This window comes from Sphingobacterium sp. JUb56, assembly GCF_014191365.1.
Taxonomy (GTDB): domain Bacteria; phylum Bacteroidota; class Bacteroidia; order Sphingobacteriales; family Sphingobacteriaceae; genus Sphingobacterium; species Sphingobacterium anhuiense.
In genome coordinates this window covers 4,267,688-4,325,358 of record NZ_JACHWL010000001.1, presented here as the reverse complement: position 1 = coordinate 4,325,358, position 57,671 = coordinate 4,267,688, and the positions used below count along the sequence as shown (strand labels likewise).

At 37.8% G+C, this 57,671-nt stretch carries 39 protein-coding genes, 3 tRNA genes and 4 rRNA genes (2 of these 46 running past the window's edge); 26 read left to right on the top strand and 20 right to left on the bottom strand.

Features of this window, described 5'->3' with window-relative positions:
* The 13 genes from FHR29_RS18370 to FHR29_RS18310 all read left to right on the top strand — a co-directional run.
* Positions 1 to 2,798, top strand: the 3' portion of a protein-coding gene (locus FHR29_RS18370; RefSeq protein ID WP_183916227.1) for a SusC/RagA family TonB-linked outer membrane protein. Its footprint begins 376 nt before the window's first position; 2,798 of the gene's 3,174 nt are visible here — the last part of the coding sequence; its start codon lies beyond the left edge, outside the window; the stop codon is at positions 2,796 to 2,798.
* A gap of 12 nt (positions 2,799 to 2,810) precedes the next feature.
* Positions 2,811 to 4,313, top strand: coding sequence for a RagB/SusD family nutrient uptake outer membrane protein (locus FHR29_RS18365; protein WP_183916225.1), 1,503 nt, complete (start codon positions 2,811 to 2,813; stop codon positions 4,311 to 4,313).
* Positions 4,314 to 4,327: 14 nt separating this feature from the next.
* The gene (locus FHR29_RS18360; RefSeq protein ID WP_183916223.1) at positions 4,328 to 5,062 is read left to right on the top strand and encodes a fasciclin domain-containing protein; all 735 of its coding nucleotides are present in this window, start codon (positions 4,328 to 4,330) and stop codon (positions 5,060 to 5,062) included.
* Positions 5,063 to 5,078: 16 nt separating this feature from the next.
* On the top strand, positions 5,079 to 6,674 hold the full coding sequence (locus FHR29_RS18355) for a DUF5008 domain-containing protein (protein ID WP_183916222.1): 1,596 nt from the start codon (positions 5,079 to 5,081) through the stop codon (positions 6,672 to 6,674).
* A 20-nt stretch (positions 6,675 to 6,694) separates the two neighbouring features.
* Entirely contained in the window at positions 6,695 to 8,419 is a 1,725-nt protein-coding gene (locus tag FHR29_RS18350) for a LamG-like jellyroll fold domain-containing protein (RefSeq protein ID WP_183916220.1), read from the top strand.
* Positions 8,420 to 8,437: 18 nt separating this feature from the next.
* Positions 8,438 to 10,441, top strand: a complete 2,004-nt coding sequence (locus FHR29_RS18345) for a M60 family metallopeptidase (RefSeq protein ID WP_183916218.1) — start codon at positions 8,438 to 8,440, stop codon at positions 10,439 to 10,441.
* A gap of 9 nt (positions 10,442 to 10,450) precedes the next feature.
* Positions 10,451 to 12,214, top strand: coding sequence for an alkaline phosphatase family protein (locus FHR29_RS18340; RefSeq protein ID WP_183916216.1), 1,764 nt, complete (start codon positions 10,451 to 10,453; stop codon positions 12,212 to 12,214).
* A gap of 16 nt (positions 12,215 to 12,230) precedes the next feature.
* Positions 12,231 to 13,628 carry a discoidin domain-containing protein gene (locus FHR29_RS18335; protein ID WP_183916214.1) on the top strand — a complete coding sequence of 466 codons (1,398 nt, stop codon included), beginning with the start codon at positions 12,231 to 12,233 and terminating at the stop codon, positions 13,626 to 13,628.
* Positions 13,629 to 14,107: 479 nt separating this feature from the next.
* Positions 14,108 to 15,460: a hypothetical protein gene (locus FHR29_RS18330; protein ID WP_183916212.1), complete on the top strand. Its 1,353-nt coding sequence runs from the start codon at positions 14,108 to 14,110 to the stop codon at positions 15,458 to 15,460.
* A 20-nt stretch (positions 15,461 to 15,480) separates the two neighbouring features.
* Complete coding sequence (locus FHR29_RS18325; RefSeq protein ID WP_183916211.1) at positions 15,481 to 16,326, top strand: hypothetical protein; 846 nt, start codon at positions 15,481 to 15,483, stop codon at positions 16,324 to 16,326.
* Positions 16,327 to 16,357: 31 nt separating this feature from the next.
* Complete coding sequence (locus FHR29_RS18320) at positions 16,358 to 17,554, top strand: glycosyltransferase family A protein (RefSeq protein ID WP_183916209.1); 1,197 nt, start codon at positions 16,358 to 16,360, stop codon at positions 17,552 to 17,554.
* A 56-nt stretch (positions 17,555 to 17,610) separates the two neighbouring features.
* Entirely contained in the window at positions 17,611 to 17,916 is a 306-nt protein-coding gene (locus FHR29_RS18315) for a TIGR04149 family rSAM-modified RiPP (protein ID WP_183916207.1), read from the top strand.
* Positions 17,917 to 18,023: 107 nt separating this feature from the next.
* Positions 18,024 to 18,347: a hypothetical protein gene (locus tag FHR29_RS18310; protein WP_183916205.1), complete on the top strand. Its 324-nt coding sequence runs from the start codon at positions 18,024 to 18,026 to the stop codon at positions 18,345 to 18,347.
* A gap of 153 nt (positions 18,348 to 18,500) precedes the next feature.
* On the opposite strand, the gene FHR29_RS18305 is transcribed toward FHR29_RS18310, so the two are convergent.
* The 6 genes from FHR29_RS18305 to hemA form a co-directional block, all read right to left on the bottom strand.
* Positions 18,501 to 20,858 (bottom strand): hypothetical protein, encoded by a 2,358-nt coding sequence (locus FHR29_RS18305; protein WP_183916203.1) that lies wholly within the window; start codon positions 20,856 to 20,858, stop codon positions 18,501 to 18,503.
* 265 nt (positions 20,859 to 21,123) lie between these two features.
* Positions 21,124 to 21,945: a hypothetical protein gene (locus FHR29_RS18300; RefSeq protein ID WP_183916201.1), complete on the bottom strand. Its 822-nt coding sequence runs from the start codon at positions 21,943 to 21,945 to the stop codon at positions 21,124 to 21,126.
* A 60-nt stretch (positions 21,946 to 22,005) separates the two neighbouring features.
* Complete coding sequence (gene hemL, locus FHR29_RS18295; RefSeq protein ID WP_132843616.1) at positions 22,006 to 23,337, bottom strand: glutamate-1-semialdehyde 2,1-aminomutase; 1,332 nt, start codon at positions 23,335 to 23,337, stop codon at positions 22,006 to 22,008.
* 176 nt (positions 23,338 to 23,513) lie between these two features.
* Positions 23,514 to 24,485: a porphobilinogen synthase gene (gene hemB, locus FHR29_RS18290; RefSeq protein ID WP_183916199.1), complete on the bottom strand. Its 972-nt coding sequence runs from the start codon at positions 24,483 to 24,485 to the stop codon at positions 23,514 to 23,516.
* A gap of 50 nt (positions 24,486 to 24,535) precedes the next feature.
* Positions 24,536 to 26,128 carry a hydroxymethylbilane synthase gene (gene hemC / locus FHR29_RS18285; protein ID WP_183916197.1) on the bottom strand — a complete coding sequence of 531 codons (1,593 nt, stop codon included), beginning with the start codon at positions 26,126 to 26,128 and terminating at the stop codon, positions 24,536 to 24,538.
* Positions 26,129 to 26,258: 130 nt separating this feature from the next.
* Positions 26,259 to 27,500 carry a glutamyl-tRNA reductase gene (gene hemA, locus FHR29_RS18280; RefSeq protein ID WP_183916194.1) on the bottom strand — a complete coding sequence of 414 codons (1,242 nt, stop codon included), beginning with the start codon at positions 27,498 to 27,500 and terminating at the stop codon, positions 26,259 to 26,261.
* Between the two features lie 500 nt (positions 27,501 to 28,000).
* Here hemA and FHR29_RS18275 point away from each other — a divergent pair, with 500 nt between their 5' ends.
* Positions 28,001 to 28,399, top strand: coding sequence for a hypothetical protein (locus tag FHR29_RS18275; protein ID WP_183916192.1), 399 nt, complete (start codon positions 28,001 to 28,003; stop codon positions 28,397 to 28,399).
* A 26-nt stretch (positions 28,400 to 28,425) separates the two neighbouring features.
* Here FHR29_RS18275 and FHR29_RS18270 read toward each other — a convergent pair whose 3' ends face one another.
* The 4 genes from FHR29_RS18270 to rbfA are packed head-to-tail and all read right to left on the bottom strand — an operon-like array spanning position 28,426 to position 31,202.
* Positions 28,426 to 29,073 carry a hypothetical protein gene (locus tag FHR29_RS18270; RefSeq protein ID WP_183916190.1) on the bottom strand — a complete coding sequence of 216 codons (648 nt, stop codon included), beginning with the start codon at positions 29,071 to 29,073 and terminating at the stop codon, positions 28,426 to 28,428.
* A gap of 1 nt (position 29,074) precedes the next feature.
* Positions 29,075 to 30,166, bottom strand: coding sequence for an aminotransferase class V-fold PLP-dependent enzyme (locus FHR29_RS18265; RefSeq protein ID WP_183916188.1), 1,092 nt, complete (start codon positions 30,164 to 30,166; stop codon positions 29,075 to 29,077).
* Positions 30,150 to 30,800, bottom strand: a complete 651-nt coding sequence (gene aat / locus FHR29_RS18260) for a leucyl/phenylalanyl-tRNA--protein transferase (RefSeq protein WP_168127853.1) — start codon at positions 30,798 to 30,800, stop codon at positions 30,150 to 30,152. The genes FHR29_RS18265 and aat overlap by 17 nt, the downstream gene beginning before the upstream one ends.
* Positions 30,801 to 30,830: 30 nt before the next feature.
* The gene (rbfA, locus tag FHR29_RS18255) at positions 30,831 to 31,202 is read right to left on the bottom strand and encodes a 30S ribosome-binding factor RbfA (RefSeq protein ID WP_132771498.1); all 372 of its coding nucleotides are present in this window, start codon (positions 31,200 to 31,202) and stop codon (positions 30,831 to 30,833) included.
* Between the two features lie 510 nt (positions 31,203 to 31,712).
* Between rbfA and argH the strand changes: the two genes are divergently transcribed.
* Entirely contained in the window at positions 31,713 to 33,044 is a 1,332-nt protein-coding gene (gene argH, locus FHR29_RS18250) for an argininosuccinate lyase (protein ID WP_168127852.1), read from the top strand.
* 62 nt (positions 33,045 to 33,106) lie between these two features.
* On the opposite strand, the gene FHR29_RS18245 is transcribed toward argH, so the two are convergent.
* Entirely contained in the window at positions 33,107 to 34,165 is a 1,059-nt protein-coding gene (locus FHR29_RS18245; protein ID WP_183916186.1) for an aldose epimerase family protein, read from the bottom strand.
* Between the two features lie 133 nt (positions 34,166 to 34,298).
* Between FHR29_RS18245 and FHR29_RS18240 the strand changes: the two genes are divergently transcribed.
* Both FHR29_RS18240 and FHR29_RS18235 read left to right on the top strand, forming a co-directional pair.
* Positions 34,299 to 35,663 carry a deoxyguanosinetriphosphate triphosphohydrolase gene (locus FHR29_RS18240; RefSeq protein WP_132771495.1) on the top strand — a complete coding sequence of 455 codons (1,365 nt, stop codon included), beginning with the start codon at positions 34,299 to 34,301 and terminating at the stop codon, positions 35,661 to 35,663.
* A gap of 83 nt (positions 35,664 to 35,746) precedes the next feature.
* On the top strand, positions 35,747 to 37,858 hold the full coding sequence (locus tag FHR29_RS18235) for a type IA DNA topoisomerase (RefSeq protein WP_168127850.1): 2,112 nt from the start codon (positions 35,747 to 35,749) through the stop codon (positions 37,856 to 37,858).
* A gap of 56 nt (positions 37,859 to 37,914) precedes the next feature.
* On the opposite strand, the gene FHR29_RS18230 is transcribed toward FHR29_RS18235, so the two are convergent.
* Genes FHR29_RS18230 through FHR29_RS18220 form a run of 3 tightly spaced genes read right to left on the bottom strand, consistent with a single transcriptional unit; the run spans position 37,915 to position 39,182 of the window.
* Positions 37,915 to 38,301 (bottom strand): hypothetical protein, encoded by a 387-nt coding sequence (locus FHR29_RS18230; RefSeq protein ID WP_021190582.1) that lies wholly within the window; start codon positions 38,299 to 38,301, stop codon positions 37,915 to 37,917.
* Between the two features lie 4 nt (positions 38,302 to 38,305).
* On the bottom strand, positions 38,306 to 38,671 hold the full coding sequence (locus FHR29_RS18225; protein ID WP_021190583.1) for a hypothetical protein: 366 nt from the start codon (positions 38,669 to 38,671) through the stop codon (positions 38,306 to 38,308).
* A 4-nt stretch (positions 38,672 to 38,675) separates the two neighbouring features.
* On the bottom strand, positions 38,676 to 39,182 hold the full coding sequence (locus tag FHR29_RS18220; protein WP_021190584.1) for a GbsR/MarR family transcriptional regulator: 507 nt from the start codon (positions 39,180 to 39,182) through the stop codon (positions 38,676 to 38,678).
* 150 nt (positions 39,183 to 39,332) lie between these two features.
* Here FHR29_RS18220 and FHR29_RS18215 point away from each other — a divergent pair, with 150 nt between their 5' ends.
* Complete coding sequence (locus FHR29_RS18215) at positions 39,333 to 40,322, top strand: hypothetical protein (RefSeq protein ID WP_183916184.1); 990 nt, start codon at positions 39,333 to 39,335, stop codon at positions 40,320 to 40,322.
* A 20-nt stretch (positions 40,323 to 40,342) separates the two neighbouring features.
* Here FHR29_RS18215 and FHR29_RS18210 read toward each other — a convergent pair whose 3' ends face one another.
* The 3 genes from FHR29_RS18210 to FHR29_RS18200 all read right to left on the bottom strand — a co-directional run bounded on the left by FHR29_RS18210 (position 40,343) and on the right by FHR29_RS18200 (position 43,501).
* Positions 40,343 to 40,603, bottom strand: a complete 261-nt coding sequence (locus FHR29_RS18210; protein ID WP_021190586.1) for a hypothetical protein — start codon at positions 40,601 to 40,603, stop codon at positions 40,343 to 40,345.
* A 70-nt stretch (positions 40,604 to 40,673) separates the two neighbouring features.
* The gene (lat, locus tag FHR29_RS18205; RefSeq protein ID WP_183916181.1) at positions 40,674 to 41,960 is read right to left on the bottom strand and encodes an L-lysine 6-transaminase; all 1,287 of its coding nucleotides are present in this window, start codon (positions 41,958 to 41,960) and stop codon (positions 40,674 to 40,676) included.
* Positions 41,961 to 41,971: 11 nt separating this feature from the next.
* Positions 41,972 to 43,501: an aldehyde dehydrogenase family protein gene (locus tag FHR29_RS18200; protein WP_183916179.1), complete on the bottom strand. Its 1,530-nt coding sequence runs from the start codon at positions 43,499 to 43,501 to the stop codon at positions 41,972 to 41,974.
* 78 nt (positions 43,502 to 43,579) lie between these two features.
* Between FHR29_RS18200 and FHR29_RS18195 the strand changes: the two genes are divergently transcribed.
* A complete protein-coding gene (locus tag FHR29_RS18195; RefSeq protein WP_132771489.1) occupies positions 43,580 to 44,752 on the top strand; it encodes an acyl-CoA dehydrogenase family protein in 1,173 nt (390 codons plus the stop codon).
* Positions 44,753 to 44,876: 124 nt separating this feature from the next.
* On the opposite strand, the gene FHR29_RS18190 is transcribed toward FHR29_RS18195, so the two are convergent.
* Genes FHR29_RS18190 through FHR29_RS18180 form a run of 3 tightly spaced genes read right to left on the bottom strand, consistent with a single transcriptional unit; the run spans position 44,877 to position 48,206 of the window.
* On the bottom strand, positions 44,877 to 46,043 hold the full coding sequence (locus tag FHR29_RS18190; protein ID WP_183916177.1) for a glycosyltransferase family 4 protein: 1,167 nt from the start codon (positions 46,041 to 46,043) through the stop codon (positions 44,877 to 44,879).
* A 1-nt stretch (position 46,044) separates the two neighbouring features.
* Positions 46,045 to 47,025, bottom strand: coding sequence for a lysylphosphatidylglycerol synthase domain-containing protein (locus tag FHR29_RS18185; protein ID WP_132843652.1), 981 nt, complete (start codon positions 47,023 to 47,025; stop codon positions 46,045 to 46,047).
* Positions 47,025 to 48,206 (bottom strand): glycosyltransferase family 1 protein, encoded by a 1,182-nt coding sequence (locus tag FHR29_RS18180; protein WP_260292200.1) that lies wholly within the window; start codon positions 48,204 to 48,206, stop codon positions 47,025 to 47,027. Before FHR29_RS18180 ends, FHR29_RS18185 begins: the two co-directional genes overlap by 1 nt.
* A gap of 1,055 nt (positions 48,207 to 49,261) precedes the next feature.
* Here FHR29_RS18180 and FHR29_RS18175 point away from each other — a divergent pair.
* The 7 genes from FHR29_RS18175 to FHR29_RS18145 all read left to right on the top strand — a co-directional run.
* A 16S ribosomal RNA gene (locus FHR29_RS18175) occupies positions 49,262 to 50,791 on the top strand.
* A gap of 121 nt (positions 50,792 to 50,912) precedes the next feature.
* Positions 50,913 to 50,989: transfer RNA gene (locus FHR29_RS18170), tRNA-Ile, on the top strand.
* 10 nt (positions 50,990 to 50,999) lie between these two features.
* Positions 51,000 to 51,073 (top strand) — tRNA-Ala (locus tag FHR29_RS18165).
* 223 nt (positions 51,074 to 51,296) lie between these two features.
* Positions 51,297 to 54,184, top strand: a 23S ribosomal RNA gene (locus tag FHR29_RS18160).
* Positions 54,185 to 54,277: 93 nt separating this feature from the next.
* Positions 54,278 to 54,389, top strand: a 5S ribosomal RNA gene (gene rrf, locus FHR29_RS18155).
* Between the two features lie 1,573 nt (positions 54,390 to 55,962).
* Positions 55,963 to 57,492: ribosomal RNA gene (locus FHR29_RS18150) — 16S ribosomal RNA — on the top strand.
* The 16S, 23S and 5S rRNA genes sit together here with 3 tRNA genes alongside, the layout of an rRNA operon.
* Positions 57,493 to 57,613: 121 nt before the next feature.
* A tRNA-Ile gene (locus tag FHR29_RS18145) sits at positions 57,614 to 57,671 on the top strand; it runs 19 nt beyond the window's last position.

Here is a 57,671-nt window from a genome sequence, read left to right as displayed (position 1 = left end):
TTTCTGGAAAGGAAATTCAAGATATTCCGGCAGGAAACTTTGTCGACTTATTGCAAGGAAAAGTCGCGGGTATGAATATTCAAAATAACACCGGTAGTCCAGGTATGCGCGGTACAATAGCAGTACGGGGTATCTCCAATTTTAATGTTTCGGGGAGTGGTGACAATGCTTTTTTGACTCCTACATCACCTTTGTTTGTTATTGATGGCGTTCCTATCGATGATAACTCGGGTTACGAATATGGTTTTGAAACAGCGGGACCAGGTGTATCGCCGATCTCCATGATTCCGCCAGAGGATATTGAAGATATTACCGTATTGAAAGATGCACAGGCAACAGCTCTATATGGATCGCGTGGTGCGTATGGTGTTATCTTGGTGCGTACAAAACGCGGAAATTCTAAAGTGCCATTGGTACAATACCAAGGACAGTTTTTCATGAGTTCCGTACCAAAATTGCGTAAAGTGATCGGTGGCCGTGATGAACGTATGCTACGTGTGGAGCAAATTTTGATGAATGATACTACATTAGCAGCAGCATATAAGCGTATCAATGATTCACCCTTATTAGCAGATAGTTTAAATCCATACTATAACAATTCAACCGATTGGCAATCCTATTTCTATAGAAATACCTATAACCAGACGCATAACGTCAATATCTCTGGTGGAGAACGCGTGTTCAACTACAAAGTGAATATGAACTATTACGATGAGAATGGTATTATTGCCAATACAGGTTTCAAACGCTATACGGTACAGTCCAATATGCAGTATGAACCAAATGATCGTTTCCGAATGATGGCCAATGTGAATGCCAATTTAGCTCAAAATCAGATGGGTAGTGGTAATGCGATGATGCAAACCGGAGTCGGAAAATCAGTAAATACGACATCTCTTTATCCTGCACCATCGCTATTCTCTGGAAGTATGGGCGCATTATCGGCACTAAATGTCGATGATCAAAATAAAACAGGTAATTACGTTGCACAGGTAGAATTGCAGTATGAACCCATTAAGGGCTTAAGAGCGACATCTACTTTTAATTATAATTATACAACATCAACTAAAGATCGTTTTACTCCCGAATTATTGCTGGGTAATAGTTCAGAAGTATACGGTTATTACGATAATAAAAGTAAAGTATATAACCGAAATTTAATTTCATGGGTAAAAGCAATTAAGGAAAAGCATGTCTTTAATATTTACGGATTTTCGGAGATGGAAATTTCGCAATCTTCGGCGAATCTTAATAGGATTAAAGGAACAGCCAATGATCAGTTTCAAGCAGGTATCAGCTATAATACACGCCGATCATTAGGTGGTTTGTTGAATAGTCTTACAAATTTTCGTTCCATAGCTTATGCGGGTAATGCATCATATAATTACGATTCCAAATATATCATTGATTTAACGTATCGTGTAGACGGTACATCAGTGACAGGCGGAGCATCGCCATGGACAGCAAATCCATCATTGGGTTTCCGATGGAATTTCAAAAAAGAGAAATTTATGGAGAATATCTCTTGGTGGGATACTGGATTTTTCCGTGGATCAGTTGGGCGTACCATTAGTCCTACAGGAACATTGTCAGATCTTTATGGATGGTATAAAATTGATGACGGACGTTATAATAACAGACCGACAACTTCACTAGATTTAACAAATGCTCCCAATACGGAACTTGTACCTCAAACGACCACGCAATGGTCAGTTGGTGCTGAGTTAGGATTTTTTAACAGTGCTTTATATTTAACTTACGAAACCTATTACAAGCAGTCGGATAAGATTTTACGTAAAAAAGCGATTGCAAATCACAATGCTTTTGGAAATGTGTTGACAAATGAGGCAGCAATGGTCAATATGGGGCACGAGGTTTCTTTAAATTTCAGACCTAAATTAGCCAATTCGGATTGGGAATTAAGTGGTACGGCTACTTTTGCATTAAACCGTGATTATACGACAGCTTTGCCTGACGGAGTTCGACAATTGATTGATCCTGACAATACTTCTGGATTTAATTTACCGCAGTTTTTTAGATTAGGAAGAAATCCTTTAACGTTTGTATTATATGATTATAAAGGAGTATACAGATCAGATGAAGATGTTCCTGTTAATCCGTTAACTGGTCAACGTTATCGTGCAGGTGGAGAATTCTCCGAAGGCAAGTACTTCCGTGCCGGTGATCCTATTTTTACCGATAGAAATGGCGATTATATTTTGGATGAAAATGATTTGGTATTTGTTGGAAATGCTCAACCTGCTGTGACTGGGGGTCTTTCACTCTATACAAGATTCAAAAACTGGTCTCTACGTACACAATTTTCTTATACAGTAGATCGTGATATCCTAAATACAGCTTTGACAGATCGTTTCCGTAATTACGATCGTCCGAATGGAATTAAAGAAGGCGATTTGAATTATGTTCCAGGGGCTTATGTACCATTAGATGCATATAATGTGTGGCGCGAGTTGGGAGATAACGCCGATTATCCAAATGTGTCCGATTTTACACGCTTGTCTTTGTACAATCCTTACCGTTATAACTCAACGATGTTTATGGAAGACGGTTCATATTTTAAAATTAATTCGGCAACATTGGGATACAACTTCGACCGCAAATGGATTCAGCGGTATGGTTTGACTTCTGCAAGGATTAATTTTACAGCAAACAATATCTATACATTCAGTAGATATTCTGGTCCCGATCCTGAGATCGTAACTGGTGTAGGGCGCGATGGGTCAAACGGTTATCCGAGTAAAAGAACGTACTCACTGGGTCTTAGTGTACAATTTTAATTTGATGATATCATGAAAAGAACGTTAATATATACATTATTACTGGGAGCAAGCTTAAGCTTGTCTTCCTGTGGTAAAGATTTTTTAAACATTACGCAGATCGACCGATTGACTGGTAATAACTATTGGACAAACAAAGGCGATGTCGATCAATATATGGGGGGTATTTATTCCACATTTAGAGAGGCCACAATGACTAATATTTTTTTTCCAGCCTCAGGTGATTTACGCTGCGCTCCTATCAGTAGGACAAGTGCTACTTCAGGACCAGGGAGGGATTATATTTCATTATTGAGACAGAATAACCTCAATATGCTTTTTGCTCGTCAGGCTGATTTTTCTTATTTTGGGTTTCCACAAATTACCAAGTGGAATGAATTCTATAAAATGGTTCAAAATTCCAATATTGTAATCTATCAATTGGAAAATAAGGATATGCCATTTTTATCTGAAGCTCAGAAAAATGCCTATAAAGCAGAAGCAATTTTTATGCGCTCTTTAGCCTATTTCTTTATGGTACGTTTATATGGTGATATACCTTACTATACCACTGTCAATACCGATCCATTGCCTCGTACGAATATGCTTACGGTTCTAAAAAACATTTCAGCAGACCTTGATGCATCTTATAAGGAATTACCTTGGACTTACGATGATCCTTCAGTGGTTGCAGTAAAAGCAATGAGAGGAAGTGCAATAGCTTTAAATATGCATATCAATATGTGGATCGCCGGATTTACAAATGAAGATAAAGCGCCATATTATGAAAAGGTAGCAGCTCAAGGTAAAGAATTGATGGAAGAAAATGAAGGCGCTTATGCTTTGTTGGAACTATCTCGTACAAGAGAGATATTTAAAGGCCGTACAAAAGAAGGATTATTCGAGATTGTTCAAAATTTCAATTATGGTGAAAGCTTTCACTTATCAGCTTCTTATTCCGATTATGTGTTACACGCACCAAATAAGGTCACCGAAAAATCGTATATCTACTATGAATCTAAGTTTATGGAAAAAATGTATCCACCATCTGAACAGGATTTAAGAAAGACCTTTTGGTTTGATGAAGATATCTATGCTACAAATGGTGATTTCCAATGTCTAAAATTTGCCAATGTATTTATGGAAGAAGGAGAAGATAATAATCCCGATGATAACCAGATGATTTTCCGTTATTCAGATCCTATTCTATTACGTGCCGAAGCATTAGCTGAGTTGAATCGTGATGATGATGCACGTACAGTCGTAAATGTCATCCGTAAGCGGGCCGAAGCGACTGATATAACAGATAGTGGAGAGGATTTAAAAGATGCTATTTGGTGGGAGCGTGTGCGTGAATTGCTTGGAGAAGGTAATTTTTATTATGATTTGGTGCGTACTAAAAAAGTTTTGAATTCTGAATATACGACCGCAACAATGTCGGTAGCAGCGTTTAATTCTGGTGGCTGGACGTGGCCGATTGATAAAGCGGCTCTGATAAACAATCCATTTATGAAATTAAATAATTATTGGAACTAAAGGGGGGACTTAAGATGAAGAATAAATTAAGAATAGGATTGTTATTTTTACTTATAGGACTGATTTTTAGTGCCTGTAAGAAAGAAGACTACATGGATACAGGTATCCATGATCCAAAGTATAACGGAACCATATGGCAATATCTGGAAAGCAGACCAGACTTATTTGATACTTTGTCAGTAGCACTGAAGATCGCGAAATTGGATGAAGTCTTGAAAAATGAAGAAGTGACCTTTTTTGCACCTGCCAATGCATCTATATTGAAATCCATTTGGTCATTGAATCAAACTTTAATGCGTACAGGACAGGATTCTATCACTCGTTTAGATCAAATAAAACCGCAGGTTTGGCGTAAATATTTGGCACGTTATATTGTGAAAGGTAAAAGTTTAGCAAAAGACTTTATACAGTTAGATACCATGAAGTTGGACTCTTATCCAGGAGGTGTTTACAAAAACTATGATGGTGCAGAAATGAATATTGGTGTAATTTACAATGATATCAGAGCAAGTGACAATCAGCTTATTAAATACGCGGGTTATAGGCAGTTGTATTTTAACTACCCATATACTATCCCAGGAACAGAAGCATTTCTTTTACCATTTATTACAGCACCAGTTGCGACTTCAGATATCCAGCCGACCAATGGTGTATTGCATGTGCTTCAATTTTCGCAACATGCACTTGGATTCCGTAAGTCTTTGTTTGTAGAAGATGCTATAAACGAAGGAATTATACAAAAAAATTGATTTGACTGAATTTATCATGAAAAGACTAACATTGAAAACGATTTGGCACGTAACTGTAATTTTTATGGTTGCTGTTACGTCATGTTCGAAAGATATCGCGCTAGGGACAGACCCTTATGCGGGCGGAAAGGGCTCCTTGGGAATAGGTTTTTATGCCGATTACGCTGAACCGGGAATCGCAAAACCAGGTGAACTAGTGGATTTCTATGTCAAAGGCATTAAACCATTTCTCGGAAATATCGATTTCTCTATTAACGATACAAAAGTAGAGGTCGTAGCGGCCAAAGATTCGTTGGTTACGATTCGCGTTCCTGAAGAAATTTCTTCAGGAAATGCGAAGATCATTGTAGATGGACAGGTATTTTACGGACCAAGATTGGAAATTGAAGGAGATGCCTCTTTAGATGAAAATTACGGCATAGTCAATGGATTCCGTTCAAGTGTATACGATATTCTGCCCAATGCAGGAGGTTTTATTGTAACAGGAGCATTCTATGATTTTGAAAATGAATCCGTTGATAAGAAAGTGTTTCGCAATGGCATACATTTTATCGGTGTCGATGGAAAAACGTCCTCTGCCATGGATAAATTTGGTGAAGGCGCGACTGGAGGAACCATCAATTCAATTACCAAAATGACTGATGGGAAGTTTATCTTAGGGGGAGGCTTTGGAATTTATAATAAAAGAGCAGTCAATAACATCACTCGGATAAATGCTGATGGATCTATAGATAGTATGGTAGTGGATGTAATCAATACCACAACCAATCCTAAAAACTCCTTTGACACCGTTTCTACTTTTAACGGTGGGCTGCTAGGTGGTTCTGCGATCAAAGTATTTGGTGTATCGGATAATAAAGTATTGGCGATTGGTAATTTTCAAGCACATTACAAAATAGACTATACCTATTCTTCTAGAACTAATAAGAGGTTAATTTATACAGAGGCTAAGCATGTCATTCGTATGAAAGCAGACGGATCATTGGATTCGGCATTCGCCTTAAAAAATTTAGGTGCAAATGGTAGAATTACCAATGCAGCATTGATCGACAATGACCGTGTCGTTGTTATAGGTACTTTTACAACCTACAACGGAAAGCAAGCTCCAGGTATTGTTTGTCTTAAGTCTGACGGTTCTGTTGACCCTTCTTTCAATTTAACGGGAACCATAGATCGCATTATCAGTATAAGCTATAATACGCAATTGAAAAAAATAGCAATAGCAGGTGTTTTTAAAGGATTAGGAGCTAGTGGTAAAGTTAACGGTGTGGCGCTTATCAATACAGATGGCTCGGTGGATGAGCAGTTTGTTCTACAAAACATTGGTACAGGAATTCCTGTTTATGCCCAAGTTTTGAACAATGGCCGTGTAGTTGTTAATGGAACTATTGAGACCTATAATAATATTCGTAGATCAAATTTATTGATATTGGAAAATGATGGTTCTTTGCTACAGCGATACAATAGTCAAGCGCCTTTTGCAGGAGTAATTAATAAAATCGTTGAAACAAAATCATCGTTAGGCTTGCCGGCATTATTAGTAGGTGGTAGCATTTATCAATATGGTAAAAAGAACGTTGGTAACTTTTTCCGATTAGAAATTAAAGATTAACCTCTTAAAAGAACAAAAATATGAATAAGTATATTCACATATTTAAAAACATAACATACGGCATAGGAGGCATGTTGCTCCTCGTATCCTGTAACAAAGATTTTCCTAATTTGCTTCAAAATTTTAATGAGGCAAAGGATAGTCCTGAGAATAGGGATAAAGTGTTGATGGTTATTGTGGACGGGTTGGCAGGACCAGCGGTCCAAGCTATTGAACCAACAAATTTGATCGAAATGACACGTAATGGAATGGTGTCATACGGTAGTTTGGCAGATCCAACCACAGATTTCCAGATGACAAATGCTTCAGTAGCATCGTCCTTATTGACGGGAGTGTATGCGAACAAAAATAAGGTAGTTTCAAATGATCTGTCAACTTTGGATGCAGCAACATACCCGACCATGTTCAGCAGGTTAAAATCAACAAATAAGGCATCGAGTATGTATACCTCTTCTGCAGATTATACAACTTTTTTAGGCAAAGATGCGCATGTTGAAACCGTCGTAAATGATGAAGCAGTTGTTGCAGCTGCTGTTAAAGGATTAGAAGCTGATAGTGCAGATCTAAATGTTGTCCATCTGACAGATGTAGAGCAGGCAGGCGCAAGTTCGGAGTATAGTGATGAGTCAACAGTTTATGTTGATGCGGTCAATAAGCTAGATAAACAAGTGCTGCAGTTGGTCAATACGATCAAAACACGCAAATCTTATAGCAATGAAAACTGGTTAGTTGTTGTTACTTCAGGAAAAGGAGGCGATTCTAAAGCTCCTGTTACTGATTTTACAGCCTTTGGAGATAGCAAAAGAAATACCTACACACTGATGTTCTCACCCAAGTTCTCGAGAAAGGTTTTACCGAGACCTAGCGCAAAAGATATTCCTTTTGTTGGTGCGGCAACAAGGTATAGTTACTCTGCAAGTGGTAAAGTAACTGCATCTCTAGCGGATGTAAATAAGTTTAATTTGAGTACAAGCGAAGATTGGACCATTACATTTTTTGCGAAGCACAATGTGGCAAATTCAGGTTATAACTACGCAACTTTTTTAGCAAAACGTTCAAAAGGATTTAGTGGTAATGGTTGGAATATTTTTTCAGAAGGCGGAGGTTGGGGCTTCAATAGTTCTTTTGCTGACCAAACATTTGGCACATATATAAATGATGGCGAATGGCATGCTTTGACTGTAGTTATCAAAAGAAGTGGTACTCAGGATTCTATTTACACATATACTGATGGTACTAAAGCTGCTATAGCGGGTAAAATCTCGCAAAATTCGATCAAGAATAGCAATACAGATAATACTAACCCTTTTACTATAGGGTACACAGTTGGGGATGGTGATAATTTAGACCTCTCTATGTGTAATGTTCAAATTTATAATCGTGCCTTTACCTTCGACGAAGTAAAACAGTACGGCGGTGTCACAAATATAGATGAGAAATTTCCTTTCTGGAATAATCTGCAAGGTTATTGGCCTGGCTATGATGATGTCAATACCAATAAGTTAACAGAGAAAACAGGTAAAGGAGCAGGCAATTTTGAACTTAAAGGACCTGTATCTTGGGTGAGCTTTAATGAATTGGTACCTTTCTTTCAACCACCTATTAGCGATGCTTTTTTCCGTCAGGTGCCCAATGCTGTTGACGTTCCATTTATGATTTATCAATGGCTTGGCGTTTCGGTAGAATCTGCTTGGAAATTAGATGGAAAGAGCTGGAGCCCTAATTATGCGCAAATAAGAAATTAATCAATAGAATTGACCATTATGAATAAGAGATATATAATCATCGGCCTTCTGACAGGGATCATAGCCTTAGCTTCCTCTTGTGGCAAGGAAGGTTTTGATTTTAAAGATGGCTATCAAAAAGGGGAGGATACTGAATCCCCAATTTTAACAGATACGACAATGGGTAAAGCCGATAAAAGCTTATACCACAAAGCACGTATTTATCCAGGGTTGGTTGGAGAGACTGTCAAGAGAATTAAAGATACCACCATATCTTTATTGATGGACAAGGAGTATATCAGTGCTTTCAAATATAAAGTAAGTTATGTTCCCCCCCCAATATACAGTACAGGACTTTACGCACCTGCTGGAGAGGTAGTTCGTATTACAGTTCCTGCTGGCGTCATTGGTTTAACGGTTCAAGTTGGTGTGCATACGGACAACCTTGCAGGCAAGGATGCGCCTAGAAGAGATAATATTATTTATACGCGCAAAGAGCTTTTCCCGGGTAACAATTATGTTGGCAATTTATATGGTGGAACTATCTGGATTATTAGTTCATTTCAAAGTCCTAATCCGGTTGATTTAAAAGTTGCCGGAGCAGTTAAAGCAACTGATTTTGTTTTAGGGAAAATGTCTGTTGCAGATTGGCAAAAGCAAGTGTTAGCCAACGATGTCCCTTGGATGGATTTAATAGGTAAGCGCACAGCATTTACAGTTCCACGATCATTAGTAGTCAGATTTCTTCAATCAGGCAGAATGGATCATGTTGATCAAGCCTTGCAACTTTGGGATGAATCTTACGAAAAAGATTATTACAATTGGATGGGGTTAACGCCAAATGCTGTCAATCCGATAAACCGGTACCCAAGTTTGTGGGAACGTGGTGTGATGGATATCCATCCTTCTGCAGGTTATGCACATAGTGGCAATCCTTGGATCATGCAAGAAGATGAATATTGGTTAGATGAATTGACCAATCCAACAACCATTAAAAAAGGAACTTCATGGGGTTCGTATCATGAGGTAGGGCACAATTATCAAGCAGGTAACTCTTGGAGTTGGCAGGATCTAGGCGAAACGACCAATAACTTATTCATCTTTAATGCGGCACGCAATCGTGGAGAAACTAATCGTACTGATTTTCATCCAGCATTGAAGGAAACAATACCTCTTGCATTAGCATATGCTAAATCAACTGGAGCTAAAAGTTTTTCTAATTTTCCTGCAGGATCTGGACTTAATGAAGATAATGCGCCTTTCGCGCGTATTACACCGTTCTTACAGATATTTGATAAAGTTAAAGGTAAAAAAGCAGAGGCAGGATGGGACTTTTTCCCTTTTATTTACACAAAGGCGCGTAATGAAAATTTTACTACAGCCTTAGAACAAGCTAAAAGAGATTATTTCTATCGTCAACTCTGCGAATTCTCTGGATTGGATTATAACCGTTTCTTTATTGCCTGGGGCATCCCAGTGAGTGCCGCCGCAAAAAGAGAGATTCGAAATAAATATGCTCCAATGACGACAGCTATCTGGGAATATAATCCACTGACATTTACTGGTGGAGATACTCCTTTAGGTTCTAAGTATTATTTACCGAGTGGTACCTATGAATTTACTGCAAATGTTGCTACTGCTTCTGATGCTCCAATAAATAATATGAAAGATGGCAATAAGGATACCTTTTGGCATACCTGTTGGTCAGGTTGTAATATACCTACGACCTCTCCTGTCGAGTTAGTGATGAATATGAAAGAGATGAATGCCATTAAAGGGGTTTATATTCAAAATAGAATAAACAATACCTTCCAGACCAAGGTCATTGTTTACACCAGTACAGACAATAAAAATTGGACTGAAATGGGAACTTATCCATTAGCACAGACTGGCGAAACTACAGCGCAAAAAGCTATTGTAAGAGAATTATCCTTTTCAAAAATTGTGGAAACGCAATATGTTAAGTTGGTATTCCCAGACAAGAATCAAAGTGGTGAAAGCCATGTTGCATTAGCTGAACTTGGAGTTTTTTACGATATTTAATCTATTGTTATGAAAAGAAATTTTAACCGAATAAGAACAATTGTTTACGCATTAGGATTTTTAATGCTTTGGAGCAGTTGTACTAAATATGAAAATCCGCCTGCTGTTTATGAAGATTATGAACAAGCAGGAAATCAGGAAGTAAAAAGAAAAGTTTTATTTATTTCAATAGATGGTGCGGTGGGGCAGGAAATAAAGAAGAAGTTGCCACCAAATCTGACTAATTTACTTAAAACGAGTAAGTATACTTTTAATTCCTTGGCAGATGAAAATACGAGTGATGCCTCGTCATGGATGTCCATGATGAGTGGTGTATCTTTTTCCAATCATGGTATTGTGGATGAAAGTTATATTCCGAAACCAGATGTAAATCATCCACATGAAGATCCTGCAGGATATCCTTCTATGCTGTTTCGTATGGCAACTATCGCTCCGAGTATTAAAACGGCTGTAGTCTCCAGATCCATCGCATTAAATGATAAGTTATTAGTGAGTGCTGATGAAACTTATGATGAAAATACAGATGAAGGCATTAAAAACAAAGTGTTAGACCTTTTTGAAAAGAAAAATCATGATGTCATGATTGTTCAATTCAAAAGTGTATTAGATGCAGGAAAAGAATCTGGTTTCTCTGTTGAGAATGCTGCTTATACAGATGCACTTAATAAAGTGGATGGTTATGTTGGTAATATTTTAGATGGTTTAAAGGCTAGAAAAAACTATGCAAGTGAAGATTGGCTAGTTATCGTTACATCAAACCATGGCGGCATTGGCACATCATATGGTGGAAAGTCCGACCAAGAACGTAATACGTTTGCAATTTTTGCAAATCCTAGTTTTAAGGAGGCTGAATTAACAGGAAAAGCGATGAATTACGTTCGACTTTGGGGATATGACGGAAATGGTACAATGCCTTTAGGTGTAAGAGCTGTAAGTGATAATCTGGGCAACTCTAGTGATTATGATTTAGCGACGACTAAAGAATTGACCATATCTGCTAGATTACGATTTAATTTGAATAATACAATAATATCATCAACTCTTACACCGAATAGTTATACGTACTGGTACTCTTCATTTTTTGGAAAGGATTCAAATACCAGTACCGCTACACCGGGTTGGAATTATTATACATTTGGCAATGATCTTGAAGTTCACGTTAGTGATGGTGCAAAAGTTGCGACTTGTCGTTTTCCCAAAATTAATGGTGAGTGGTATACAATGACTACGGTTATTACAGCAATTGCTCCGGATAAGGTAAATATTAAAGTTTTTAATAATGGAACATTAGCACAAGAATCGACAACTGAGGGTATGAATATCAATAATATTAAAACAAATGATCCGTTAATTTTTGGTTATCGTCCCGCGATATCGTATGATTTGGTCGATTTTGATGCATCAGAAGTTCAAATATTTAATAAAGCCTATAAGCAAGAAGAAATACGTGATTTCACTTGCTTTTCAGGAGATTTAAGAGAATCTCCTTATGGAGCAAATTTGAAAGGTTTATGGAAAATGGGATCAACTTCATCGGGAGAGATTCAAAATGAAGTATCAGGAAAAAGTAAAATGCAGTTATCAGGAGCATTTAGTTCGAGAAGTGTATCTGAAGTAAAACCTTGTGAATTGGGTGCCAATGCTGTATTTGTTCAAAATTTAGATTTTTACACTCAAATATTCTATTGGATGGAATTACAGACACAGAAAGATTGGAAGATAGAGGGACAAGTATTTTTAAATAAGTACGAGATAGAATTTTTAAAGCCATAATAATTAGCCAATTAAGATGAAAAGAAAATTTAATTTGAATATGAGTAGAGTCCTCCTTTTTGGAGGACTGCTATTGGCTATTTCCGCTTGTAAAGAAGAAGAGTTGATTTTTCCTCCACAGGTGGGCCAAGGAACCGAAGTAACAGAAAAAAGACCGACAGCGCGGCCATCAAATTTGACATATGTATCTGCATTTAATAAAAATGTCGAGATTTATTGGCCTGAGCTAAGCGATCGCGTAGTGAAGGCACAAATTAAGTATACCGATGCTGGTACTGAGAAAGTTTTAGATGTCACTAAATTTGACACGCCTGTAATAATACCATTAAGCGAAGTCAAAGCGTATGAATTCGCTTTGCAGTATTTTACAGCTGATGGTACACCTTCTAAAGTGACAAAGACTGAATTGAGTCCGAGGCCATATGAAGCCGATTTTAAGATGAGTAGTTTGCTAGTCAATCCTGTTGCTGGAGGAGTAACATTTATTTTTCCTAAAACTTCAGAAAGAGCGATCCCAGGTACGATTTCGTATGTGCTCGATGGAAAACAAATGAAACAAGCTTTCAATGCGAATATAATGGATACTGTACGTATCCAAAACTTGTCTGATGAAACAAAGATCATCGATTTTACCGTTAATTTAAACGATGAAGTTTGGAATAGAAATTTAACTTCACAGAACCAAACCGCACCAGGTCTGTTGGTTTATAAAGCAATTTTACCCACATTGAATTATTCGTATGATGCAAATAATGTGGTATTGAATTGGGTAAATAATACCGGTGATCCTATTGATGTAACCTATACGTTTGATATTGCTGGTGATATTAAAACAGCAAATGTTATTGGTAGTACTGCCGCGGCAGGTTCACTGAAACTTGATGTTGCAGGTAGAGGGGGAGTAATGAAAGCAACGGTCGCTAGTGAAGGTGGTATTTCTACTGAACAAATATTTGATATTTATGCTCCGATTGATAGAAGTGCTTGGTCAGCAGAGGTTTCTTCTATCGAAACAAATGAAGGTGCAGCAAATGGAAAAGCATCTTCTTTAATTGATGGTGATATTAATACCTATTGGCATTCGACTTGGTCATCTGGCAGTTTTAACTATCCACATTGGTTTGTTGTGAATTTAGGTAAAGAAGAAATGCTTTCTAAAATTGGAATGATCAGAAGACACAATAATACCACTGGAGGTTTTAAAACCTTTAATATTGAAGTTTCATTGAATGGCACCTCTTGGACAATGGTATCACAAAATCTGACGTTTAATTCTGAAGTAGCTACAGCAACGTGGCAGGATTTTGTGATAACGCCTGTAAACGCACGATATGTAAGAATTACAATGACAGCTCCTTATAGAGTAGGGGCGACAAGTACGCATTTGGCCGAATTTAGAGCGTATAGAAAATAAGTAAACTTTTTAAATAAAAAGTAGGGGAATAAACCAATTATTTCCCCTGCTTTTCTTATAACCATTTCGGATATTCCGAAGCAGTAAACCTTAAGAATAAATCTCTTATTAGAATCGATTGCTACCTTCATGAGGTGATTGTTTTCCAATAAGATATTTTTATTTTTTCATACTTAATATATCGTATCAGATACTGTTTAGTATTCTAGATTGACATTAGCTGTTCCTTTCGCTTTAATTTTATGCTTTTACGGTTTTAATTTTAATTTCTTAAATATTTTATAATGTAATTTTTGATAAATGATCTTCAATTTTTTTATAAGTAAAAATTTATGATTTATCTCTCAGCACAACCCTTTACGACCTATTTTATTTGGCAATTAGAAATCCAGCTCAGGAATTTTAAATCATTGGGTATAAAAAAGGAAAACATTCATGTTCTTTTTGCGTATTCAAAAACAATTAATGATGATCAAGAAATGGATCAATTTGTGCACGAAAATCAACATCTTGCCTGTTTCTTCTTTTACGAAGATTTGAGAGAAAATTCTAAATACACTTCTTCCATTCGCCCTCATATTCTTAAGAAACATTTTCTCAATAACCCAGAATTAGAACAAGAAATTTTCTTTTATCATGACTCTGATATCCTATTTTCCCGTGTTCCACAAATTGTAGATGTAGAAATAAATGATATATGCTATGTATCTGATACTAGAAATTATCTGGATATAAATTATATCAGAAAATGTAGCTCTGAAAAATTATTGGATGATATGTTGGCTGTGGTTGGGTTGGACAAGAAAAAATTGGAAGCAGAAAATCATCATTCGGGCGGAGCACAGTATGTACTAAAAGGAATCACTGCTAGTTTTTGGGATAAAATTGAGCGGGATTCTGAATCCCTATTTGTTTTGATGAAAGGCTTTAATGTTAAATTATGGGAACAAGAATATCCAAAGAACAGGATATATAGAAGTCGAACTAACGGAATTCAGGCATGGTGTGCTGATATGTGGGCAGTTTTATGGAATCTTTGGCTTTTAGATTTAAAAGTTGAAATTCACACTGAAATGAATTTTTCTTGGCCTTATAGCCCGATAGAGGAGTGGTCAAAGGTTGCTATTCAGCATTATTCTGGTGATATGAAAGGTAAGGATAAGTATTTCAACAAAGTAAAATATTTGAACTACAGCCCTTGGTACGATGACGAGCTTGATGTAATTCCACAAGATAATTGTAGTTATGAAATTGTCAATTGCATCAGGGATAGAAGAGCGGAGTTGGAAAAGGGTCGAGCAACCTGTTTTGAAGATACATTAATAATACTTGAGGCAGGTATTCTTAATGAGGATGTATTATATGCTTTTCATATCAATAAGAAATATATTCAAAAATATCTTGATGTTGCGGTAATCCTTATTGTTAATGATTTGGAAATTAGTAACAAAACGAAGTTTATTTACAACAGATTTTCCTTATTGAGCGACTCACTTATGCTAGATCAGTATGCCCATTTTATCACCTATTCTGTTAAACAGATAATGAAAATCGAATTTTTACTAGAGCTTTTAAATCACAAACGGTCAGAGATGGGATTCAAATATTTTACGAAATTTCATTATCAAGTTGACGCCTTATTCAGAGAGACTTTTATGAAAATGATGGAAATAGAATTATTTGATAGAAATAAAGGAAAATTTAATCAGACAGATACTCAGCATTCGGTTAACGTTATTCCTGTTTCGAAGTTAAGAACATTTTACAATCATTCTCCCTCTTATGCTGGTATTGAAAAAGAGTTTCATCACGAAATTTATGAACTGATTTAGATCAATTTTTTATGCTAGATGTGAAGAAAAAAAATGTATTTGGAATACTTTATAATGCCCTTTATCTGCAAAATAAGGATGAAGTTGAGATTGATTTGGACGCTTTAATGTTAGTTGCCATTGAACAGGATGATTATTCTTTTGATTGTGGGCTTCTAGGTCTTGGATGGCTTATCACATTTCTAGTGCAACTTGAATATTTTGAACTAGACGTCGAGGAAGTGTTGTACGATTTTGATGACAATATGTATAAGCTCGCAATGAAAGCAATTGCAGATCGCGAATCCCAAATCGATCACCTATTTGAACTGATCGTATACTTTCAACAGAGATTGCAGAGTAAGATCAATTATAATAATTTTTATCGAAGATTTTCTTTGTATGAATGTTTAAGGTTGTTAATTGAAAAATTGACTAAAACAATTTCAGAAGATCAAATTTCAATTTTTCAGCTGTCAAAGGTTTCCTGTAAAATGAGTTATTTGATTAAAACCTGCTTAAATGAAAGAGAAATTGAAGTCATTTATTATGATCAGATGGAGTTTTTGATTTCTTGTTTCGAAAAAAAATCGCATTTAACAGAGCTAGAAACTCAAGCACTGTGTTATACGCTCCTGAGTGCAAATCAGTATAAAAATCCATTTTGGGAGATGAGACTAGAACATGTTTTACATTCCAAAGGAGCATTAAGTGAAGAAGTTCGTTTTTTGATTGGTCTTAATGATATCGGATTTAATGAGAAAATAGATATTTCCACCTTAGGTTTTACCGGAATAATTGAAAAAGATCAATTGTTATTTTTTGTTGCAACAAATGTTGCAAAAATACATGCTGAATCAATTTTAAATTCACCCATTCAAGCGTAAACATGACTGACCATCAAAATCTTTTATATTTATGACAGCAATATTTCCATTAAGTGATGACTTAAATAATAAATCTGATTGTTTTTCTGAAGATTTATCCCATGAAATAGCAACTACGCCCTTTCATAAATTATTAAACGCGATTGAATTAGCAAAAAGAGCTGATGAAGATATATTGTATTTTAGTTTTGAAGAATTTCAGTTAGATATAGATGAAAGTACATTAGAAGAAATAATCATAGAGGTTGCTGAGAAGAAAATATATTTTCTGTATGTAGATGTAGATTACGACGAGAAAATGCCTATTAATGAAAGACTATCTGTTATCTCCTCAATTCATGGGGTCAGATCTTTTATCCTTCTACGACCTATTTTTAATTATATTACCGAAATCCTGTCTTTCCATAATATTGATAATGTTGGAGAACTGGATTTCTTCAAAATTATAGCTCCGCACAATTTTTTAATAGATGTAAAAAGTAATTGGATTTTACCAGAAAGTAAAATCCATGTTATTTCCCCATTTAGGAATGTTGAAAAATACATATTGGAATGTTATAACTCTATTATTGAGCAAAAGTATACTAATTTTCATATTCATTTTATTAACGATAACTCGGATGATTTGGGGGGGATGTTAATTCCTATTCATACTCATGTAAGTGTAAAGGAAAATGATGTACGTAAATATGCTTTATTAAATATAATTGAAACACTATGCGAGAAGGAATTTGATGATGAGGATATTATTTGTATTGTAGATGGAGATGATAAGTTTCCCCATGACGCTGTATTCTCAATTGTTAACTCCTGTTATAAATCATTTGATTGTTTGATGACTTATGGAAGTCTGGCACATTATAATAAAATTCGTAAACACGGTGGTGTTTATGAAGCAATAGACTTTGAAAATATCAGAAATGCATATTGGCATTATTTTCCACTACGAACATTTAAATACAAAGTCTTTAGAGAGTTTCTAAAGCAAGATCCTCATCTAAATCAGATAAAACGTTCGGACGGTAGTTTTTTGGAGATGCCTTATGATATGGCTTTGTTTTTTAATCTTCTAGAAATAACAGGATACCATAGGTTACATTTTATAGATACGATTATGTATGAGTATAGAGGGCATCCGAATAACGACTTTAATACCAATGGAAAGCTTCAAAAACAGGGAGAAAATGAGGTTCGGAGCAAGGGATCGTTAATTAGAAAAGAATTTTAATCCTAGGATTCTCGGGATAATGTGAGGATCAAAATTAATTATTTATAAACCAAAAAATGATGAAAAAGATTTCATTAAAAAAATTGAACCTACAAGATGTAGAGCAACTTTCAAGAGAGCAGTTAAAAAATGTATTGGGTGGTTATTCCGGAGGAACAACAGCACCAGGTCCACCAGACGATCCTACTACGACCATGCCAAATGATGATACAGGTAACCCACCTGCTGGTTGTAAGATTTGGGGAGGAATCCATGGGGGACAGTCTGGTCAAACTTATTACGGTATATGTACAAATAAAGGGTTTGGTGAAATATGCTTAGATGAAGCAAATAATGTTTACCAACATGGTTGTATTTATTAACCGCTATTTTGATATAGTGGTACTTGTTTAAAATGTTTAAATATGCATTCTCCTATTGAAGCTCGGAAATAAGTGAGTCTCATTTTAATAAATTATAAACCAAAAAAATGATGAAAAAGATTTCGTTAAAAAAATTGAATCTACAAGATGTAGAGCAGCTGTCTAGGGAGCAATTAAAAAATGTATTAGGTGGTTATTCTGGAGGAACAACGGCCCCAGGTCCACCAGACGATCCTACTACAACATTACCTGAAGACAACGGCAATATAGGGAAATCCTGTATAGTATATTCTGGAATTCACGACAACCTACCTACAGGTACAACTTGGACAGGAACATGTCAACAAGCACCTTGGTATGAAACGCCTATGGAAATTTGTGCATATACTGATGGAACGGGATTTTCGAGCTATGTATACGGCTGTAATTAGTAGGTATTTGGTTGAATTTTGAGTTTATAAAAGATAATTCTAAATTCTAAAATCCAAAGCAGATGGGGACGCATATTTTTTACATGCGTCCCCTTTGTTTTATTATTATTTCACACATTCATTTAGAATAATAAATCATAGGTTTAAAGTGAGCTATTTAAATATTTTCCTGTAATAGATCAGTTGTCCATTGTCACTCAGTCCTTGTATCGTTAAGCAGAAACCATTTGCTTTACTATTGTTGAAGAAAGTAGCTTGTGCAGTTTGTTGTTCCTGAGAGATCGTAACAAATGGATTCCAGTACAAGGTCAGGCGCTCATCGTATCCAGAAGAGAATTTCTTAGCAACATTTTCATAGACAACAGCTTTATATTGTTTGATCGGCATGTAGCCCATTACGGTTTGTTCATCAACCGCTTTGCCAATTTCTTTATCTACTTCATTTGGTGAATATTGATAGATCAATACCGTAGGCCTACCTTTTGCTAAAGAGAATGTACTATAAAACTTGATATAAGGAAAGTTGGAAATATCTTCTTTTAAGAAAGAAATATTTTCATCATAATATTTATCTGCCTTAATGTTAGAAATTGAATCAGTACTTAATTGCGGTATATATCGACCATTTAAATAAACCTCAAATTTTCTAGAACGTATATTGTTAAATAAATAATCTTCCAAAATTTGTGATCTCTTTAACACTGTGCTGTCCAATAGTGGAACAAGAATTTGATCAGGTTTCATGTTACTAGGTATGCCCACAGTATAGAATCTACGTTCTAAACGATCAATTTCACGCTGCTTACGACTTCTGGTGATGGTAACGGTTTGCAATACTCTTTTGCCAGATGGATTTATTGTATAATTTGGCTTGATAATATTCTCTTTGTTCTTCCATAGATTAGAGGAGATAAAAGACTGATAACCTGTTGGAATTTGGAAAGGACGGTCAAAAATAACAGGATTAAAAAACACGTATTTTATATGGAAAGGTTCAAATTTCAGCTTTCTATTAATTTGAACAAATTTTGTATCCATTGAATCCAGTACAATAAGATTTGGGATATTAAAACGACCTTCAGAATCAAAATCTACTTTAAGATAATTCATTTTTGATGCCATAAAATCCTGATATCCAAATGAAGCACCGCTCATTTTGGTATCTTTTCTTACAATTTCTTTGTAATCTTTATAAAAACCCGGCCAGCGATTTTTGTTCATAATGATCTGTCCCTTAAGGATAAATAAACTGTCTTTAACAATCTTTCCGTCCGAAGGACAAATCATATCAGTCCATTTTTGCGACTGGATAAATAAATCTTTGTTTATACTTTTTTCCCAAAGAGTAAGGGGCATGATCATATTTCTTTCAGTCATAGGTTGTAGGTAAAGATCGGTGAATATGTTTGTAGCACTGTCAATTGGTACATCAATGGCGACAACAGATACTGACAGATTAGCAGACTGTTCATAATTGGGAAGCTGAATTTTTAATCTATTGCCCGACTTTTCACCAGAACCACGTTCTAAAGTTACAATTGGTTCCAAGACCATAATTTTTTGACCCAGTAGATGACTACGAGTGGATAATATCTGTCCTCCCTGGTCCTTTACAACCACTTGCAGGATGCCATATTCCAAATCTTTATTTTGTAAAGGAATCGTAATTTTCTTTTCTTTTTTAAGGTGAAACTCTTGTTGAAACAGCTCACGCTTCCCTAATTTGGCAATGACAGTAACCTGTTGTTCTATCATGTTGCTCATCAGTTGTATTATTGTAGTATCCACATTAGCTCGTATACTTGCTTTAGTGCCCTCGCGAATTTCTGGAATACTATTTTTATGTTTGTGATCATCATCACTTACCCAATCAATGCTATACTTTTTGCCTTTAACAGGAATGAAAAGAATCTGTGCATATCCAGCACTGTCTGTTTCAAATGGTATTAAAGTTTGACCTTCCCATTCAACTAACTTTCCTTTTGCCATAGCAGGATAGCCCAATTCATCATAACATTGTATGATGAGCTGGTTTTCCATGTCAGATAATAGAATTCCACTTTCTGGGTACACATTTATATTATATTTTTTATCTACGGAAGGGGTAGTGGAAGTCGGTGTAGAGTCGGACATCTCTTCATTTTGTAGAATGCCTATTTTTTTGAAATAGCATCCTTGAGTTGGACAATTCATCAGCTGAGTATAGGCATTTAAATACAGTTCCTGCCCTTGATAAGATAAAGGAACTACAAAGTGACTCGCTGTAATGCCACTAGAGACAAGTGCTACCGATTGTTGATAAACCCGACCACTCTCCTCCGCGAATTTAAGGTAAAGGTTGAGTGTATTATCGGAGAGTAATCCATTGTTTGTGACATATCCTTTAAACCACACGGTATCTCCGGGAAAATAAAAATCACGATCTGTATGAATGTAGATAGCGGGGATTTGTTGTGCAAAGTTTGAGTTTATTACTGCAAAAAATAAAATAAATAGAAAAAGATGCCGCATATTATTGTTAATATTTAAGTTTAGATTGGTTATCTAAATTTAATAAATTAATCAAGAACGGGCTAAATAAATTTTATTGCATTAATAGTTGAATTGCAGCAGAATTATACTATTAAATAAATAAAGGGGGGATGAATACTTTAATTTAACCAAAAAAAGCTCAGGTAGAATATTATATCTACTTGAGCTTTTATAAATTATCGAATAACTGTAGAAGTATTTTTAGAAACTCAGAGTAATCCGAAATCTTCGATAATCCTTAAAACTATTGTGCTAATAATTTGATATCTCTTTCTACAGAAACATTGTCACCAGTAACAGCATTACCATCTTTATCCACTAGTGTCAATTTTACTTTCACATCCCCTAAAGGTAAGCCCTTGATTTCATATGGCCCCCATTTATCCAATGTGAACTGTTTACCATTCACATCCGCTAATACTTTATTGCCGTCAGTGGCTAAAGTCGTGTTGACCAAGAAAAAGTCTAACAATAATACTTTCGTATCTTCACCCTTATATTCACCTTTTGGACGGCTATAGAATAATGATGGAGCTGTAACTGCTGCATCTTGAACTACTTTTCCATCCTTGTCAATCTTAAATTTAACTAATTTAGAAGCCTCAGTTGTCTTAATTGATTCATGGTAGGAGCGAGATAAGAATGACATCAGATAATGCTCCGAATTCAGCGCTAAAGTAACCGTGTTTTCTGGTTTATATAGAGCTGCATAAGGTTTATTGTCTAATATAAAGTGAATGTGTTGACCATCATGAGAATTTGCCATATGATGCTCATGAGCAGTTTGTTCAGTAAGTTTAAAATTACTAACAGCATACTTTACAGTTACTTTTGCCGAATCCGTTCCAACCTTTTCAGATGTAATAGAGGCAATTTTCAAGTCAGCACCAGGAAATGCTTTCGAGTCCGAGACTGGTGTTACGGTTATTTCAGTACCAGCAACTGTATCAGTAGAAAGAGTAGAATCCTGTCCCGTTGTTGTTTTAGTTGCGGTATTTTGACAAGAAGCTAATGTTCCTGTGATAGCCAAAACAGCAGCAACAGACTTTAAGATATTTTTTTTCATAATTATTATTGATTGATCATTCAATAAATATAAACAGATTACTTATGAAAAAGTTCACGATTAACCGAAAACTAAATCCAATGCCGCGAAAATATGTCTTTTAGCCGTAATTAAATCTTCATCTGTATGCGCATGCGAGATAAAGCCGACCTCATAACCAGAAGGGCCAAAGTAAATACCACGATTCAGCAATTCACGATGCATTAATTTATATAATTCCATCGAATTTGGATCAATTTCGCTCGCTTTCAAAATCGCCTCTTGATCTGTAAAAGCAAACCAGAAGATCGAAGCAATCGTAAAGATTTTTACTTCATAATTCTTTTCTTCAATATAGTTTCGTATTTCAGAAACGAATGACTCCGTTTTTGCATTCAGGTTTTTATAGAAATCTGGCTGTGTTAAGACTTTACATGTGGCGATTCCGGCAGCCATTGCAACTGGATTACCTGATAATGTTCCCGCTTGGTAAACAGAACCATCAGGAGAAATACAGCTCATCAATTCTTTAGATGCCCCGTAAGCTCCAACCGGCATACCACCTCCGATAATTTTTCCATAGGTAATGATATCAGGTTGTACATCATAATAAGCGGCAGCACCTTCAAAACCTAATCGGAAACCAGTGATCACCTCATCAAAGATAAGTAAGGCTCCATTTTGTGTTGTTATCTCTCTTAAATAATGAATGTATTCTTTGGTCTGGAGTAAAAGACCATTATTGGCAGGAACCCCTTCAATAATAACAGCAGCAATCTGATCTTTAAATTGATCAAAAACTGCGGCCAACGCCTCTTTATCATTTAATGCAATGACAATGGTTTCATCAGCAAATGCTTTAGGAACGCCAGCAGAAGAAGTTTCACCAAAAGTAACCAATCCAGATCCTGCCTTTACCAAAAGAGAATCCGAATGTCCATGATAGCAACCCTCAAACTTAACAATCTTATCACGTTTCGTGTACCCTCTAGCCAAGCGGATAGCCGACATGACAGCTTCAGTACCTGAGCTTACAAAACGGATTTTTTCAATAAATCGATTGTTAGAAATAATCAATTCAGCCAGCTCATTTTCGAGAGCAGTAGGTGCTCCAAAACTTAAACCTTTGCTTAATTGTGCCGTTACTGCCTCACGAATCTGATCGTTGTTATGACCTAAAATAAGTGGACCCCAAGAACAACAAAAATCGATAAACTCATTTTCATCCGCATCCCAGATATGAGCTTTATCTCCTCTTTCAATAAATAAAGGGGTGCCATAAACAGATTTAAAGGCACGTACTGGTGAATTTACGCCACCAGGAAAATATTGTTTCGCTTTTTCAAAAAGTTGTGCCGACTTCTCCCTAGAAATATCAGCAGTTTTCGTGTGAGCGCTATTTTGTTGTGTCATATTGATTATAATTTACAGGACAAAAGTATCCAATTATTTACTAAAATCTCTCATTTCAGTGTAAGGAATAGCATAATACAAAAACACCATCTGGATGTTATCATGATGAGCACTTAGCTATAACAGATGAAGCCCAAGGATTATCCTTGGGCTTCATCTGTTATTTAATAAGTTGTTTATTTAATCCAACCTTTTTCTATAGCTTCTTTAGCATGGTACGTTAAGATTGCAGTAGCACCTGCACGACGGAAACTCATTAGAGTTTCCAATATAGCGGATTCTTGTAACCAACCATTACCAATAGCAGCTTTGATCATAGCATATTCGCCGGAGACATTGTACGCAGCAATAGGCAAATCAAAATTATCATGTAATGATTTAATGATGTCCAAATAAGGTAGACCCGGTTTTACCATTAAAAAATCAGCACCTTCTTCCAGATCTAATTGCGCTTCGATTAATGCTTCTCTGCTGTTAGCATAACTCATTTGATAACTCTTTTTGTCACCTTTTTTAGGAGCAGAACCTAAAGCATCACGGAAAGGACCATAGAATGAAGAAGCATATTTTGCTGTGTAAGACATCAATGACACATCGGTGAAACCATTTTCGTCTAGAATATTACGGATAAAGCCAATACGGCCATCCATCATATCCGAAGGAGCGATAATATCTGCACCCGCTTGCGCATGTGCTAAAGCCATTTTACCCAGAACAACTAAAGTCTCATCATTTAGGATTTCTCCATTCTCTACAATACCATCATGTCCATCTGAACTATAAGGATCCATAGCAACATCGGTAATGACACAAGCTTCAGGGAAATTTTTCTTGACCTCTTCGATTGCTTGAAGATATAGCGTACCTTCTCTGTAGCTTTCAGTTGCGAATTTATCTTTCAAAGATTCTTCGACAGCAGGAAATAAATCAAATGAATTTAATCCAAGTTTTAAACAGCTTTCAATTTCACGCAATAAGTTGTCAATCGAATAACGAAAGATACCTGGCATAGATGAAATTTCAGTTTTTTGATTTTGACCTTCTACAATAAAGAGTGGAAAGATCAAATTAGCGGTACTTAAGCGGTTTTCTTGAATCATATCGCGAATCACAGCAGATTTACGATTTCTTCTCGGACGTTGTAACATGTTATATGTATTAAAAAAGATTGGAAGAATGTTAAATTATTCCAATCGTATTATGATTTATAGTCTAATCCAAAAATGGCCTCAGCTAAGCCAATTTCATCTGGTGAATAAGGCAGCGTATAGGAAAGACCCATTTCGTCAAAAATAGCAGCCGTAGAGCGTCCAATACAGATCACCTGTTGCTCAGGTTCAATTAAGTTATTCACAAAATAGGCCTCAGCATTGCTCGGGCTTGTAAATATTAAGACCTCAGCACTTGTTGCATTGACATTATCCTCAAGTACAGTTTCATATACAGGCATATTGATCACCTTGGTTTCTGGACTAAGCGCTTTCTGAATTGTTTCCAAAGAACCTTTTGCTCGAGGAATTAAAACCGTACCACCATTTGCCAGTGCAGCAAAGTTAGCCCCGATTTCTTCCATGTTAATTCCGGACTGCTCGCCTGAGAAATCAGCAACACGGTCAAATTTGCGCAAAGTCTCCTCAGATCCACGTCCAACTACTGCAATTTTAGTCTTTTTACTTAGTCGTGGCTCCAAGCTAAAGAAATGTTCAATTCCATTTTTACTGCCAAAGAAAATCCAGTCCACATGCTTTAAAATAAACGGATCCAATTTATTTATTATTGGAAATATTTTGATTAAAGAGCGTGCATCAGCTTGAATATTATGCTTCGCAAAGAAGCGGGATAAATAAGAATGTTCATCCAGATCCCGGCTTATAAAGACAGATTTTGGTAATACCCGATCTTTCGCATACTTAGAGAAAATTATTTCAGGTAATAGTGCCGGGTCAGTTCCTTTCACATAAAAACGATCAGGAAAATCATCACTGGTATCTGCGATAGAAGTCCATGCTTCGTACGTATGACCCACTTTACGGCAATAAGCACCAAGAGGAGCATGACAGCCAGCGTCAAATAGATTCAATACTTTACGTTCAACGGCGATGGTCTTCTGTACCTCCTCATTATTAATTGGCTGAAGAGCTTGAAATAATTCTGTGTCAATTTCGCGGATCTGAATAGCCAGTACACCTTGAGCAGGAGCAGGAACTAGTTCAACAGGAGGAATTTCCTCAATATGGAAATCCGAGATGTCCATATCGATTCTCGAAATACCAGCCTTTGCTAACATGATGGCATCATACTGCTCATCACGAAGTTTCTGCATACGGGTCTGTAAATTACCCCGTAAATCTGTAAATTCAAGATCAGGTCTTATAGAAGAAAGTTGTGCTTTACGTCTGTTAGATGATGTACCCACAGTGGCATTGTGTTTTAAAGAAAGACGTTTCTTAATATCTACACAATCTTTATGAATAATTAATAGTTCTGCAGGGTTTTCACGTTCAGATACAGCGGCAATGATTAATCCAGGAGGATTCACAGTAGGTAAATCTTTATGAGAGTGAACAGCTAGATCAATGGTTCCCAAAAGTAATTCTTCTTCCAATTCTTTGGTAAAAAAACCTTTTCCTTCGAGTTTATCTAAACGGAGATGTTGAATGATATCACCTTGAGTTTTGATGATTTTTAATTCAGATTCAATGCCAATTTCAGCCAGCCGATCTTTGATGAAGTTTGCTTGCCATAACGCAAGTGCACTTCCACGAGTACCAATGATAAGTTTTCTATTCACAATCTATATACTTTACCTTATTTTAATAATTAAGATAGGCAAAAATAAATAAATAGTATTGATTTGTTGACACGTTACTGTCAGAATAAATCCAAATGCAGTGTGAAAAAGAGTTTTAGGACGCTCTTAATTAATTAACACCATTTTCGTTTACTTTGACTAAAATCTCTTTAGCCATTACCATAGGAACTTTGATGTATTTTTTTTCCATGTAATTAATAATCTTTTCCAATACATCACGCGCTTCCGGATCTAAGGCCTGAACCTCCGACGCAAAAACTTCATTTAATGCAAAAGATTTGATTTCTTTAATTTTTTGTGGAACCTGACGCATAGCAACTTCAACACGTCGCTGTTTAATGATAGGTAAAAATTCCTGAATATTGTCTGAAATAATCTTTTCAGCATTAGACAGTTCACTATAACGTTCTTCAATATTTTTGTTGGCAATCGCTTGTAGAGAACTTACCTCAATATAGTGGACCGCATTGTTGGCTAAAACTTCAGCATCAATATCATTTGGAATGGCAAGATCAATAATGATTTTCTTATCCATTTCTCCATTTAATAAAGATTGATATAGTGTATTATCAATGATGGCCGTTGTAGCACCTGTACAGGTAATGAGAATATCAAATCCACCTTTATAGTTGATCAATTCCGATAAAGGATAGGCTTCAGCATTAAGTTCAGTAGCTAATTTCTGCGCATTTTCAACTGTACGGTTAAAAATTACAAAATTGCTGGATTGTTTTTTCTGAAAATACTTTGCTAAATTTTGATTGGTTTCCCCAGATCCGATAATCAGAATTCTTGGGTTATCAACAGATTTAATTTCTTTTAATTTGCGGTATGCTAAAGAAACAACAGAAATTGGGTTTCTGGATATTTTAGTGTGGGTGTAGACCTCTTTTGCCGTTTTTACCAGACGGTCCATTAGCATGCGTAGGAAGTCACCGGTAAATCCAGCCTCTCGACATCTTTCGTATGCCCGACGGACCTGTGCTAAGATCTCCTTCTCACCAACAACTAAACTTTCAAGAGAACATGACATACGAAGAAGATGATTTAACGCATCCATACCCTCATATTTGTTCACCTGACCTAAATAACATTGCAATCTTTCCTGAGGGACACAGAAATTGAGTTTCTCCATAAATTGTGCAATGAATTCATTTGTTAAGTCATGAGCACCATAAAACACAAATTCAACACGGTTACAAGTTCCAATATAGAATACTTCAGGAATATCCATGTTATGTTTTAGATTCATTAGTCTACTTTCTAACTCCTCATTACAAATAACTAGATTACCTAAATCTTTAAGTTCTACGTGTTTATGTGTGAATGCTAATACCTTAAGATTCTTCAAAGCAATACCCTCGATTAATTTTAACTCTGCAAATGTAGTTTAAAAGCTTTTGCTATATGTCAAAAATCTGTCAAACAGATGAATTTAGAATGATTACAAATAGTGTTAAATTAATGTTAAATTGGTGATTTTTAAATACTTGAGTGTGAGTGGTGTAACTTATGTGACCAATATCATATTCAATATACAAATATATGAGCACGGTCACATATATTACACGCTATAACCATGATTAGACTACTTCCTACAACCTGTTTAAAGATTCCAATGATTTAGCATAGTTGATCATATGGATTAACCAAATTTGTCTTTAAATAGAGATGAAATAATCTCTTTATAGCAGTAAGAATTATCTTCGGTAATAGGAAATGTATAGGATGTATAAAATTACACCAAGTATATGAAGTAAACGGGTTTATAAGGATTTATTTTTTAATAAAAATAAATATCAAAACTCATCAGGCAGATGATTATTTTTGCGCCATATTAATTTGGATATTATGATTATCATCAGAAAAAGCTTAGCCTTATCAGGTTTGATTCTCTGCCTCTTAGCAGGGATGTTGCCGATGTTAAAGGTGCCGATTAAGGGAAATTGGAACCTCTATCAAACAGATGCTGCATTGTTTTTTATTACCTATATGATTATAGGAATAACAGCCCTACTTTTCTTTGTAAGGCAATTAACAGGATATCGCTTGATGACCCGGGTAGCAGCAGTTTGGTACCTGATCAGTATTTCTGCCGTATTTTTTAAGATCAATAATTATTTCGGATGGGGATTTGCAGATCGGCTATTATCCAAATCAATACATATGCGTTGGGGGTGGATTGTCTATTTAGTCGGTATTACACTTTTATTACTGAGTGTGAAAAAAGTTAAACAGATTGAAGAATAAAAAATAAGCTTGGAAATTTTCCAAGCTTATTTTTTATTCGGACGATGTGAAATAAAATGAGACTTCAGTTTATCTAAGCCTAAATCCTCTTCTTCTTTATCCAGTTCATATATCCATACTTTTTCGCCAAGGATATCGTTGATCTCCTTTGGATTCGTTAAATCGACAGGACGTACACGCTGTTCTTTTACAATTGGATTTTGGATCGCTTGTAAACTGTTGGCATGTCTGATAATCTGAAAACGGAATGTTGGCCATTTACCCACAGTAGCAAAATTTCCAGAGTAGAATTGAACAGAATCATGTTTACTGATTTTTTCAGCAAATATGCCTTTAGCCTTATTGACATTGGTATCCGCAATGCTAACCAATAATTCATAAGAAGTTTGATTCACGAGATGCAATTTCGCTAATCCATCTTTATGATCACCAGAAATTGCCAGTAAGATACCCTTCTCAATAAATTTTGAAGGTATTTCTTCAGCTTCCTCATTAAGCTCGTCATCATCACGGCGCATATTTCCATGCACTAAAGTCAATTTACTTGCCTGTACAGGTATTTCAAATCCAGTATCATCTGTTACACCGATGAGGTCATTGGATTGAAAGGAGGTGATATGTCCCTCGATTGGTTCATCTACAAACCGTACTAAATCGCCTATTTTGAAACCCATGTTATTTTAAAATTTTAGTATCAATAATTCTTAATAATTTTTCTAAATCTGTTTCATCATTATAAAGATGAAATCCGATTCTTATACCATTACCACGTGGAAAGCATTTGATATTGTTTTCCATTAATATATTAAAGTGCCCTTGATCAATCTGCAAATTAAAGATTGTACTTGTTTCAGCTCTGTTAATAGCCACTTCGGTTAATATTTTCCGTTTACCCAATTCCTGTTTGGCAAGCTTTACTAATTGTTGCGTATAAGCAGCGGTGTGTTCCAATCCGAGTTCGGACAAAAACTCCAGACCCTTTTGTAATGTTCCGTGAGATAAAGTATCTAGATGTCCGGGCTCAAAATAAAGCTGATCGATACCTTTTCCTGCCCACATTTTGTCAATTTCGACGTTTTGTGTGTCCAAGTTTGGAAACAAGATCTGTTTTCCATAATCACTAACAAGAAGGAAACCGTTGCCATAACCACCTAAAAGCCATTTATAACCGCTGGCACCAACAACATCAAATCCCGACTGGGAGAAGTCAAAAACTTCAGTTCCCAAAAACTGAGTACCATCACCAATTATAAGCAATTCCGGAAATTTCTCTTTCAATTGTTTAATAAATTCAAGATTGATTTTGATACCAGAAATGTATTGCACGATACTAAATATAAAAACAGTCGGTTCGTGTTTTTTAATAGCATGCATGATATGCTCTTCCAACTTTTCATCAACAGGGGTTGTCACATGTTCAAAACCCCTAGAAATAACAGGAAAATTAACAGAAGGATAGTCTCCTTCAAACAATAAAATTTTTGAATCCTTTGGCAAGCGGTCCAACAAAGCATTGAATCCTGTTGAAAAATTAGCGGTGTTATAAACATTGTGAATAGCAGTTGTGAAGAACTTTCCGATACTCTTTTTTACCGCGAGATTAAATTCACCCTGTTTTTCACGCAGATCTGTTGCTGTTGAAAAAAAATCAGCATCTCTTTTCAGACGCCATTCCTTAGATGAGATGGGAATTAAGCCGGAACCTGGTGTAGTTAAATAAGAAACGTCCTCAGGGATATCAAAGTAAGATTTATAAGGTGTTTGCATTTTGTTCTTTTAATATAGACAGATATTCTTGTTGCGAAATACTTGTACCGCCCATAGAAGCCAAATGTGGCGTATGGAATTGACAATCTACAAATTTCAAGTTGAAATGAGTAGTTAAATATATGAGAGCAGCTTTTGAAGCATTAGATACGGTGGAAAACATACTTTCACCACAAAACACCTGATTGATATAAACACCATATAAACCACCTACTAATTTTTCATTCTCCCACACTTCTATGGAATGCGCATAATTGATCCGATGTAGTTCCTGATAAGCATCGATCATATCAGAAGTAATCCAGGTTCCGTCTTGATCTTTACGTTCAATCTTAGCACAGCTGTGGATGACTTCGGTGAAAGCCTTGTCGACAGTAATCGAAAATTTATCAGTTTTTAAGATTTGAAGCATACTTTTGCTGATTTTTAAATGCTCTGGAAAGATGACAAACCGTTCATGTGGAGCATACCAAAGTATAGGAGAATCTTCGCTAAACCAAGGAAATATACCATTCTCGTAGGCTAAGATCAGTCTATCCGTGCTCAAATCACCACCAACTGCCAGTAAACCATCCTCATCGGCAAGTTCAGGATGTGGAAAGCTAATACTATCAGGATCTAAGTTGAAAACCATTTTTAAAAATAGACAAAAAAACCAGATTGTTTAATCTGGTTGTCTCGTTTCTTTACTAATTTCTTCAAATATTTTATCCATATGCTCTACATATTCATTGGTGTCATCCAAGAAGAAATCCAGTTGTGGAACAATCCGAACTTGATTTTTAATTTTAGAGCCTAATTTGTAGCGAATTTCTGTTGTTTTAGTGCGGATTGCTTTTAAATCCTCAGGAGCTGTTTTGGTATTTAAAAAACTTAAATAAACTCTTGCTATAGCTAAGTCCGGTGTTACACGTACACGCGTAACCGTAATAAATGCCCCAGGAGCCCAACTATTACCTTCGCGTTGCAGTAATTCAGCTAAGTCTTGCTGTAATACACCTGCAAAACGTTGTTGTCTTTTGCTTTCTGTTCCCATCGTTTTAGTTTTTGTTTCGTGAAAATTCACCCTATTATAGGTACAAAGATAAATATAAAAAAGAATAAAGGCATATCTTGGAGGGATATGCCTGTATAATTTTGGTTTATAATTAGTTAGGGTTCAATTTCTTAAAGTTTAGAGACGTTATGGTCTATCATAGTTTGGTTTTTTTACGGTTTTAAAAGTAAGTGTTTGCTAACTTTAAAACGTATATTTTTATATTTCACTCTCCCTTATGATACAAACATATAAAAATTAAATTGTTGTCACAATGGGTGAATTAAAAACAAAGTAATCGCTCACTCACTATCGCTGTTTGCTGAGTTTTAACAAACATTTAACATAAAAATATTTTTAATTAATATAAAATCATACCCACATTACTGTAAAACAATCGATCGAATTCGATCAATTGTCACATCGATCCATAGTATGACCTGAACTTCAATTGTTTTATTTGTTTTCAAATGGTATTTTTGTCAAGTATATAAATAGCGTACTAAAAAAATGAAAATCTGGCAAAAAAATATAGATGTTGATTCATTTGTCGAATCTTTTACTGTAGGTAATGATCGAGTGATGGATTTGCAGTTAGCAGCCGCTGATGTTTTGGGATCTTTGGCCCATACTCGTATGCTGAATAGTATCAACTTGATGACCGATGAAGACCTTGCTATTGTACAGCAGGAACTGAAAAATATTTATCAAGAAATTAGTGCCGGAGAATTTGAAATAGAGGATTCTGTTGAAGACGTACACTCACAAGTAGAGATGTTATTAACACAGCGGATCGGAGAAGCAGGAAAGAAAATTCATTCCGGACGCTCAAGAAATGATCAGGTACTCGTAGATTTGAAACTGTATTTCAGAACCGAAATCCAAAACATGGTCGGTAATACAGAGATTTTCTTTCAGCAATTGATTAAATTAAGTGAACAATATAAAGATATCCTGATTCCAGGTTATACACATTTGCAGATCGCTATGCCATCCTCATTTGGATTGTGGTTCGGAGCATATGCAGAAAGTTTAGTCGATGATTTGGAATTGATGAAAGCAGCATGGAAAGTATGTAATAAAAATCCTTTAGGATCTGCTGCTGGCTACGGATCTTCTTTTCCTTTAAATCGGACAATGACAACAAATCTATTGGGATTTGATGATTTAAATTATAATGTAGTCTATGCACAAATGGGCAGAGGTAAGACAGAACGTATCTTAGCACAGGCGATGAGTTCCATCGCGGCTACTTTAGCAAAATTTGCCATGGATGTCACCCTATACATCAATCAAAATTTTGGTTTCATTTCATTCCCTGCACATTTAACAACAGGCTCTAGTATTATGCCACATAAGAAGAACCCTGATGTTTTTGAATTGATCCGTTCACGTTGCAACAAAATTCAAGCATTACCCAATGAGATCGCATTGATGACAACTAATCTTCCTTCTGGATATCACCGTGATTTACAATTGCTAAAAGAAAACCTTTTCCCTGCATTTAAGTCATTGAATGATTGTTTAGAAATTGCAACGTTTATGCTAGAACATATTTCAGTGAAAAAAGATGTTTTAGATGATCCAAAATACGATTATCTATTCTCAGTTGAAGTTGTCAATAATGAAGTTCTAAAAGGTGTTCCTTTCCGTGAAGCCTATAAAAATATTGGTATTGCGATTGATGCAGGAGAATTCCAGCCATCAAAAGAAGTGAACCATACCCATGAAGGAAGTATCGGTAATTTAGGTAATGATCAGATACAACGTATGTTTAAAGAAGTAATCACCGCATTTGGATTTGACAAAGTGGAAAATGCTTTGAGCCAGTTGGTGAAATAGTAACCAATTAGTCGGTTAGAAAGTTAGTGTAAAAAGTAATCTAACTTTCTAACCAATTCATGCTATTTTTCAAGAGAGAATTTAAAATGAGTTTCCGATATAAATTCTTCTCCCGCTTTTAAAACTGTGGAAGGAAAGTCCGGTTGATTGGGACTATCCGGAAAATGTTGTGTTTCTAAACAGAAACCTGCATAGGGCAGATAAACATTTCCAGATTTACCGGTGTCATTTCCCGTCATCCAGTTGCCTGTATACAATTGTACCCCTGGTTCAGTAGTAAAAACATCTAAGCGTATACCCGATTTCGGAGCGTATGCCGTAGCGCAAGCTGTAGAAATAGGGCTGTTGTTGACAAAACAATGATCATATCCTTTGGCAGCAATCAGCTGTTCGTCATTAGCAGTAATATCCTGCGCAATGGATTTAAATTCTTTAAAGTTGAAAGGCGTTCCTTCTACCGGAACTGTTGCAATCGGAATTTGGTTCTCATCGACAGCAAGGTAAGCATCGGAGTTTATTTTTAACTGATGACTTAGAATATCTCCAGATCCCTCTCCATTTAGATTGAAATAAGTATGATTGGTCAAATTGATCACGGTATCCTCATCGCTGTCTGCTCTGTATTTGATAATGATTTCATTGTCATTTGTTAACGTATATGTAACCGAAACATTCAAATTCCCAGGAAACCCTTCTTCGCCATCTTTGGAAACGAGGTAAAATTCAGCCTGTGATTCATAACTGACACGACGATCCCATATTTTTTTATGAAAACCCTCAGGTCCACCGTGTAAACAATTGATGCCATTATTTATAGGAAGCTGATACTCTTTACCATTTAATTCAAACCTTCCATTTGCGATACGATTTGCAAATCTTCCTGCTGTGACACCGTGATATTGTTCATCAGCGCGATAGTAAAGACCAATATTGCTAAAACCCAAAGCAACATCAGTAAGTTTCCCTTTGTTGTCAGGGACAAGGATACTGACTATTCGAGCACCATAATCACTAAGGGCAACCTGCATCCCGCGCGTATTTTTTAAAATAATAAGGTGCGTGTTCTTCTCGTTAACAGTGCTGGTAAAATTATGGATAGACGGCAAATGATAGTTACTCATGATGATGGTTGTTTTGATTCCTTGTTAAAGATAAAGATTATAAACTTTTTAAAAAACGATTCTTGCTATTTATAAAAAATCAATTTCGAAAAAGCCACCGCACTTAGAAAATCAAAAAATGTATATTTGCAATATGTCTGTAAATACAAGTATGAATTGGAAACAATTACTATCCGCTAAACGCTGGGGGTATGAACATCGTGTCAGTGATAGTCATTTAATAGCACGTTCAGAATTTCAACGTGATTACGATAGATTGATTTTTTCTTCTCCATTTAGAAGATTGCAGAATAAAACGCAGGTATTCCCGTTGCCAGGAGCGGTATTTGTTCACAATAGACTTACCCATAGTCTAGAAGTAGCTAGCGTCGGAAGATCATTGGGACGTTTGTTTTACACAAAGATGAAAGATGCAGATTCAGAGATTGATGAATTATATCCCTATTTACAAGAAGTCGGCAATATGGTATCTGCCGCATGTCTCTCTCATGATCTGGGAAATCCGGCATTTGGACATTCCGGTGAAGCTGCCATTTCGACTTATTTTACAGAGGGTGATGGTCGTAAATATCAAGAACAGGTAACGAAGGAAGAATGGGCAGATCTGACACATTTCGAAGGTAATGCCAATGCATTGCGAATACTGACACATCCTTTCAACGGAAAAGATGATAAAGGATTTGCTTTAACCTATACATCTTTAGCGTCAATTGTTAAATATCCTTGTGCCGCGATTGATGGTCATATCAAGAAAAATCACCACCGTAAAAAATATGGATACTTTGCATCGGAAAGAGAAACCTTTGAAACGATAGCTGCAGAGTTAGGATTGTTGGAAGACCCAACGAATCCTAAGGGGTATTTACGGCATCCATTAGTCTATCTCGTAGAGGCCGCAGATGATATTTGCTATAATATTATCGATTTAGAAGACGCACATCATTTAAAAATTTTATCTTATCCCGAAGTTGAAGATTTACTATTACCACTATGTGGAGGAGAAGATCTAAGAGCCCGTTTGGATTCTCTTTACGATACCGCCAGCCGAGTAGCACTGTTACGAGCAAAAGCAATCAATACGTTGACAAAAGCATGTGTTGATGTATTTTATAATGAGCAGGAACAATTTTTAAAAGGTACTTTTCCATCTGCACTGATGGATGCTCTAGACGCTGATATCGTAGCACATCTCAAAAGAATTAATAAAATATCAGTAGCGAAGATTTATAACGCGCCTACGGTTGTGCAGATTGAGGTAGCGGGCTATAAAGTGATGAACGCGCTCTTGGCCGAGTTTGTTCCAGCTTATCTAAAAAAGAATAAAAATAGTTACGATGAAAAATTAGTAGCATTAATTCCACATCAATTTTATACAGACCAAGAAGATTCTTATTCTAAAATTAGATCCGTTTTGGATTTTGTTTCAGGAATGACAGATGTCTATGCCATCGATCTATATCGCAAGATAACAGGTATGATTATTCCTTCAATAGATTAAGCTTAAGAATATACAATATTAAAAATTTCGGGATTGTGAAAAGACACCTTTTCGCGATCGTGTATTTTATCTAAATAAAAAATATGAAAGTCGTTATTGCCGAAAAACCATCCGTTGCACGAGATTTGGCCCGAGTTATGGGTGCAAAAGAAACCAATGATGGTTACATTTCAGGAAATGGATATGCTTTCACCTATGCTTTTGGGCATTTGGTTCAACTGTGTACACCACAAGCTTACGGATTTCATAATTGGTCAATCGCAAATTTGCCCATTATTCCCACAGAATTTAAACTGGAATCAAAAAAGTTAAAGCGTGATGGCAAGCAAATTGATGATGCTGGTGCACTAAAGCAATTGAATACGATTAAGTATTTGCTAGATAAAGCAGAAGAAGTAATCGTCGCAACCGATGCTGGGCGAGAAGGAGAATTGATCTTTCGAAACATTTACTACTACCTTGGAGCAAAAGTTCCTTTTAAACGCTTGTGGATATCCTCGCAAACGGACAAAGCAATTAAAGAAGGATTTGCAAATCTCAAAGAAGGAACAGAATACGACAGTTTATATATGTCAGCACGTTCCCGTTCTGAATCCGATTGGCTTATTGGAATCAATGCAACACAGGCTATCACCTTGGCCGCAGGTAATAGAGGTTTATTATCACTTGGTCGCGTACAGACTCCTACATTGGCCATGATTTGTTCTCGATATTTAGAAAACAAAGATTTCAAACCCCAGACTTTCTATAAAATTCAGGCCGGTTTTGAAAAAGAGAATATCAAATTCAAAGCTACTTCCGAAAAAATAGATAAAAAGGATGTTGCAGAAGAAGCTATTGCTAAGATTACCATTGGCTCGGAGGCCACAGTAACTAAAGTTGAAGCAAAAGAAACGAAAGAACAACCGCCTTTATTATTTGATTTAACTTCCCTGCAGCAGGATGCCAATAAGAAATACGGATATTCTGCCGATCAGACCTTAAATATAGCACAGACACTTTATGAGAAAAAAGTCATCACCTATCCCCGTACAGGTTCTCGTTATATTGGAGAAGATGTATTCGAACAGATTGAAGCATTATTTCAACATTTAGCAGATACAGCAGAAGAAGGTATAGCGACGATTTCACGTAATCTAATCGGAGCAAAACTCAATAAAAGATCTGTAGACGAGAAGAAGGTAACTGATCACCACGCACTGTTAGTGACAGATGAAAAGCCAGGAGCTTTGCTTCAGGAACAGCGCAATATCTACAATATGATTGCTAAACGTATGGTAGAAAGTTTTTCCGATGTCTGTTTAAAAGATATTACCACGGTTGTGATCAATGCAGGAGGTGTCGAATTAATTGCAAAAGGAACAGTTATCAAGCAGTATGGGTGGCGCCTATCAGCAGATCAAGTTGAACTACCTGATGAAGATAAAAATACCGAAGATCAAGATAATGAAAATGCCCAATTACCTAAATTGACAGCAGAAGAGTTATTGGAAATCTTATCGTTAGAACTATCCGAAAGATTTACCAAGGCAAAGCCGATACACACTGAAGCATCATTGTTAAAAGCAATGGAAACTTCGGGAAAAGAAATCGATGACGATGAAATGCGTCAGGCTATGAAAGACTGTGGGTTGGGAACTCCAGCTACGCGGGCAGCAACTATTGAAACCTTGTTTCAAAGAGATTATATTAAGCGCGATAAAAAGAAACTCATTCCCACAGATAAAGGGTTGACCGTCTATAACCTGGTCAAAGACCGCTCCATAGCCAAAGTAACGCTAACGGGTAAATGGGAACAGAAACTGGAAGAAATGCGGGCCAATAAAGTTTCGTATGAGGTCTTTATGAAGCATATCAAAGACTACACCGAACGCATTACAAAAGAACTGTTGCAATTAAGAATTTCTATTGCCCATGAAGAAATCAAACCGTTGCAGAAAGGAAAGATAAAATGTCCAAAATGTGCAGCAGGGCAAATTCAGTTATTTGATAAAGTCGCACAATGTGACCATTATGCAAGAGGGTGTGATTTCAAAATATGGCGCACCTTGAATGGCATTATGCTGGAAGAAAAAGAGATGAAAAACCTGCTTGAAAAAGGAAAGACATCAACTTTAAAAGGCGTGAAGACAAAAGAGGGAAATACAGTAGATGCTGTTTTGACTTTTGAAAATTTTAAGGTAGGAGTAGCGTAAATCGTTTATCTCAATAAAAAAGGGTATCTCCACAAGAGATGCCCTTTTTTATTTTTTTAAGATTCTTGCAAGTTACTAGGTAATGTGCTTTTACTTTGTTTTGCAATACGTTTTCCTCTAAAGAATAAGAACATGTTCACAAAAAGCATAATTCCCAAATAAATACTAAAACCACCAATTTTATAGCTTAGTCTTTCAATTAATTCTTGCGTAGATGGTTTAAACATGGTGATTTCTAAAATGTAAAGTGCAAATCCTAAGTTCATCAGGTAAAAACCGATGCGAAAAAGATTATTAGTCGCCTTGGCAACTTCAGGTCTACCCTCAAAAATATCATTCATATACACGATACTGTTTTTAAATAGCGTATATGCAACATAATACGTCAATCCTATAGCAATAGGTAAGTAAATAAGATAACCGAGAACTGTTAAATTTTCCATGACTTTATTGTTTGATGGTTAAAGAATTTGTGTTATTTTTTGATAAAATATAGATGACAAGGATATTGATGTAATGCATTCCGGCAAGTAGTAAGATTAAGATGCCCATTTTCATTGCTATACTTGTTAATAATTCATTAAAACTTGTTAACTGGTTCCAGTAACTAAATTGTAAAATGGCATAACCGATGTTGAATAAATAATAACCTATCAATAATATATCATTTGTAGTATCAGCTGTTTTTTCTTTATTTCCGGAAAGAAATATGATGAAGATTCTACCATTTTTATGAAAAAGTTTTCCCACAAAAAGAATAATGTAAATGGTCAATAAACCATATATGCCATAGGCTATTATATTATAATTCATGTCGCTACATCATTAATTTTAATAATTTAATTAATAAATCACCTCTGTTGGTATTAAATAACTTATTTGCAATCGTTTCTAATTGGTCAGTTAGTACTTGTATATCTTTCACTGTCTTGTGGAATTCTTTTCCATCATCTGAAGTTTCTTTTTCAGTGGATGCACTAATTTGTTTCAGAATGTCCATGACAGGATCTAATTCTTTTTGTTTGCGCATGATTGCAATTTTCATTGCCCATTTTAGTACTTCCTTTTCAGCAATAAAGTATTCTTTTCGATCTCCTGCAATATGCTTTTTATAAACAACACCGTAATCAACTAGCTGTCGAATACTCATGTTCGCATTTCCTCGGGAGATGACTAGTTTTTCCATTATTTCATCAGTTGAAAGTGGATTACTAGATGCGAGCAGTAGGGCATGTACTTGAGCAACAGATTTATTAATTCCCCATTCTGTACCTAATGCCCCCCAAGTATCTATAAATTGTTGTTTTGCTTCTTCTAATTTCATTTTTGTCCAGGATTATTTCTTTCTCTATTCAAATGTAATAATAGTTTTTGTACTTTCAGTAATTATTGAAAATAAAATAATATAAATTGAATCCAAAGTTTATTTTGTGATGACTTTACTTTTTATAAAACGTGTACCTTTGTGCCCTATATGTCAACATCACTATACAATCCATTTAAAACATTTAAGTTTGATAACCAAACCTGTTTCTTGACAGGGAAGGAGCTTTCATCTGTGGACGAACAAATTCAGGTTTTTCCAGTATGGATGATGCGTGCCTTTGATTTAGAAGAAAAACCTTTTAAGATGTTAGACGAGTCTCTCGTCACTTATAAAAGTCTAAAACTTCCTTGTTCCGTAGAGGCCGCATTGGTAATTGAAAAAATGGAATCTGAGGTAGAACGTGCATTTGCACTAGGTTTTGATGCTGTAAGCGAATTACCGCAGATCACACTATTTCAGTGGATGTCTAAAATACTGTATGGTGTTGTATTTAATGAAATTCAGACCGGTATTCGCCAACAGACCTTAACAGGCGAAGAGATGAATTTCTCTCAGGTACTCGTTCAGAAGTTCAAAAACTTGCATGCGATGTTGCAGTCCTTACTGCAACCAATGGAATTTGAAGGAACCAATCCATTTTCAATTTTTATCAGTAAAGTAGATAATCCTGCGGAAACGTTTAATTATCGCGATGAAATCAATACCCTGATTTTTTCTTTGAGAATGAATGACTTTGGAATTGTTGCCTGTTTACAAGATAATGCAACGAATAATATCTACCATGAAGATGTTTTAAAAATGGTAGAAGGAAAAACACTGCACCCAGTTCAATTTGAAGAAATAGCAGCACGTTATTTTTATTCTGTATACCTCTTCAACCGTCTTCCAGAATATACCTATCTCAATACCCCAAAAATGATATATGTCGAACCGATGCCTTTGGCAGATATGTCCATGAAGCCCATTTTTGATCACTGGCAGGTAAAGGTTTACGGTCAGGTATTGGAAAATTTCTGGAAATCTTGGGGTTTCATTTTATTTGAGATTATTAAGGATCCGGATAGCCCGATGAGTTTCATAACGGATGATAGCGGAAATTTCGTTCCACGTGAAGCAATTGAGCTACCACTTGGATAAATAAAAAAAGCCCTTAAATATTATTTACGGGCTTTTTTCTTTTTTTGTACAGGAGAGCTTCTTTTCTTAGTATCTGCTAGATCGATCTCTTTTTTCTTCTTGTTTACAATCAAGATAAGCCCAAAGGGACCTAGTATAGGAACGCACATGCCCAATATTGATAGTATAACAAAGCCCCCGGTTACATCTTTGAGCCTAAATAATCTGAATAATGCGATGGCCATTAATACAAAATGGATAATAGTCACCAATTGAACCAACGCTAATTTACTTGCATCCATATTTTATCTTGATAATAAAGGCAAATGTAACGAGATTCATTTGAAATAGGGAATCTTTACAAATAAGATGCTATAAGATCCCTTCCATGATCGTAAATGCTTCATTGATTTCGTTCATCTGAATATTCAGATGCGGTCTAAAACGAATCGTCCTTTCTCCACAGCCCAGTAAAATCAGTCTCTGTGCAAAAGCGTTCTTAATAAACTTGTCTCTTTCCTGCTCATTGGGAAAATCAAAAGCGATAAACAATCCTTTTCCTCTTATATTGCTTATTTGTCCATGCTTACTTGCTAAAGCTTCCAGTTTTTGAATAAAATGTTCACCCTTCTTAGGGATCTGTTCAATTAATTTTTCCTGCTCTATCACTTCTAAAATAAGTTTAAAGCGCATCATATCTGTAAAATCACCTCCAAAAGTCGAATTGATACGGGATGATTCTTTAAAAACGTGTTTTTCTACGCGGTCAAACTTTTCTTTGTTGGCAAGCAAACCACAGACCTGAGTCTTCTTTCCAAATGCGATTAAATCGGGAACAACTCCAATCGTTTGATAGGCCCACATCGATCCTGTTAAGCCAATTCCAGTTTGTACCTCATCAAAAATCAATAAAATATCATGCTCATCACAGATATCGCGCAGAGCCTGTAGAAATTCTTTTCTGAAGTGATTGTCTCCCCCTTCTGCCTGAATTGGTTCTATAATAATACAGGCGATATCATTCGGATGATTGTCAAGTGCATTTCTGATTTCTCGAATGGCTGTTTTTTCTTTTTCAATAACTGCGTTTAAAACAATTTCCGTGATCGGGAATGTTAGTTTTGGATTGCTGATACGCGGCCAGTTAAATTTAGGGAAATACATGTGTTTTCTAGGATCCTTCGTATTGGTCAACGAAAGTGTATAACCAGATCTCCCATGAAATGCCTCTTTGAAATGAATGACCTGAGAAGCTTCCTTTTCAATTCCTGAAGCAAAATTTAAACGTGTCTTCCAGTCAAAAGCAGCTTTTAAAGTGTTTTCCACGGCTAAAGTTCCTCCTGCAATAAAAAAACAATACTGCAGTTCCTTTGGTAGCGCTACGCGTTCGAATACTTGCATAAAATCAGCAAATTCTTTGGGGTAAATATCCGATAAAGCAGGTTTGTTAATCGCCATTTTACCTAAAAAATCTTGATGCTTTAGGAGATAGGGATGGTTATAACCAATAGCAACAGATGCAAACATGCTGAATAAATCCAGATAAGCATCTCCATTTTGATCGACTAGATAAGAGCCATGTGATTTTTCTATATCCATCACAATTGGAAAACCATCTGCGAGCAAATGTTTAGATAATATTTCGTGAACTGTACTCATGTCGTTGTCATTTAAAGGTTAAAGGTTATTCCTTGTGCCAAAGGAAGTTCGGTGCTGTAATTAATGGTATTGGTTTGTCTCCGCATGTAGGCTTTCCAGGCATCCGAACCAGATTCGCGTCCACCACCAGTTTCTTTTTCACCTCCAAAAGCACCACCGATCTCTGCCCCCGATGTTCCGATGTTGATATTAGCAATTCCACAATCTGATCCTTGTGCACTGAGGAATAATTCCGCCTCGCGCAGATTATTAGTCATAATAGCCGAAGACAGCCCTTGTTTCACATCATTTTGGATAGCGATTGCTTCCATCACATCACCTTGATATTTTATTAAATAAAGAATTGGAGCAAAAGTCTCCTGTTGAACTATATCATAATGGTTTTCCACTTCAGCAATCGCAGGTTTTACGTAACAACCACTTTCAAATCCCTTTCCAGTGAGTAAACCACCGGTGACAATCAGCTTACCCCCTTGTTTCTCAATTTCAGATAGGGCATCTAAATAATGTGCGACTGCCTTTTGATCGATCAGTGGACCTACATGATTTTCTGGAAGTAGAGGATCTCCGATCTGTAGTTGAGCATATGCTTTTATCAATGATGCTTTGACTTGTTCATATACACTTTCATGAATGATTAATCTACGCGTTGAAGTACAGCGCTGACCGGCCGTACCTACAGCGCCGAATACAGCACCAATCGTCGTCATCTTCAAGTCCGCATCCGGTGTAATAATGATCGCATTATTTCCGCCAAGTTCTAAAATAGACCTGCCAAGGCGAGCAGCAACATGTTGTGCTACTGTTTTTCCCATTGCAGTTGAACCTGTAGCAGATATTAAAGGAATATTAGTATCATGTACTAACCATTCACCCACAGTCTTATCTCCAATTATCAAATTAGAGATGCCTTCTGGTAATTCTTTCTGTTTTAATATCCCCGCCAAAATCTGTTGACAAGCTATGGCACATAAAGGAGTTTTTTCACTCGGTTTCCAGATCACAACATCTCCACATACCAATGCTAGTGCTGTATTCCATGCCCAAACAGCCACAGGAAAGTTGAATGCAGAAATAACACCAACAACACCTAAAGGATGATATTGATCGTACATACGATGGGATGGACGTTCCGAATGAATCGTTGAACCATAAAGCTGACGGGATAAACCAACTGCAAAATCACAGATATCAATCATTTCTTGCACCTCGCCCATGCCTTCCTGTAGTGATTTTCCCATTTCATAAGAAACAAGCTTTCCGAGCGTAGGTTTTAATGACCTTAATTTATTCCCGAATAACCGAATCACTTCACCTCTTTGCGGAGCAGGAACAAGTCGCCAGATCGCATATGCTTTTTTCGCCTGAGCGCAGATATCTTTATAATCATTATGGGAAGAGCAAGTCACTGTAGCAATTACCTGACCATCAACGGGTGAACTGGAAGTAATATCCGCACCAGTTGCAAACCAATTTTGTCCCGTAGAAGAACCCAGATTGGTCGCTAGAATGCCCAATTCTTTTAATTCTTGTTTTATCATAATGGTTTATATTATTCGTTTATATTTTAAATATAATGAATTATATTCTAAATATTGGCTATATTTAGATATTAAATTATGACAGATATGAATTCAACATGTGATTATTTTAATATAGATGCGCTATTGTCTGATGAAAATAAGCTCATCCGACAATCCATTCGTGATTTTGTCACTACGGAAATAAAGCCAGTTATAGACCATGCCGCTCAACATCATGAGGATATTCCCAATCTGATGTTAAAATTAGGAGCTCTTGGAGCTTTGGGGCCTTATATACCAGTAGAATATGGTGGTGCAGGATTAGATCATATCGCTTATGGTATTATTATGCAAGAGCTAGAAGCAGGAGACTCCGCCATCCGGTCAGCAGCTTCCGTACAGTCATCATTAGTCATGTATCCCATTTTTACATTTGGAAGTGAAGAACAAAAAAAACAATACCTTCCCAAGCTGGCCTCAGGAGAATATATCGGTAGTTTCGGTTTAACAGAACCGAACCATGGTTCAGACCCAGCAGCCATGGAAACCCGTTTGTTAAAAAAAGACGGCCAATATATTCTTAATGGAGCAAAGATGTGGATTACCAATGCCCCGATATGTGATATAGCAATAGTGTGGGCACGGGATGAACAAGATAAAATAAGAGGGTGCATAGTAGAACGAGGTATGGATGGCTTCTCCACTCCTGAAACACTAAACAAATGGTCACTACGAGCTTCCAAAACCGGAGAGCTGATCTTTCAAAACGTAGCAATTCCCGCAGAAAATATTCTTCCAGAAGTAAATTCGCTCCGTGGACCTTTTTCATGCTTGAACTCCGCGCGGTATGGCATATCTTGGGGAGCAATCGGAGCTGCAATAGACTGTTACCAAACGGCAGTAAAATATGCGTTAGAACGAGAACAGTTCGGGAAACCGATCGCATCCTATCAATTACAACAAAAGAAATTAGCAGAATTCCTCACAGAGATTACAAAAGCTCAATTATTGTCGTGGCGCTTAGGCGTACTGAAAAATGAAGGAAAAGCAACCCCAGCACAGATTTCAATGGCAAAACGTAATAATGTACACATGGCATTAGAAATCGCTAGAGAATCAAGACAGATATTAGGGGCTATGGGAATTGTGGGAGATTTTCCGATGATGCGTCACATGATGAACTTAGAATCTGTGATAACCTACGAAGGAACACATGATATTCACCTGTTGATAACAGGTAACGATATTACAGGAATTAGTGCCTTTTAATTTGCTCGAGGACTTGAGGTATTGACCGATGGTTTACTTTGAAATAAAAACATGAAGGGAAATCTGAAACCATATATCTCAGCTTTCTTCTACAATAGGAAGGGGAGAGGAGCTAAAAGAAACATTAAGAATGTGCAATTAGGCTTTGAAACAAATTAAAATAAGCCCTTACCATTTTATCCCAGCTGTAATTTCCTAAAGAATATGCTTGAAATTCTTCGCTTCTGTTCTTGAGAAGCGAAGGATGTTCAAGCGTATTTTTAATTTCAGAAATCCAACAATTCTCCTGCTCAGGAGGTAGAAGAACTCCATTCTTCTGATGGATGATCGCATCACTGATCCCTTCAATATCCGAAGCAAATACAGTTGCCCCACAGATACTAGCTTCCAGGCAAACCAAACCAAAACCCTCCATATCGCCTGCAACTTTGATGTTAGGCATAATGAATAATCCCGCGTGGCGTAACAAGCATTGCAAATCAGTCGTAGGAATTTTTCCGATATGCTGTAACCGATCTTTGAAATTAGGATCCCGTAAATAATGACGTATAGCTTTTTGATCGGATGGAAATCCTAAGAACAACATCGTTAGATGCCGTAGAGAAGATGGGAGAGCATAAAGCAATTTCTCTTTCCTTGTTGCGATTGGCGCAAAAGGACCTATTAAGATCAGCTTATAATCTGATGGAAGTTGAGGTAGCACATGTTTAATAAACCAGGAAATGCCTTTTCGTTTCACAGGTCTGCCTATGGCGATGATGAGATGCTCGGCCTTTGTAGCAATTCCATATTTCTTTAAGACAGTTTCAATAGCCACAGTGTTATCCAAGACAAGACTATGGTCTACACCATTTTGAATCACTTCAATCTTATTGGGATGAATACCACTATTGATGGAAGCCTCCCTTGTAGCAGTACTTACAGCTATTATTTTGTCAAATTTGTTGAATTGAGGGATAATTTTTTGTTGAAAATAGGCTAAAGGAAAAACCACATCAAGGCCGTGAACAGTAACCACCCGTTTTAACTGTTCATAACCATTATGTCTTAAAGACAAAGCCGCAATCAGACCATCATTAAAATGAATAACCTTTATATTAGGATGTAATAAGAGCAACGCTAGAATCCGCTTATTTAAAAGGTAAAAAAATTTGATAATAGATTCATCCCCCTGATAAACTATTTTATGTACAGTTGTATAGGGGGCCAATCCGTTAATAAGCTCAAAGCTTTGTTTTTCCATCCCTCCAATAGCGGGCGGAAATTTATGACTTACGCAAAGAATTTCCATATTAGGATCGTATCCCCTCTTTTTTAATTCCGAAATAAGCTAAAAAACCAAATGCAATCCAAAAAACTTGTCTAGAACGTCTTATTAAAGCGATGATCAACCAGATTTGAACCGTATAGATACCAGCACTGGTCAGTAAAATTTTATTCCCGAATTCCTCCACCCCAATTTGAGCAGGAATAAAAGCGCCAAAGCTTTTGATAATAATAATACCCATGTCCATAAATTGACTCAGGATAATCGGAATCGTAATACCTGAAAAGTATAGGATGAGGAAAAGCTCCAAAGCACCAACAGTCCAGTGTAAGAAAAAATAAAAATATGCACGATAACATTTGCACGGCTGATTTTGATGAAAAGTTAGTACCGCATTTAGGATCGTCTGAATACGTATACTTAGTTTTCGGAGTGCTTTCCAGGATAGCGTAGAAGCCACTTGTAGTTCTTTGGATTTCTTGAGAATAATAAAAATAATCAGTGGAATACAAAAAAATGTAATCACTAATATCCACAGTACCGCTAGCAACTGTTTAGGAATATTTTGATTAAAAGAGCTCATTAAAAACCAAAAACCAGAAATTCCAAATAATGAAAATTGCGTGATAATGGTCAAAAACCGCGATATTAAAACTGAATTTAAAATTTCTTGTTCAGATGTACCCGTCGGTTTCAGCAAGACTGTTTTTATATAATCGCCCCCAATTATGCTTGTGGGATTGAATAGTCCTATTGTTTCCCCGATATGTCGGATGCAGAATAGCTGCCATAAGGAAGTCCGTTTCGGTTTTTCGATGAAGCAATTTTGCCATCCCGCTGTAGCCAATACATAGGCTAAACCCGTAATGACTATAATCCAGAGGAGATTCCACCCTATATTAGTAACTTCTTTTAGTACTGCCTTAAGATCAATGTGACTGATAAAGACAAGCAATGAAGAGAGTACGACAAGACTAATTGTAATTTTGAAAATTTTTTTACGCATTAACCAACCTGAAATTTAATGATTGAATCATTAGCGGTTCTGTTCATTTGTTCTAAGTCTTCAAAATAGGTGTTAGCTAAAGAGCTCCAATCTATTGATTTGCTGAATTGTAATCCCGCATGTCCAATCTCCTTTCTTAATCTACTATCCTGTAGTAAGTGTATAATGCGATTGACAAAAGCTGCCGCATCCTGCGGTTTACATTTAAAACCTGTTACACTTTCGGTTATTAAATCTGCAGAACCTCCGCCATCTGCAATAATGCAAGGTAACGCTGATGCCATGGCTTCGATAACGACATTACCATAAGTCTCGGAATGTGAAGGAAAGACAAATAAGGTTGAAGAAGCATACAATTTGGCAAGGTCATGATGATTCAATTTGCCTAGAAAGATAGCTTCAGGCATCTGCTGTCGACAAGAGTCCATTGCAGAACCGTCTCCAGCGACTATAAAATTGAAAAGAATGTTCTGTTGCTTTAATAAGCTGTAGATCGCGATCAGGATTTTTAAATTCTTCTCCCAAACCAGCCTACTGGCAAATAATATCGTCGGATGCCTGTTTCCTGTTATTTCTTGTAGCCAATTGTGATCTTTTTTGTCTGGAGAAAATAGACTGTTGTCAATCCCACGTTTCCAGATCTGCATCAAGCTTGGGTTAATACCCATTTTTGTAAGTTCGCAAACGATGCTATTTGTTGGAATATAGATTTTATCACAGTTATTATAGAATTTATTCTGTGTCTGGATAATTCTTTTCTTTGTAGGGCCAACCAAAAAAGTAAAATGCTTGAGATAGTAGTCAATATAGCTGACAAAGTGTGTATGGTAGATGCTGATGACCGGTATTTGATTTTTTAATGCATATCGCTGCCCGTAGAAACCTAAAAGAGAAGGTGTAGCAATATGAATAATATCGGGATTAAAATCCTGGAGTTTCTTTTTTAAGCGTTGATCTGCTAGAGCTGGAATCGCCATACTATAGTTCTGTTGTATCGGAATGCTTAAAGATGGAATTTTCAAGGACTCGAAATCTTGTACTTGATCTGGTCCTGTTCCATATATGAACAAAAATTCAAACCGTTTTTTATCGATGCGGTCGACAAGTTGAAAAATTGTTCGTGAAGCTCCGTCAAAGTCAGGAATCATTATCTCCGCAAAAAAAGCAACTCTTATCATCATGAATCATTTTCTCAAAGTAAGGAGCTCTATGTTTCCTTATGAATAAGGACATGTGAATAAATGATGTTTTTTACATTATCCCGGTATTATGGAAATATGAGTATAATATTGTTCTTACTAGGGGGTTAGTAGAGGTAAAGCCCTATACCCCCCCTATAAAATCCAAGTAATCTCTATATAAATCCCAGCCTAAGTAATAATCAGTTCCCTTTCAGTTCCCGAGCAGGTTATAATATGCCTTATTCCGGAGTATTTCAACGGAGGATAGCTTGGCTATATCAAAACACAACCACCTTTTTGGCTCCTTTTGTAGTATATACTTTATAGTATAAAGTAGATGTCGACCCTGCGGGCAGCATGAGCAGACATGAATCACCTTATCAGCTATAGTGATAGTGTCGATGATGCCGCTGTACTGAAAAAGATATAATTTCTGCGGAACCATTTCCTAAAAGCATACTGCATCCATAAAAGAAGACCCAGGACGAACCATCCCCCCGCTACCCTTTTTTACAGTTCAAAGCCAGGATTGTCCGTTTCTCAGCCCCGAGAATAGATCATCGGTGAATTTATCGGTCAGGTTATAAGCCTTTTACCGGTCCACGGCAAACTATTTCCGGAAAAGATTAGGAAGTGATTGTAAAAAGTCCCTATCTTTGCACCACTCCGCAAGGGAGGAACGGCTGATCCGAAAGGATAGGCACTGAAAAAAGAAGGGTTTAATTCAGGTTAAACGCAGAAACAGCAGGAAAACAAAAAAAATAAATTTTCACATTTATTTTGGAGAAACCAAAAAGATTTCTACCTTTGCAGTCCCAACGGAAACGAAGGGAAACAGAAACAAGATCGATAACGGCGCAATGCCGACATCATAAAAGCCGAAGCGAGATGCGGAAGCGACAGAAGTTCTTTAAAAATATAATCATGTAACGTAACGAGTAGTGTTGAGAAACGACGAAAGTTAAAAAAATCAACCTGTTCAATTTTAGAATTAGAAATTAAAATACAAGACAATTCTATTTATTATAAATAGTCTTGATCTTACACTTCATTTTACAATGGAGAGTTTGATCCTGGCTCAGGATGAACGCTAGCGGCAGGCCTAATACATGCAAGTCGGACGGGATTCAGGGAGTAGCTTGCTACAAACTGATGAGAGTGGCGCACGGGTGCGTAACGCGTGAGCAACCTACCCATATCAGGGGGATAGCCTCTCGAAAGAGAGATTAACACCGCATAACATCATTTACCGGCATCGGTTTTTGATCAAATATTTATAGGATATGGATGGGCTCGCGTGACATTAGCTAGTTGGAGAGGTAACGGCTCACCAAGGCTACGATGTCTAGGGGCTCTGAGAGGAGAATCCCCCACACTGGTACTGAGACACGGACCAGACTCCTACGGGAGGCAGCAGTAAGGAATATTGGTCAATGGAGGCAACTCTGAACCAGCCATGCCGCGTGCAGGATGACTGCCCTATGGGTTGTAAACTGCTTTTGTCAGGGAATAAACCTTTCTACGTGTAGGAAGCTGAATGTACCTGAAGAATAAGGATCGGCTAACTCCGTGCCAGCAGCCGCGGTAATACGGAGGATCCAAGCGTTATCCGGATTTATTGGGTTTAAAGGGTGCGTAGGCGGTCCTATAAGTCAGTGGTGAAAGACGGCAGCTTAACTGTCGCAGTGCCTTTGATACTGTAGGACTTGAATCTATTTGAAGTGGGCGGAATAAGACAAGTAGCGGTGAAATGCATAGATATGTCTTAGAACTCCGATTGCGAAGGCAGCTCACTAAGTTAGTATTGACGCTGATGCACGAAAGCGTGGGGATCAAACAGGATTAGATACCCTGGTAGTCCACGCCCTAAACGATGATAACTCGATGTTTGCGATACACAGTAAGCGTCCAAGCGAAAGCGTTAAGTTATCCACCTGGGGAGTACGGTCGCAAGATTGAAACTCAAAGGAATTGACGGGGGCCCGCACAAGCGGAGGAGCATGTGGTTTAATTCGATGATACGCGAGGAACCTTACCCGGGCTTGAAAGTTAGTGAATGATCCAGAGACGGATCAGTCCTTCGGGACACGAAACTAGGTGCTGCATGGCTGTCGTCAGCTCGTGCCGTGAGGTGTTGGGTTAAGTCCCGCAACGAGCGCAACCCCTATGTTTAGTTGCCAGCATGTAATGATGGGGACTCTAAACAGACTGCCAGCGTAAGCTGTGAGGAAGGTGGGGACGACGTCAAGTCATCATGGCCCTTACGTCCGGGGCTACACACGTGCTACAATGGACGGTACAGCGGGCAGCTACATAGCAATATGATGCTAATCTCTAAAAGCCGTTCACAGTTCGGATTGAGGTCTGCAACTCGACCTCATGAAGTTGGATTCGCTAGTAATCGCGTATCAGCAATGACGCGGTGAATACGTTCCCGGGCCTTGTACACACCGCCCGTCAAGCCATGAAAGTTGGGGGTACCTAAAGCATGTAACCGCAAGGAGCGTGTTAGGGTAAAACCGATAATTGGGGCTAAGTCGTAACAAGGTAGCCGTACCGGAAGGTGCGGCTGGAATACCTCCTTTCTAGAGCATTCGGAATTGAAGCTCGTTACGGATACACATGATTTATATAAGAAACAGAAACATTTGAAGAAATGTGCCCATCCCTGAAAATGGATGGTCCAGAGAGATAGAATGATAAGCTAGTCCCGTAGCTCAGTTGGTTAGAGCACTACACTGATAATGTAGGGGTCAGCAGTTCAAATCTGCTCGGGACTACCATAAATAAGACGGGGAATTAGCTCAGCTGGCTAGAGCACCTGCCTTGCACGCAGGGGGTCATCGGTTCGACTCCGATATTCTCCACACGTATGCCCGGACACTAAGATATTGTGTTCACGATAAGGCTACAAAGAGTTCTTTGACATATTGAAAGAAAAAAAATTACAAGAGAAGACAACAGTAGAGACAATACTGTGATGTGCTTGATGTATTATGAAGACCCTCGGTCAAGGCCGAACGGATTAATGCGTAGCATCACGGTTATATATCAAAAAGCAACCCATAGTAGCAAAAGGGCTATGAGGTGAAGAAAGTAAATAAGGGCACACGGGGGATGCCTAGGCTCTCAGAGGCGATGAAGGACGTGATAAGCTGCGATAAGCTTCGGGGATTAGCAAATGTGAGTTTGATCCGAAGATTTCCGAATGGGGCAACCTAGCATACTGAAGGTATGTTGTAAAATACGCGAACGCGCTGAACTGAAACATCTAAGTAGGCGTAGGAGAAGAAAATAATAATGATTTCCCAAGTAGTGGCGAGCGAACGGGAAAGAGCCCAAACCAATAATGTTACGGCATTGTTGGGGTTGTAGGGCTGCGATGTGGCATTAGCAAACAGAAGTGGAATGGGATGGGAAGCCCAGCGATACACGGTGATAGCCCTGTACACGTATAGAATGCTAGCCTAGCAGTACCCTGAGTACCGCGGGGTCGGAGACGCCCTGTGGGAATCTGTCAGCACCATCTGATAAGGCTAAATACTCCTGAGAGACCGATAGTGAACTAGTACCGTGAGGGAAAGGTGAAAAGAACCTCGAACAGAGGAGTGAAAAGAACCTGAAACCGTGTGCTTACAAGCGGTCGGAGCTGGCAGGTCCAGTGACGGCGTGCCTTTTGCATAATGAGCCTACGAGTTACTCTTGTCTGGCAAGGTTAAGTGGTTCAGCCACGCAGCCGAAGCGAAAGCGAGTCTTAATAGGGCGCATAGTCAGATGAGGTAGACGCGAAACCTTGTGATCTACCCTTGGGCAGGTTGAAGTTGCAGTAACATGTAATGGAGGACCGAACCGATAAACGTTGAAAAGTTTCCGGATGACCTGAGGGTAGGGGTGAAAGGCTAATCAAACTGGGAAATAGCTCGTACTCCCCGAAATGTTTTTAGGAACAGCGTCGGCATGGAGTCTTATAGAGGTAGAGCTACCGATTGGGTGCGGGGGAGTCAAATCCTACCAAATCCAGACGAACTCCGAATGCTATAAGATATGGCCGGCAGTGAGGCTTTGGGTGCTAAGGTCCAAGGCCGAGAGGGAAAGAACCCAGACCATCAGCTAAGGTCCCTAAATATACGCTAAGTTGAACTAACGAGGTCCGACTGCACAGACAGCTAGGATGTTGGCTTGGAAGCAGCCATTCATTTAAAGAGTGCGTAACAGCTCACTAGTCGAGCGGTCGGGCGTGGATAATAAACGGGCATCAAGTGTATTACCGAAGCTATGGATTCATGCATTTTGTGCATGTCTGGTAGGGGAGCATTCTATTTACGGAGAAGCGGTCTGGTAATGGGCCGTGGAGTTGATAGAAAAGCAAATGTAGGCATAAGTAACGATAAGGCGGGTGAGAAACCCGCCCACCGAAAGACTAAGGTTTCCTGATCAACGCTAATCGGATCAGGGTTAGTCGGGGCCTAAGGCGCATCCGAAGGGAGTAAGCCGATGGACAACTGGTTAATATTCCAGTACTTTTTATAACTGCGATGTGGTGACGGAGTAGTGACACTGCCGCGAACTGACGGAATAGTTCGTTAAAAGGCGTAGGTATAGGGACGGTAGGCAAATCCGCCGACCCTGCTGAAACCCAATAGTACAGCAAAGCTTCGGCGGCGCTGATAGAGCAGGTAAACAGACTTCCAAGAAAACCCGCTAAGCTTCAGGTTATAAAAACCCGTACCGTAAACCGACACAGGTAGTCGAGGAGAGAATCCTAAGGTGCTCGAGTGAATCATGGCTAAGGAACTCGGCAAAATGGCCCTGTAACTTCGGGAGAAGGGGCGCTTCCTCCAGCGATGGAGAAGCCGCAGTGAAAAGGCCCAGGCGACTGTTTAACAAAAACATATGGCTTTGCAAAATCGAAAGATGAAGTATAAGGCCTGACACCTGCCCGGTGCTGGAAGGTTAAGAGGGGATGTCATCGCAAGAGAAGCATTGAATCGAAGCCCCAGTAAACGGCGGCCGTAACTATAACGGTCCTAAGGTAGCGAAATTCCTTGTCGGGTAAGTTCCGACCTGCACGAATGGTGTAACGATCTGGGCGCTGTCTCAGCCATGAGCTCGGTGAAATTGTGGTATCGGTGAAGACGCCGATTACCCGCAACGGGACGGAAAGACCCCATGCACCTTCACTATAGCTTAACATTGAAATTGGGTACAGGATGTGTAGGATAGGCGGGAGATGTTGAAGTGGCTTCGCCAGGAGTCATGGAATCAACCTTGAAATACCGCCCTTTCTGTATTCGGTTTCTAACTCGATCATGTCGAGGACATTGTTTGGTGGGTAGTTTGACTGGGGTGGTCGCCTCCAAAAAGGTAACGGAGGCTTTCAAAGGTAAGCTCAGTACGCTTGGTAACCGTACGAGGAGTGCAATGGCATAAGCTTGCTTGACTGTGAGACCAACAAGTCGAACAGGGTCGAAAGACGGACATAGTGATCCGGTGGTTCTGTATGGAAGGGCCATCGCTCAAAGGATAAAAGGTACGCTGGGGATAACAGGCTGATCTCCCCCAAGAGCTCATATCGACGGGGAGGTTTGGCACCTCGATGTCGGCTCGTCACATCCTGGGGCTGGAGAAGGTCCCAAGGGTTGGGCTGTTCGCCCATTAAAGTGGCACGCGAGCTGGGTTCAGAACGTCGCGAGACAGTTCGGTCCCTATCTGTTGTGGGCGTTGGAAGTTTGAGTGGATCTGTCCTTAGTACGAGAGGACCGGGATGGACTGACCGCTGGTAAACCAGTTATGCCGCCAGGTGTACGGCTGGGTAGCTACGTCGGGAATAGATAAGCGCTGAAAGCATCTAAGTGCGAAACTAGCCACGAGATGAGACTTCCTTATAGGGCCGTAGTAGACTACTACGTTGATAGGTTGCAGGTGTAAAGGTAGAAATACCATAGCTGAGCAATACTAATCACCCGAAGCTTTCTCAAGCAACGCAAACACTGTTGTCTTCCTCTTTTAGTTTTTCTTTCAATTGTCTATAGATAATGCTTTTTATAGAGCATATATCACATAAAAACATTTTAGGTGCCTATATCGGCGGTGTCTACCTCTTCCCATTCCGAACAGAGAAGTCAAGCCCGCCAGAGCCGATGGTATTGCCGTAACAGGTGGGAGAGTAGGTCGGTGCCTTTTTTTATACAGAAGCCTTTGCTAAACAGCAGAGGATTTTTTGTGTTTATACCTTTTTATGCTGAGAACAGGGCTATTCCTGTTCTTCCGGTAACTTCTGCAGGCCCGTCATGCTCATCATGCTCATCATTTAACCTATTCAGCTTCTACATCCTCTTCCTATCGGACAAGCATAATGGCAGCTTCTGCTTATTCTTCTTTACTTAGTAAAAAGCACTTTTCCCGCCAAATAACTTCTTGTTATTGAACTATTTTCTTTTTTCAGATAGTTGCCTAGAGGATTTGGTGAAAAGATACAGTACCATCCTTGCTTGACAAACTGAATTAATTTTAGAATCATAGAGGACTACTCTGTTTATAAATAAGTTATTAACTGCCTATTGAAAGGAGGATTTAAGTTTTCTAATTTAAATTGTAACCATGATTTAACCAGCTCCTTTAATCATTCGTATAGAGACGTGTGCTTGTAAATTCATCATATTATTTAGTATAATTAGGATGTAACTCACTTTTCTAAGTATAAATGAATTATTTTTTAATGTAAAAAGCTGTTCGATGCTGCCTATTAGATATTGAGATAAAGTGTATTGAACTCATTTTTGTTGCTATTATAACATAATTCTAGAATTTCGTACAGTGAATAACAAGAAAATAATTGAAATCTACATAAAAATAGATATGGAATTGTTGTTATTTTTTAATGAGTTGACAATAATCTATATGCAATAGGCACAAAAATGCGCTGATGATGGGTGGGCGAATTGTATTTTTAACCAGGTATTTTAGACTTGTTGATGCATTAAGAAAGCATTGACATGATATAATACCCGTATAATATGGATATATGCTGTGGAATATGGGAAGAAAATGTATCCTATCACTTCTTTTCAAAAAAGTATTTTGATTTTTTGCAGGAATTTATTTTCTAAATGCAAATTTATGATGAGTAATTGTTGTAAAGTATCATCCTTATAGGAATAAAAAGATAGATACTACGCTAGAATCTTTTATACTGCTTAAGTACATTGAAGACTTCAGATTCGTAATTATTATGATTTTGAAGTCTTCAATGTAGCTACGCCTACAAATGAATCATCCAATGTTACAGTTAGTTAACCTTATTATGGAGAAATAAGCGAAAAAAGATTAGGAAGTGATTATAAAAAGTCCCTATCTTTGCACCACTCCGCAAGGGAGGAACGGCTGATCCGAAAGGGGAGGCACTGAAAAAAGAAGGGTTTAATGAAGATTAAACGCAGAAACAGCAGGAAAACAAAAAAAATAAATTTTCACATTTATTTTGGAGAAACCAAAAAGATTTCTACCTTTGCAGTCCCAACGGAAACGAAGGGAAACAGAAACAAGATCGATACCGGCGCAATGCCGACATCATAAAAGCCGAAGCGAGATGCGGAAGCGACAGAAGTTCTTTAAAAATATAATCATGTAACGTAACGAGTAGTGTTGAGAAACGACGAAAGTTAAAAAAAATCAACCTGTTCAATTTTAGAATTAGAAATTAAAATACAAGACAATTCTATTTATTATAAATAGTCTTGATCTTACACTTCATTTTACAATGGAGAGTTTGATCCTGGCTCAGGATGAACGCTAGCGGCAGGCCTAATACATGCAAGTCGGACGGGATTCAGGGAGTAGCTTGCTACGAACTGATGAGAGTGGCGCACGGGTGCGTAACGCGTGAGCAACCTACCCATATCAGGGGGATAGCCTCTCGAAAGAGAGATTAACACCGCATAACATCATTTACCGGCATCGGTTTGTGATCAAATATTTATAGGATATGGATGGGCTCGCGTGACATTAGCTAGTTGGAGAGGTAACGGCTCACCAAGGCTACGATGTCTAGGGGCTCTGAGAGGAGAATCCCCCACACTGGTACTGAGACACGGACCAGACTCCTACGGGAGGCAGCAGTAAGGAATATTGGTCAATGGAGGCAACTCTGAACCAGCCATGCCGCGTGCAGGATGACTGCCCTATGGGTTGTAAACTGCTTTTGTCAGGGAATAAACCTTTCTACGTGTAGGAAGCTGAATGTACCTGAAGAATAAGGATCGGCTAACTCCGTGCCAGCAGCCGCGGTAATACGGAGGATCCAAGCGTTATCCGGATTTATTGGGTTTAAAGGGTGCGTAGGCGGTCCTATAAGTCAGTGGTGAAAGACGGCAGCTTAACTGTCGCAGTGCCTTTGATACTGTAGGACTTGAATCTATTTGAAGTGGGCGGAATAAGACAAGTAGCGGTGAAATGCATAGATATGTCTTAGAACTCCGATTGCGAAGGCAGCTCACTAAGTTAGTATTGACGCTGATGCACGAAAGCGTGGGGATCAAACAGGATTAGATACCCTGGTAGTCCACGCCCTAAACGATGATAACTCGATGTTTGCGATACACAGTAAGCGTCCAAGCGAAAGCGTTAAGTTATCCACCTGGGGAGTACGGTCGCAAGATTGAAACTCAAAGGAATTGACGGGGGCCCGCACAAGCGGAGGAGCATGTGGTTTAATTCGATGATACGCGAGGAACCTTACCCGGGCTTGAAAGTTAGTGAATGATCCAGAGACGGATCAGTCCTTCGGGACACGAAACTAGGTGCTGCATGGCTGTCGTCAGCTCGTGCCGTGAGGTGTTGGGTTAAGTCCCGCAACGAGCGCAACCCCTATGTTTAGTTGCCAGCACATTAAGGTGGGGACTCTAAACAGACTGCCAGCGTAAGCTGTGAGGAAGGTGGGGACGACGTCAAGTCATCATGGCCCTTACGTCCGGGGCTACACACGTGCTACAATGGACGGTACAGCGGGCAGCTACATAGCAATATGATGCTAATCTCTAAAAGCCGTTCACAGTTCGGATTGAGGTCTGCAACTCGACCTCATGAAGTTGGATTCGCTAGTAATCGCGTATCAGCAATGACGCGGTGAATACGTTCCCGGGCCTTGTACACACCGCCCGTCAAGCCATGAAAGTTGGGGGTACCTAAAGCATGTAACCGCAAGGAGCGTGTTAGGGTAAAACCGATAATTGGGGCTAAGTCGTAACAAGGTAGCCGTACCGGAAGGTGCGGCTGGAATACCTCCTTTCTAGAGCATTCGGAATTGAAGCTCGTTACGGATACACATGATTTATATAAGAAACAAAAACATTTGAAGAAATGTGCCCATCCCTGAAAATGGATGGTCCAGAGAGATAGAATGATAAGCTAGTCCCGTAGCTCAGTTGGTTAGAGCACTACACTGATAATGTAGGGGTCAGCAGTTCA

Bases quoted from the DNA above. Each gene is read 5' to 3' on its own strand.
- FHR29_RS18315 (WP_183916207.1), top strand. From the start codon at position 17,611: ATGATGAAAAAGATTTCATTAAAAAAATTGAACCTACAAGATGTAGAG.
- FHR29_RS18225 (WP_021190583.1), bottom strand. From the start codon at position 38,671: ATGAATTATAATATAATAGCCTATGGCATATATGGTTTATTGACCATT.
- FHR29_RS18335 (WP_183916214.1), top strand. From the start codon at position 12,231: ATGAAAAGAAAATTTAATTTGAATATGAGTAGAGTCCTCCTTTTTGGA.
- FHR29_RS18310 (WP_183916205.1), top strand. From the start codon at position 18,024: ATGATGAAAAAGATTTCGTTAAAAAAATTGAATCTACAAGATGTAGAG.
- FHR29_RS18350 (WP_183916220.1), top strand. From the start codon at position 6,695: ATGAATAAGTATATTCACATATTTAAAAACATAACATACGGCATAGGA.
- FHR29_RS18245 (WP_183916186.1), bottom strand. From the start codon at position 34,165: ATGAGTAACTATCATTTGCCGTCTATCCATAATTTTACCAGCACTGTT.
- FHR29_RS18345 (WP_183916218.1), top strand. From the start codon at position 8,438: ATGAATAAGAGATATATAATCATCGGCCTTCTGACAGGGATCATAGCC.
- FHR29_RS18235 (WP_168127850.1), top strand. From the start codon at position 35,747: ATGAAAGTCGTTATTGCCGAAAAACCATCCGTTGCACGAGATTTGGCC.
- FHR29_RS18270 (WP_183916190.1), bottom strand. From the start codon at position 29,073: ATGGGTTTCAAAATAGGCGATTTAGTACGGTTTGTAGATGAACCAATC.
- argH (WP_168127852.1), top strand. From the start codon at position 31,713: ATGAAAATCTGGCAAAAAAATATAGATGTTGATTCATTTGTCGAATCT.
- FHR29_RS18230 (WP_021190582.1), bottom strand. From the start codon at position 38,301: ATGGAAAATTTAACAGTTCTCGGTTATCTTATTTACTTACCTATTGCT.
- FHR29_RS18340 (WP_183916216.1), top strand. From the start codon at position 10,451: ATGAAAAGAAATTTTAACCGAATAAGAACAATTGTTTACGCATTAGGA.
- aat (WP_168127853.1), bottom strand. From the start codon at position 30,800: ATGGTTTTCAACTTAGATCCTGATAGTATTAGCTTTCCACATCCTGAA.
- lat (WP_183916181.1), bottom strand. From the start codon at position 41,960: ATGAGTACAGTTCACGAAATATTATCTAAACATTTGCTCGCAGATGGT.
- rbfA (WP_132771498.1), bottom strand. From the start codon at position 31,202: ATGGGAACAGAAAGCAAAAGACAACAACGTTTTGCAGGTGTATTACAG.
- FHR29_RS18265 (WP_183916188.1), bottom strand. From the start codon at position 30,166: ATGCAAACACCTTATAAATCTTACTTTGATATCCCTGAGGACGTTTCT.
- FHR29_RS18220 (WP_021190584.1), bottom strand. From the start codon at position 39,182: ATGAAATTAGAAGAAGCAAAACAACAATTTATAGATACTTGGGGGGCA.
- FHR29_RS18365 (WP_183916225.1), top strand. From the start codon at position 2,811: ATGAAAAGAACGTTAATATATACATTATTACTGGGAGCAAGCTTAAGC.
- FHR29_RS18195 (WP_132771489.1), top strand. From the start codon at position 43,580: ATGACAGATATGAATTCAACATGTGATTATTTTAATATAGATGCGCTA.
- FHR29_RS18210 (WP_021190586.1), bottom strand. From the start codon at position 40,603: ATGGATGCAAGTAAATTAGCGTTGGTTCAATTGGTGACTATTATCCAT.
- FHR29_RS18330 (WP_183916212.1), top strand. From the start codon at position 14,108: ATGGATCAATTTGTGCACGAAAATCAACATCTTGCCTGTTTCTTCTTT.
- FHR29_RS18180 (WP_260292200.1), bottom strand. From the start codon at position 48,206: ATGATGATAAGAGTTGCTTTTTTTGCGGAGATAATGATTCCTGACTTT.
- hemB (WP_183916199.1), bottom strand. From the start codon at position 24,485: ATGTTACAACGTCCGAGAAGAAATCGTAAATCTGCTGTGATTCGCGAT.
- FHR29_RS18200 (WP_183916179.1), bottom strand. From the start codon at position 43,501: ATGATAAAACAAGAATTAAAAGAATTGGGCATTCTAGCGACCAATCTG.
- hemL (WP_132843616.1), bottom strand. From the start codon at position 23,337: ATGACACAACAAAATAGCGCTCACACGAAAACTGCTGATATTTCTAGG.
- FHR29_RS18305 (WP_183916203.1), bottom strand. From the start codon at position 20,858: ATGCGGCATCTTTTTCTATTTATTTTATTTTTTGCAGTAATAAACTCA.
- FHR29_RS18320 (WP_183916209.1), top strand. From the start codon at position 16,358: ATGACAGCAATATTTCCATTAAGTGATGACTTAAATAATAAATCTGAT.
- FHR29_RS18360 (WP_183916223.1), top strand. From the start codon at position 4,328: ATGAAGAATAAATTAAGAATAGGATTGTTATTTTTACTTATAGGACTG.
- FHR29_RS18300 (WP_183916201.1), bottom strand. From the start codon at position 21,945: ATGAAAAAAAATATCTTAAAGTCTGTTGCTGCTGTTTTGGCTATCACA.
- FHR29_RS18215 (WP_183916184.1), top strand. From the start codon at position 39,333: ATGTCAACATCACTATACAATCCATTTAAAACATTTAAGTTTGATAAC.
- FHR29_RS18275 (WP_183916192.1), top strand. From the start codon at position 28,001: ATGATTATCATCAGAAAAAGCTTAGCCTTATCAGGTTTGATTCTCTGC.
- FHR29_RS18355 (WP_183916222.1), top strand. From the start codon at position 5,079: ATGAAAAGACTAACATTGAAAACGATTTGGCACGTAACTGTAATTTTT.
- FHR29_RS18240 (WP_132771495.1), top strand. From the start codon at position 34,299: ATGTCTGTAAATACAAGTATGAATTGGAAACAATTACTATCCGCTAAA.
- FHR29_RS18190 (WP_183916177.1), bottom strand. From the start codon at position 46,043: ATGGAAATTCTTTGCGTAAGTCATAAATTTCCGCCCGCTATTGGAGGG.
- FHR29_RS18185 (WP_132843652.1), bottom strand. From the start codon at position 47,025: ATGCGTAAAAAAATTTTCAAAATTACAATTAGTCTTGTCGTACTCTCT.